General features: G+C 37.8%; 37 protein-coding genes and 1 pseudogene. 18 read left to right on the forward strand and 20 right to left on the reverse strand.

Annotated elements, in window-relative coordinates; translation table 11 throughout:
* Both RMA95_RS10160 and RMA95_RS10165 read left to right on the forward strand, forming a co-directional pair.
* Nucleotides 1–492: pseudogene (locus RMA95_RS10160) on the forward strand (transposase); the annotation flags it as partial.
* Nucleotides 493–604: 112 nt separating this feature from the next.
* Nucleotides 605–5344, forward strand: a complete 4740-nt coding sequence (locus RMA95_RS10165) for an RHS repeat-associated core domain-containing protein (protein WP_311070335.1) — start codon at nucleotides 605–607, stop codon at nucleotides 5342–5344.
* A gap of 406 nt (nucleotides 5345–5750) precedes the next feature.
* Here the strand turns inward: RMA95_RS10165 and RMA95_RS10170 are convergent, their stop codons facing one another.
* Nucleotides 5751–6350 (reverse strand): TetR/AcrR family transcriptional regulator, encoded by a 600-nt coding sequence (locus tag RMA95_RS10170; RefSeq protein ID WP_311070336.1) that lies wholly within the window; start codon nucleotides 6348–6350, stop codon nucleotides 5751–5753.
* Between the two features lie 121 nt (nucleotides 6351–6471).
* On the opposite strand from RMA95_RS10170, the gene RMA95_RS10175 reads away from it, so the two are divergent.
* Nucleotides 6472–6801: a darcynin family protein gene (locus tag RMA95_RS10175; protein ID WP_311070337.1), complete on the forward strand. Its 330-nt coding sequence runs from the start codon at nucleotides 6472–6474 to the stop codon at nucleotides 6799–6801.
* A gap of 166 nt (nucleotides 6802–6967) precedes the next feature.
* Here RMA95_RS10175 and RMA95_RS10180 read toward each other — a convergent pair whose 3' ends face one another.
* The gene (locus RMA95_RS10180) at nucleotides 6968–7573 is read right to left on the reverse strand and encodes a hypothetical protein (RefSeq protein ID WP_311070338.1); all 606 of its coding nucleotides are present in this window, start codon (nucleotides 7571–7573) and stop codon (nucleotides 6968–6970) included.
* Nucleotides 7574–7939: 366 nt separating this feature from the next.
* Here RMA95_RS10180 and RMA95_RS10185 point away from each other — a divergent pair, with 366 nt between their 5' ends.
* Nucleotides 7940–8245, forward strand: a complete 306-nt coding sequence (locus tag RMA95_RS10185; protein WP_311070361.1) for a darcynin family protein — start codon at nucleotides 7940–7942, stop codon at nucleotides 8243–8245.
* 154 nt (nucleotides 8246–8399) lie between these two features.
* On the opposite strand, the gene RMA95_RS10190 is transcribed toward RMA95_RS10185, so the two are convergent.
* From RMA95_RS10190 to RMA95_RS10215, 6 genes are all read right to left on the reverse strand, one after another.
* A complete protein-coding gene (locus RMA95_RS10190; RefSeq protein ID WP_311070339.1) occupies nucleotides 8400–8726 on the reverse strand; it encodes a hypothetical protein in 327 nt (108 codons plus the stop codon).
* 28 nt (nucleotides 8727–8754) lie between these two features.
* Nucleotides 8755–9069, reverse strand: a complete 315-nt coding sequence (locus tag RMA95_RS10195; protein ID WP_311070340.1) for a hypothetical protein — start codon at nucleotides 9067–9069, stop codon at nucleotides 8755–8757.
* A gap of 100 nt (nucleotides 9070–9169) precedes the next feature.
* Nucleotides 9170–9475 carry a hypothetical protein gene (locus tag RMA95_RS10200; RefSeq protein ID WP_311070341.1) on the reverse strand — a complete coding sequence of 102 codons (306 nt, stop codon included), beginning with the start codon at nucleotides 9473–9475 and terminating at the stop codon, nucleotides 9170–9172.
* A 3-nt stretch (nucleotides 9476–9478) separates the two neighbouring features.
* Complete coding sequence (locus tag RMA95_RS10205; RefSeq protein WP_409187557.1) at nucleotides 9479–10504, reverse strand: RHS repeat domain-containing protein; 1026 nt, start codon at nucleotides 10502–10504, stop codon at nucleotides 9479–9481.
* 10 nt (nucleotides 10505–10514) lie between these two features.
* A complete protein-coding gene (locus RMA95_RS10210) occupies nucleotides 10515–15305 on the reverse strand; it encodes an RHS repeat protein (RefSeq protein ID WP_311070342.1) in 4791 nt (1596 codons plus the stop codon).
* 21 nt (nucleotides 15306–15326) lie between these two features.
* Nucleotides 15327–15674: a hypothetical protein gene (locus tag RMA95_RS10215; protein WP_311070343.1), complete on the reverse strand. Its 348-nt coding sequence runs from the start codon at nucleotides 15672–15674 to the stop codon at nucleotides 15327–15329.
* A 442-nt stretch (nucleotides 15675–16116) separates the two neighbouring features.
* Between RMA95_RS10215 and RMA95_RS10220 the strand changes: the two genes are divergently transcribed.
* Nucleotides 16117–16443, forward strand: coding sequence for an ABC transporter ATP-binding protein (locus tag RMA95_RS10220; protein WP_311070344.1), 327 nt, complete (start codon nucleotides 16117–16119; stop codon nucleotides 16441–16443).
* Between the two features lie 2 nt (nucleotides 16444–16445).
* On the forward strand, nucleotides 16446–16784 hold the full coding sequence (locus tag RMA95_RS10225) for a hypothetical protein (protein ID WP_311070345.1): 339 nt from the start codon (nucleotides 16446–16448) through the stop codon (nucleotides 16782–16784).
* 273 nt (nucleotides 16785–17057) lie between these two features.
* On the opposite strand, the gene RMA95_RS10230 is transcribed toward RMA95_RS10225, so the two are convergent.
* Nucleotides 17058–17612, reverse strand: coding sequence for a TetR/AcrR family transcriptional regulator (locus RMA95_RS10230; protein WP_311070362.1), 555 nt, complete (start codon nucleotides 17610–17612; stop codon nucleotides 17058–17060).
* A 691-nt stretch (nucleotides 17613–18303) separates the two neighbouring features.
* Here RMA95_RS10230 and RMA95_RS17650 point away from each other — a divergent pair.
* Complete coding sequence (locus RMA95_RS17650) at nucleotides 18304–18720, forward strand: NF045616 family extracytoplasmic (lipo)protein (protein WP_032014965.1); 417 nt, start codon at nucleotides 18304–18306, stop codon at nucleotides 18718–18720.
* Nucleotides 18721–18773: 53 nt separating this feature from the next.
* On the opposite strand, the gene RMA95_RS10240 is transcribed toward RMA95_RS17650, so the two are convergent.
* The 4 genes from RMA95_RS10240 to RMA95_RS10255 all read right to left on the reverse strand — a co-directional run bounded on the left by RMA95_RS10240 (nucleotide 18774) and on the right by RMA95_RS10255 (nucleotide 23124).
* Entirely contained in the window at nucleotides 18774–19265 is a 492-nt protein-coding gene (locus RMA95_RS10240; RefSeq protein ID WP_032014964.1) for a flavin reductase, read from the reverse strand.
* Between the two features lie 189 nt (nucleotides 19266–19454).
* Nucleotides 19455–20498 carry a methionine synthase gene (locus RMA95_RS10245; protein ID WP_311070346.1) on the reverse strand — a complete coding sequence of 348 codons (1044 nt, stop codon included), beginning with the start codon at nucleotides 20496–20498 and terminating at the stop codon, nucleotides 19455–19457.
* Between the two features lie 21 nt (nucleotides 20499–20519).
* The gene (locus RMA95_RS10250; protein ID WP_000031350.1) at nucleotides 20520–21506 is read right to left on the reverse strand and encodes a DUF1852 domain-containing protein; all 987 of its coding nucleotides are present in this window, start codon (nucleotides 21504–21506) and stop codon (nucleotides 20520–20522) included.
* Nucleotides 21507–22098: 592 nt separating this feature from the next.
* Nucleotides 22099–23124, reverse strand: a complete 1026-nt coding sequence (locus tag RMA95_RS10255) for a fatty acid desaturase (RefSeq protein WP_311070363.1) — start codon at nucleotides 23122–23124, stop codon at nucleotides 22099–22101.
* Between the two features lie 215 nt (nucleotides 23125–23339).
* Between RMA95_RS10255 and RMA95_RS10260 the strand changes: the two genes are divergently transcribed.
* A complete protein-coding gene (locus RMA95_RS10260; protein ID WP_311070347.1) occupies nucleotides 23340–24347 on the forward strand; it encodes an AraC family transcriptional regulator in 1008 nt (335 codons plus the stop codon).
* 57 nt (nucleotides 24348–24404) lie between these two features.
* On the opposite strand, the gene RMA95_RS10265 is transcribed toward RMA95_RS10260, so the two are convergent.
* Together RMA95_RS10265 and RMA95_RS10270 are read right to left on the reverse strand one after the other, a co-directional pair.
* On the reverse strand, nucleotides 24405–25772 hold the full coding sequence (locus RMA95_RS10265; protein WP_311070348.1) for an amidohydrolase: 1368 nt from the start codon (nucleotides 25770–25772) through the stop codon (nucleotides 24405–24407).
* A 33-nt stretch (nucleotides 25773–25805) separates the two neighbouring features.
* Nucleotides 25806–27191: a long-chain fatty acid transporter gene (locus RMA95_RS10270; protein ID WP_311070349.1), complete on the reverse strand. Its 1386-nt coding sequence runs from the start codon at nucleotides 27189–27191 to the stop codon at nucleotides 25806–25808.
* Nucleotides 27192–27489: 298 nt separating this feature from the next.
* On the opposite strand from RMA95_RS10270, the gene RMA95_RS10275 reads away from it, so the two are divergent.
* The 6 genes from RMA95_RS10275 (at nucleotide 27490) to tcuB (ending at nucleotide 34583) form a co-directional block, all read left to right on the forward strand.
* On the forward strand, nucleotides 27490–28419 hold the full coding sequence (locus RMA95_RS10275; RefSeq protein WP_039254680.1) for a LysR family transcriptional regulator: 930 nt from the start codon (nucleotides 27490–27492) through the stop codon (nucleotides 28417–28419).
* A gap of 278 nt (nucleotides 28420–28697) precedes the next feature.
* Nucleotides 28698–30008, forward strand: a complete 1311-nt coding sequence (locus RMA95_RS10280; protein ID WP_311070350.1) for an MFS transporter — start codon at nucleotides 28698–28700, stop codon at nucleotides 30006–30008.
* Between the two features lie 86 nt (nucleotides 30009–30094).
* Nucleotides 30095–30889: a substrate-binding domain-containing protein gene (locus RMA95_RS10285; RefSeq protein WP_311070351.1), complete on the forward strand. Its 795-nt coding sequence runs from the start codon at nucleotides 30095–30097 to the stop codon at nucleotides 30887–30889.
* A 131-nt stretch (nucleotides 30890–31020) separates the two neighbouring features.
* Nucleotides 31021–31950, forward strand: coding sequence for a LysR substrate-binding domain-containing protein (locus RMA95_RS10290; protein WP_218657387.1), 930 nt, complete (start codon nucleotides 31021–31023; stop codon nucleotides 31948–31950).
* Between the two features lie 103 nt (nucleotides 31951–32053).
* Complete coding sequence (gene tcuA, locus RMA95_RS10295; protein WP_311070352.1) at nucleotides 32054–33460, forward strand: FAD-dependent tricarballylate dehydrogenase TcuA; 1407 nt, start codon at nucleotides 32054–32056, stop codon at nucleotides 33458–33460.
* Nucleotides 33450–34583 carry a tricarballylate utilization 4Fe-4S protein TcuB gene (gene tcuB / locus RMA95_RS10300; RefSeq protein ID WP_311070353.1) on the forward strand — a complete coding sequence of 378 codons (1134 nt, stop codon included), beginning with the start codon at nucleotides 33450–33452 and terminating at the stop codon, nucleotides 34581–34583. The genes tcuA and tcuB overlap by 11 nt, the downstream gene beginning before the upstream one ends.
* A gap of 77 nt (nucleotides 34584–34660) precedes the next feature.
* On the opposite strand, the gene RMA95_RS10305 is transcribed toward tcuB, so the two are convergent.
* A complete protein-coding gene (locus RMA95_RS10305) occupies nucleotides 34661–35194 on the reverse strand; it encodes an HPP family protein (RefSeq protein ID WP_311070354.1) in 534 nt (177 codons plus the stop codon).
* Between the two features lie 97 nt (nucleotides 35195–35291).
* Here RMA95_RS10305 and RMA95_RS10310 point away from each other — a divergent pair, with 97 nt between their 5' ends.
* Complete coding sequence (locus RMA95_RS10310) at nucleotides 35292–35840, forward strand: TetR/AcrR family transcriptional regulator (protein ID WP_016166975.1); 549 nt, start codon at nucleotides 35292–35294, stop codon at nucleotides 35838–35840.
* Nucleotides 35841–35854: 14 nt separating this feature from the next.
* On the forward strand, nucleotides 35855–36514 hold the full coding sequence (locus tag RMA95_RS10315; RefSeq protein WP_311070355.1) for a VOC family protein: 660 nt from the start codon (nucleotides 35855–35857) through the stop codon (nucleotides 36512–36514).
* Nucleotides 36515–36600: 86 nt separating this feature from the next.
* Here RMA95_RS10315 and RMA95_RS10320 read toward each other — a convergent pair whose 3' ends face one another.
* The 3 genes from RMA95_RS10320 to RMA95_RS10330 form a co-directional block, all read right to left on the reverse strand.
* Complete coding sequence (locus tag RMA95_RS10320) at nucleotides 36601–37830, reverse strand: CaiB/BaiF CoA-transferase family protein (protein WP_311070356.1); 1230 nt, start codon at nucleotides 37828–37830, stop codon at nucleotides 36601–36603.
* A gap of 51 nt (nucleotides 37831–37881) precedes the next feature.
* Entirely contained in the window at nucleotides 37882–39204 is a 1323-nt protein-coding gene (locus RMA95_RS10325) for an MFS transporter (protein ID WP_311070357.1), read from the reverse strand.
* 222 nt (nucleotides 39205–39426) lie between these two features.
* Nucleotides 39427–40647: an acyl-CoA dehydrogenase gene (locus RMA95_RS10330; protein WP_004703641.1), complete on the reverse strand. Its 1221-nt coding sequence runs from the start codon at nucleotides 40645–40647 to the stop codon at nucleotides 39427–39429.
* Between the two features lie 245 nt (nucleotides 40648–40892).
* Here RMA95_RS10330 and RMA95_RS10335 point away from each other — a divergent pair, with 245 nt between their 5' ends.
* The gene (locus RMA95_RS10335; RefSeq protein WP_311070358.1) at nucleotides 40893–41840 is read left to right on the forward strand and encodes a LysR substrate-binding domain-containing protein; all 948 of its coding nucleotides are present in this window, start codon (nucleotides 40893–40895) and stop codon (nucleotides 41838–41840) included.
* Between the two features lie 105 nt (nucleotides 41841–41945).
* Here the strand turns inward: RMA95_RS10335 and RMA95_RS10340 are convergent, their stop codons facing one another.
* Nucleotides 41946–43121 carry a zinc-binding dehydrogenase gene (locus tag RMA95_RS10340; protein ID WP_311070359.1) on the reverse strand — a complete coding sequence of 392 codons (1176 nt, stop codon included), beginning with the start codon at nucleotides 43119–43121 and terminating at the stop codon, nucleotides 41946–41948.
* A gap of 402 nt (nucleotides 43122–43523) precedes the next feature.
* Between RMA95_RS10340 and add the strand changes: the two genes are divergently transcribed.
* Entirely contained in the window at nucleotides 43524–44519 is a 996-nt protein-coding gene (gene add, locus RMA95_RS10345; protein WP_311070360.1) for an adenosine deaminase, read from the forward strand.
* The last annotated feature ends 60 nt before the right edge of the window (nucleotides 44520–44579 follow it).

The raw sequence follows: 44579 nt of genomic DNA on the forward strand, positions 1-44579 counted from the left end.
GTTCAGTTCAGTTCAGTTCAGTTCAGTTCAGTTCAGTTCAGTTCAGTTCAGTTCACAACGAACAATATCAGTGCTTCACAGGTACTTGGTGATTTATTTCATCAAATTCCGCAAAAAGAACAAATGGACTCCGTCTATGCTGATAGTACTTATGACACAAAGCGACGCCGTCAATTGATTACATCTAGAAAAACTCATGCAGCTATTCTACCAAGAAAGAATGCAAAATCGTGGAAAGATACCAAACCTCATTCACTAGAGAGAAATGAACTATTAAGAACGGTTAAGCATTTGGGAAAGACGATATGGAAAAATTGGGCAGGCTATCATTGAAAAAGTTTAGTGGAAACCAAGATGTACTGTATCAAACTGTTAGGAGATAAACTGACTAATAGAAACTTCCCAAGCCAAGTGAACAAGATTCACACACGCGTAGCAGTGCTCAATAAATTTATAGAATTAGGTCGACCTCATACCCAAGTTGCCACTTAAATTTGTGTAGCTTAGAAAAACTTAGCTTTTAAGGCTTTGTGCAACAAAGTCTTAAAAGCTAGGTTCTAACAAGAAGAATCTGAAATTTAATAGCGAAAATTGATATTAAATTATGAACTTTAAAAGTAAACTAGCTATATATTTATATGTTAATGAAAATAAAGTGAAAAAAGTTTTTTTTATAGTAATCTTGGGGCTGATTATTGCTGAATCATCTTTAGCCGAATGTATTCAAAATGCTGGGAATAAGCAATGTACTCCTGCAAAACCTACAGACTGGATTGCAAAAGATAACAAAGGTCAGCAATACACTTTTAAAGGTAATAGAGAAATAAACACAAGTGATGTGGCACCTTTAGTACCATTATTTTTTCCACCTGTTATAGATAATAATCTTACTATATATACAAAAATCATGGAAAACAGTAGGTTTCATTATAAAGCTTTCTGGAAATCATGGAGTTTTCTAGAGACAAATTCGAGACGAACTGAAGATTTTGCAATGTTTTCTAGAGATACCTGTTATTTTCGGAAGCTAGAAGGAACTACAAGCTGTGACAGTGATAATGCAATAGTTAATACTGATGAATATGGTGTAAGTAATGAAGGTCGAAGTTATATTGCCATTGGATTTAAAAGAGAATGGTATTGTCCCAAGACCCTAAGTGGTATAAATTTTCAAAAATCTGATAACTTAAAATTAGATTATTTTAATTATGCTCGTACGAGTATATCTTCTAAATCCCCTTTTATAAGAATGTGCGAACCTCCCTTATATCTTCCTAAGAAAGGGGTATCCTGTTCTGTTGGAAATCCTTGTTCCGTTACAACAGGAAATAAATTTTTAAAGGAAAATGACTGGGATTCCCCTCAAAATGTACTTAAATTTGAAAGATTTTATAACAGCATCAACTCCACTGAAGTAAAACCAGGCAATAGCCCTGGATGGAATCATAATTTTAGTAAAAAATTATTATTTTTAGATATTTATGATAATACCAATGTCCTTGAAAATGGAACTTTTGAGAGTGCAGATAAGGATTACCTTCAAGGCATCTTATTACGGGATGATGGAAATGAAGTCCTGATATCAAAAAATTATACAGATAGTACTATTGCAGGAGCTGGTGGATGGTTTATTGCACGTGATGAAAGTTTAAAAATTACTCAGCAACAAGATGGATTATGGCGAGTTGACCAGCTTAAAACTGGTATAAAAGAATATTACGATCAGACGGGTAAATTTATAAAAATGATCTATCCGAATGGTCAGTTTATTACTTTGAGTTATGCAGACATCCAGTTGAATAGTACAACCCTACTGACAGGCATGTTGACTCAGGTCACTAACAATTTTGGTCGAAGTCTTAAATTTAACTATAATCCTCAGAGCTTGCTTGCTTCAGTCACCCTTCCAAATAATAAAAAGATCACCTTTAAGTATGATACACAGAACCGTTTAATTAGCGTGACTCGCCCCGGTTACGGTACAAAAATCTATCACTATAGTGAAAGCAGCACGGCTGCACCTTCCGGCAATCCGAATCTTTTAACAGGGATTACGGATGAAGCAGATAAACGCTATGCGAACTATGCATATGATTCAGCAGATCGTGGAATTTTGACTGAACATGCAGGAGGTGCACAAAAATATACTTTGCAGCACGGAGATAAAACAACTAGTGTCACAGATCCGAGTGGTACAGCTTGGCTATATAATAAAACTTTGGCATCAGGAACTCCACGGATTAGTAGCAGTATTCGTGCTAATGTTACTCAAGCTCAAAACAGTTATGACCAAGCAGGCAATATCACCCAAAAAATGGAAAAAGGGTTAACCACAAAATATACCTACGATCTTTCCCGTAATCTTGAAACTTCTCGTACCGAAGCTGTTGGCACAGTAGAGGAACGAAAAATAGAGACGACTTGGCATACAGATTTTCCTAAACCGACTGAAATAAAAAAATCAGCGGGTGGACAAACGTTAATAACAATGACTTTCACTTATGACAATAATGGTAATGTTTTAACCAAGACAATTACTGATCCACAAACTCAAGAAGCTCGTACGTGGTCATATGAATACAATAATTTTGATCAACTGATTAAAGAAACCAGTCCACAAGGACAAATAAGCAGTTACCAATATGATGAAAGCAATGTAAATTTATTAAAAACCACGGGTGCTGATGGTGTTATCACCACCTATAGCCAGCATAATGCTGATGGACAACCACAGCATATTGAAAGCTCAAACGGTCAAGTAACTGATTTTGTTTATGACGATGCAGGGCGAATCATTCAGCAGAAACAGACTATTCAGCAAAGTTCATTGAGCTCAAATGGTTATTCACTGAGTTGGTGGCAGGTTCTAGTCAATAATATCTATGAAGCATTTGGCTCAGATGCACTTTATACAGCAGACAACCAAACGCCTGAGGTTACCGAAAGTGTTACCACACAAACTGCGACAACAAGCTATGAATATGACCTTCGTGGTTTATTGATCGCAACAACCCTACCTGATGGTGAACGGATTGAATACACCTATGACGATGCACATCGTTTAAAAGAAATTAAAGACCAGTCAGGCAATAGAACGGTTTATAGTTTAAATGCCAATGGTGATATTACCCAAACTGAAGTTTATGGAACTGCAGGGCAACTTGAAGCTAAAAACCAACAAGTGTATGACAGTTTAGGACGCTTACAACAGTCTGTCGGGAATAACCAACAACTGCAAACCACAAGCTATAACAACTATGATCAGGTGCAATCGGATAAAAATGCACTGAATCAAAGTTATAGTTATAGTTATGATGTTTTAGGGCGCCAAATCAGTGAAACAGATCCTTTAAATGGCATCAATAAAACGGAATATGATTCTTTTGATCAGATCAAAAAAATAATTGATGCTAAAAATGGTATAACCACCTATCAGTACAATGCTTTTGGTGAAAAGATTGCTCAAAATAGTCCTGATACAGGTGTAACCGCATACCAGTATCAAAATGGCTTGTTGAAAGAAAAAATAGATGCACTTCAACTGAAGCATCAATATGAATACGATACGCAAGGACGTGTAACATTACAAAAAGACCAAAAAACAGATGGCAGTGATAGTTACGAGCAAACCGAATTTGTCTATGGTCAAACAGGTGATAATCAAGGCAAACTTATCATAGCCAAAAACAAACGCACAGAAACCTATTTTAGTTATAACAATTTAGGTTTAGTCCGTCAAAAAGATATAAAATATTTGACGACAAATCAAAGTGCAGCACCACAACTCAAGCTCAACTACAGCTACACCTTGGGTGGAAAGTTAAAACAATTGGCTTTACCAAGTGGAAATGTAGTCAATTACGACTATAACGCTACAGGTCAGTTAACAGGAATACGCTTAAACGATCAGTCATTTGTTGACAATATTCAATATAATGCCAATGGTGTCAAAGGCTGGACATATAGTGGTGTAGGTGATTCAGTCCAGTACTACTATGATTTAGATGGTCGTATCAAACAAATTCAGATGCCGAATATCTTTGATAAGAATTACAGCTTCGACAGAGCAGATCGTATTCTATCCATCAATGACAGTTATCAAAACCTACTCAACAACAGCTTTAAATATGATGCTTTGAGCCGTTTAACCGAACAGACCACCGCAGATAAAACCCTTAAATATACCTATGACAAAAACAGTAACCGTTTAAGCCGTCAAGTTCTTCAAGGTTCAACAAGCAATACTGAAAACTATATGATTGCTACAAACAGCAATCGGTTAAGCAATATTCAGCAAGGGACGGCAAATAAACCTTATACCTATTTGGCGACAGGTCAGATTACTTTTGATGGGACGAGAAGCTACACTTATGATGCCCAAGGTCGTAGTGAAACCATCAGCGATACACCAAATAGTATTTTAAATGGTTATGATGCTTTTGGTCAGCGTATTCAAAAGTTTACTACTATCGCTGGAGCCACATTTCAAACTTTATTTGTTTATGATGAAAATGGACAATTGTTGGGTGAATATTCACCTGATGGCAAAGTGATCCGTGAATATATTTGGTTGAATTGGACATTGGTTGGTATTCGTTCTTATCAATATCCAAATGAAATTTTACGAGTGCATACTGATCATTTAGGTACACCTAGAGCAATTTCAGATAATCAAAACCAAGTTGTGTGGCGTTGGGAAGGCGATCAGTTTGGGGATGTGTTGCCTCAGTCTTCAGTCAATTTAGTGATGCCGATGAGACATGCCGGTCAGTATTTTGATAGTGAAGTCGGGATTTTTTATAATTATTTCAGGGATTATAATCCTATTACCGGCAAGTATGTTGAAAGTGACCCTATTGGGTTGGATGGTGGGCTGAATACTTATGGGTATGTTGGTGGGGATGCGCTGGGGGCAGTCGATCCTAAAGGGTTAGCTACTCAAGCAGAAGTTTCAAAGGCTCTTAGTTTATTAAGAAAGCATTATCCAAATAAATTTACAAAGAATCCTAACTCCGTTAATTTCTCTGATATTAATGGATTAGGATTAACAAATTTGAATAATCATATTGTGATGGATTCTAAAAGATTTAATATAAATGGTGTTTGTTATAAGAAGGATGATGATATTCAATTTCTACAAACTTTAGCACATGAGTTTTTGCATGTTAATGAAAATATGTTTAGACGTATTTTGAGTAATTCTTTTCGAATAAATAATCCTCTAGGTTATTTTCATAGGAAATTAGATGATGAAGCTAATGATATGATAACTAGTGATATAGTTCGGGAGATGGAAGAGTTTAGAGAAAGTGAGAATTGTAATGAATGTAAAAATGAGAATTAATATAAAGTTAAGTTATTTTCTTCTGATTTTTTAGGATACTCTCATTTCGATGAAAAAAATTCTAGAAGCATTATAAGAAATTCACTTTTATTTCATATAAATCAAAATATTACTCTTTATTAAAAAGCCCAATTCATAATATTTGGGCTTTTTTAATGATTTGCCACGTTTTACTATTACTTATTGATCAACTCTCCAAAATTTCATGTAATCTCTATTAATTCTAAAGCAGATAATATCTACTCTAATCTAAAATCATTCTTACAATGACTCACTACCCTATCCTGCATACATACACTTAAGTAATTCGAGTATCTAAAAGCATCTTCCAAAGAATTTATCAAATTTATATACTCTTTCTTCACAATGACATGGGTTGTACCGCTGTAACATTGGCTTATGTTCGCTAGCTCAAATCCAAATATCCAAATACAGCTTTTTCAACTCGCTGCTGTAAATCATTTAAATCACTTTCCCCTGCTATACCTGCTGCGTTAATCATTCCTTTACTTAAGGCAATTACATCTTGTGCGGCTGTCTTTGCATGTGAAATACCTGAGCGTATAAACAGATCAGAAATTATGATCTCAAACTCATGTTGAAGCTCATTTTCCTCAGTGTCTTTACCAATGAGTTCAGAAGCAAATTCTAAGGTTCGTGCCAACTGTGGACGGCTCAATTGATGTTGCACAGCAGCGTGTATGATGAGTTTTAATTTTTCTTTTAAGTCTGCGGCGTCGTGTTGCTGTATAGCTTCAACAATACGATTTGAAAGCTCAGCCCGCTCACGTCGAATTAACTCGACGATTAGGGCATCTTTAGAAGGAAAGTACTGATATAGGCTACCAATGCTTACGCCAGCAAGTTCAGCCACGGCATTTGTGTTAAATCCAGCAAAGCCTAAAGACTCTAAAATGCGAGCAGCCGCCTCTAAAATAGCTTCAAATGTAGCCACTGACCGTGCTTGACGCGGGCGTTTGCGTGGGTCTGGAAGTGTTTCTGACATGGGTCGAAATACGAGTATTTAATGTGAGCAATCACTCATATACTGACTGAGTCATGTTGATATGACAAGCAAATGCTGTCTTTTCAGTTGAACTACAACTCGCCTCAGTCATGGAGTGGTTATGTCTAGAACCTATACTTTTTTTATTCATTTAAAAGCTTTGCCTGCTTGGTTGACATTAGCTCGTGAAAAGCGAGCTGAGTTTAGTGCACAGAAGCTTGAACCTATTTTTGAGAAGTACCGGACTGTAAAAGTTCGGTGGTATGACGTTGAAGCGTTTAGCACTAAAGCCAGTGATATTGCTGTGTTTGAGACGACATCTCTGCAAGATTATTATTTTGTGATTGATGCGATTCGAGACTCTGAATTTTGTACAGTACCCTACTTTGAATTTGTCGAAATTATTCCAGCAATTGAAGATGGGTATGTGGAGTATGAAAGTTCATTATAAATTCTATTAATCTAGTTAATTACGGACAATCAGTAGATATTAATTTTAACTAATTAAGGCAGATCCTGAATTTATAAAAACCAGTACTTATTTAACAAACAAGACCATTACTTAAAGGTGATGGTCTTATTATTAATATATTTCACACAATTAAAAAATATTTAATTTAAAACCAATGTGAAATCCATATTCTAATATCATTAAAAGTCTTAACAATAGCATCCCAAGCCTTCTCTATCCATTTAATAATATTTTTGACAAGCTCAGAAATATAAGCAACTATTTTAAGAATCAATTCATTAATAAGTTGATTAATTTTTTGTACAGCAATTAGGATAAGATTTTGAGCTCCTGGAAAAGCCTTACCAATCTCTTTTGCATTAGCTATAATTTTTTTAATATTTTTTGTAGCGTCCTCAATAGCAGATTCACCAATCTTATCAAGTGCTGCATCAAATTCTAATTTTGCAGCAGGAGAATTGTTATCTTTCAACTTCTTACTTGATTTTTTTAGTTCCTCTTCAATAAGGGAAGCAATATGAGTAGACGTATCCTGTGCTTTATTTTTTAAAGCATTCAATTTACTTTGAAAAGAATTATCTGTTGCTTCACCATCATTATTAACATCAGTAACACAGTATTTATTTGTTGCATCTACCAAGCCCAAAGAGTCTTCAATCAAATTATGATAATATGGTATTTCCATACCAGTATTAATATTATTTATGTAGTGCTCTTCCATTTCATTTAGAACATCAACGAAGTTTGTCATATATTATTCCTATAATACTTTTTAATAATTAGTAAGATATTTATTATGATTAGAAATTTTAAACTTTATCATTATGATTTGCGCAAAAAACTTTCTCATCACAACATTAAAAAATATTAACACAACAATTTTACAAGTAAATACCCCCTACATTAATTACAAATAAAAAAACAATAAAATTATTATTAAATTAAAATTAAAAATCATTTAAATAAAATTAAAAAATCACTTAAAAAAACTATATTTTAATTAATCATTTTAAATAATCTAAACACTATTATTAGTAGAACTATTTCATAAATATTTTAATGTAAAAAATTATCTCTAAAATAGTCTAAAATTATGCTCTAAACCTATACTTTTTTTATTCATTTAAGAGCTTTACCCGCTTGGTTAGCTTTAGCTCGTGAAAAGCGGGCTGAGTTTAGTGCACAGAAGCTTGAGCCTATTTTTGAGAAGTACCCGACTGTAAAAGTTCGATGGTATGACGTTGAAGCATTTAGCACTAAAGCCAGTGATATTGCTGTGTTTGAGACGACATCTCTGCAAGATTATTATTTTGTGATTGATGCGATTCGAGACTCTGAGTTTTGTACAGTACCCTACTTTGAGTTTGTAGAGATTATTCCTGCGATTGAAGATGGGTATGTGGAGTATGAGAACTCTTTATAGAAGTCGTAAATGATGCTTAATTTGTACGACCAGCTGTTAGTCTGGTCATTATTATTAAATTCTTTAAATTAAAAGAAATAAATCGTTCTAGCTTGAGATAGCTGAAACTAAGTTTTATGCCTAAAGATATTTTTAAACAAATTTTATTGATCTGTTATTTGGATATATCTAAACGAGTTAAAATTGGTTCTCTACCATCGCAACCATTCACCCATCCCTCTATAAGTGTTTGACCATGGAGCGCTGATAAAAGTGTTGCATACATAATTTTAAATAGCGGATGGTTTGCATTTAGTTTTATTTCATTTGAAGATGCACACCCCTCACCAGTTGCTACTGGACTTTTAAGCACTACAATTACATATGAACCACTGTCATGAACAACTAATTTTCCAACCTTAGTTTGTGGGAAAGGGCTATTCGCAAATACAGAGTTGCAAAATATTAGGCTCAAAAATAGAGTAAAAAATATTTTAGTCATAAGCTTTTTCCATTTATATCAACTCATATCATTTTCTTAAATCTAGCCTAGTTATAACAGGATATTGCCCAAAACAGCCATTAGCCCAACCACTGATCACTGTTTGCGCATGAAATGCGGATAAAAGTGCAGCATACATTTCTTTAAACATATAATGATCTTTTCGCAAAATTACTGCATTAGAGATTCCACAATTTTCGCCTGTTGCTACCGGACTTTTTAATTCTATAATTAAAACATTCCAATTATCATGAACAGTAATTGCGGCTATCTTTGTATTATAAAAACCACTGTTTGCATAAATTGAACTGCAAATTAATAAATTCAAAAAAATAATTAGCATTTTTTTTCATTACTTAAAACCACCTTATTAAAATATTCTATTTTTATAATAGGATATTTAACCTTCATTATCTAAAATAAAATTCATACATCTTATTTAATCACTTAAATTCTATTAATTTTTTTTCAAAATCTTCCAATAATTCATTTTTTTTCTTAGAATCATCAGGAGAAATTAACGAATTTAATATTTCTTCATCACGTTCTATATTAATTAAATGGATACTTAACCACCCAGAACTCCAAAATTCGACTCCCCCTAAAATATTATTCCCCTCTATTTCAACCCTCTCTAAATTACCAAAACCCATTACCTCTCCCTCTGTAGCATTAGAAAAAGTTACTGTATAATTTTCTTTAATTTTAGGAAAAATATTTTTTTTAAAATAATCCATTGAAATATCCATTATTTATTTCCTTTCTAAAATTGGAGTAAGATTTCTATAAGGAGGTAATAATGTGCCTCCTTGTTTCTGAATCATATATTGCTGTGATTTCATTGCATTCGGACCAACTACCTTATACCATCCATCTGCTCCACCTCTTAATAAACTATTAGAAGGAACACTAAACTCAGCATAAACTGAACCTTTGGCTGCACTAGGAAACATTTTCGAACCACCTTGAGTTACAAAAGTTAAACCTCCTGCTCCCTCTAATACATGATTATTAAGTTTCATAGTATTATATTCACCTACTGACATCCATCGACCAACAGTTACCCACTCTGTTGATTTATCCATCCAAATTACAGGACTTACAGTAGTCGCTCCTTTTTGAGCTATATTATAATAAGTAAGTTCTGCTGTAGACATTGAAGCCAGTCTTGCCGAAAACAGCAAAGAAGCTCCACCATATCCCATAATAGCAGCATCACCAATACCACTTGGAGGAGGATTGTTTTTATTTGGAGTATCTGATCTTAAGTTATCAACCCCCCATATCCCAAAAACAAACAATGGAACACAGGCTGGACACAATCCACTTGGATCACTAAAACTATAAGTATCATTCCATCCATACTGATAACGATTGATCTGCCCATGACCTTTCTCTAAAAAAGTCACAGGGTCAGCCTGATAAAATCGTCCTAATACTGGGTTATAGTGCCTTTGTTTTAAGTAAACCAGATCATTCGCATCTTGTACTCCCCCTACAAATGCTTGAGGATTTTTTAGATTGCTCGGTTTCTTTAACTGTAACTGTTGTCCAAAGGGCGCATATTGATACGACTGGCTTACAATCCCTTGTTCATTTATTACCTTTAATGTTGATCCATCAAAGTTTTGTATATGGTATTGAATCCTATCCTTAGCCAGCGTGAGCTGACTAAGAAGTAAAATTAAACTCAACAGCACCAACTGAATAGCAGATGACCATATTTTCTTTGAGTACATATCGTTATTTTTCATTCCACTTTTCATTATTGTTCTCATGGCTACCTCCTTAGTCATCTTCAAGAATAAGATCTAAAACAGTTGGTAACCACGCAGCCATATCCTCATCTGGATCAGGTTCACTCGGATGAATTCCCGCATCTAATACTCCTTTAGCTCCTAGCTGCTTATATTCATAACCATCTTTATAGCCATCACCATCAGTATCAGGATTGTTAGGGTCAGAACCGATGAATCGTTCTAAATAGTCTGGTAAACCATCATCATCACTATCCAGATAGCTATCTAATAAGCTGAGTAATCCAAACTCTGCTGCCTCAAAATTATTGATAAAATCATAGCCATCATTTGCATCTGGATAATTCTCCAGCGTTGCAACCAGTTTATCTCCGACATAAACATAAGCTTGACTATAGCCTGCTCTATGGTTGATCTCGTAAATTAAACGTCCTGCTAAATCATAAATATAATCGGTAATTCCATTTTCCCGTACAGCCCTAACTCTTAGGCCATCTGCATTGTAAATGTAGCTTTCATTACCATTTTTGCTTATACGGTAATAAGCATCGTAATCAAGTGCTCGAATGCCATCATTAGTTACATTGCCCATTCCATCGTAACTAAACTGATAAGGAGATCCACTCACGCTACCCAAACGTGAAGTTCCATTTACATATTGGTAGACGTAAGAAGCGGGTGCAACTAATTGACTTTTTGCCGCCACATTAACTGTATTAATGTCATCATTGTTATAGCTATATTGATAACGTGCGTGATCTTGTTCGATCTGCTTCATTAACCCTGTACCATAGCGGTCAATTGAAGCGTTATACGTTGCGCCACAATTATCAACCATTCTATTAATACGGTTTAATGCATCATATCCATAACTAATACTTACAGCACATTTATTCAGACTGGTTGAACTTACACCTGTAGGTAAACCATTATTTGAATAAGAATAATCCCATGCAACATCAGTATTTGCTTGTACAAAAATCAGCTGATGCAATGCGTTATAGTTAAGTGACTGAATAACATTTGGTATTGAACCAATTTCACCAAATGCATTTTGATTGGACAAATCAACAGCTTTTCCATTTGGATAATTAATAGATACAATCTGATTAAGGTTGTTATAACCAAATCTAAGGGTAAATGCATAATTTGCATCATGAGAGTTAATACTTTGGGTCAGTGAAATAACTCGGCCCAAACTATCACGACCATAACTTTGCGCTGTATTGGCATTACTTGTAGAAATTAAACGACCCGCAGCAGTATAACCATAGCTCGTTGTTACACCACGCCAGTTACGCGAAGCAATTAAATCATTGATTGGATAATATTCAATTGTCTCAACGGAACCATCTTGATGGGTAATCGTATTAATTTTACCCGTAGCATCATAGCCATAGTTTTTTTGTCCGTTGATACTATTATCTTTTTCCGTTGCTAATGAACCATTGCTGTTATAGGTATAACGTTGTGTAGATGCTCCAGATATTGCAGTGATTGGTTTTAATAATGCAAGATCGTAATCTATAAATGTTTCAAAGACCGATCCATCATTTCCTTTTCGGCTCATCTTCGTTTTTATGCTTGAGCTAAAATCACCAGCAGCCAAATAATCAGTTTCAGTTACCCCATAAGCATCAGTAGTGAAAGCAACAGCACCTGTACGCCCTCCACATGACTGATAACAATAATTTATGGTTACACCATTATCTATGACAGTTTTCGGGCGATCAAAAACATCATAGCTCGTTCTTATACCGATATCTGTACCACTAGCAGATGGATTGGAACTAAAAATTACATTACCAAATGCATCATACTGGCTAGAGTTAATAACTGTCTTGTTAGATGTATTTTCGGATGAATAAATAAGTAATCCATCTCCATTATATTTTTCAGTTTTACTATAATTTCCACCATTTTGCATGGTTCTAACAATGTTTAATCCATTGTAATCAATTGTGGTATAACTTAAACCAATAATTGGAGTTTCAACTTTTATACGTCCCGCATCATCATATTTGTTTTGTGAACTAATACCATCCGCATCAGTATGAAATACGATATTACCAAAATCATCTACACCATTTGTCTCTTGCCCACCATTAGCTAGACGGACATTGGTAGGAATACCTTTTTTGTAAGCTGAATATTGAGTGATTTGCTTTCCATTACCAATATCTACTTCCATAGGCAAGCCTATATGTTTGTCTCCCACAATATAATTAGAGAAACAACTAGCGAATTTTGACCAAGCAAAATCAGAAAGGTTACCTAAACATGCACTAAAAGAAACTGTTTCATATTTAAATTTAGTAATCTGGCCTTCTTTATTCTCAGTATTAATTGCACCTTGGGGATCATAGTCAATCGATTGTATAATATAGGTACCTGAAGTTTTTTGACGAGGTAATCCCGTAATCCAAGGTAAGCTACCATCATCAACAGCACTATTTGTAGGATCTGCATTGAAGTAAGCCATCCTCATACTTGGCAAAGATATTGGATTCGTACCATTTAAACCCGTAGACTCAATTGTTTGCGCGTTGCCATACTGATCGAAATCTTTATAAGTTGTACCATAAGCGCCGTTGTGATTAATCGTTTTATTTGAGAGCCGAACTAAAAATACATCTTCATTATCAGAATAATTATCGTTGATTGTCTTAGGTTTTTGACCAATTAGATTTAATGTAATCCAATTATAGATCTCTTCTCTCGAATCAATAGATATCTTTTTAAGTAGACCATGTTTGAAATTTTCAGCACTACCGCCCTCATATGCTGACATAACATAATTATATACTTTAGATAATCCTGTTGTACTATCTTTAACTGTTACCGATGTATTTTGTTCATTTGCATCTTTATTACGACTATAAGCATAAGTAATTTGTAATGGATTTACATCTGACCCCGTATAGTTTGAAGTAGTTATTTTATAAGATTTAGATTCAACAAATCCTGGGCGAGATTCATTTATTAAAGTGTAAGTCCAATTGACTGATTTGGTATTAATTAAACCATTAGAAGAACCCTTATAGTAATTAATACCAGTTAAATCACTATAAAACCATAAGAAATCTTGAGCAGTCATACTTGAAGCTGCAGGTGTTGCACTCCCCGCTATTCGATATGGACCACCATAATTATAACTTACAGCATCTCCTGTAATATATCCGGCTGTTTGTAAATAAATAGAAGCAGAATTATTATCTTGAAAACTACCAATTGTTCCACCAGTTGGTAATGTATCAGAAAGTTTATAGTTTGAAAGAATCTTTTGACTTGTATAGTTATAAGCAGACCATTCTTTATAGCCTCCATTGATATAACGCAATATTCTTTTCAGGGTTATATCACCAGAAATATTATCAAACTGGCTCTCATCAGCATTTTCATTGCCATCTCGACTCTTCACATAATTAAGAACTAGTTCAGGAGTACTCTCATTAACAACTTTGCCATCAAGTGTGTGTTGTACAGATTTTAGGAAAAATTTATTTGTATAATTAAAATTATTATAAATCAATGTACTAGTTTTTTTATTAAAATAGTTTAAAATATAGCCCTCATTAAACTGATTTTCAATTTTTGAAGCATAAATCGAAACACGACCAGGAATATAATCACTTCCGAAAAATGAAGTAAACCCGGTTTGATTCTCTCTATTTTCACTTGGGAAATGATAACTTACTCCATTATTTGATCTTACGATAAAATCTTTTCCTGAATTTGAACAACTTATATACCAATTATCTTGAGAAATATACTTTGCTGATTGAGGATACCCTGAAACACCACTTTTAATTGGATAAAAAGTTATATTTTTTTGCCCTGGAAGATATAGACTTATTGGTCTTTGTCTTGAATCAACATTGGATGATGTATTAAGTGTAGAAGTTTGTGTAATATCATTTAATAATGAAGGTGATCTAATTTTTTCGATATTATGATAGTAAAGATATCCAATAATCACTTGCCTAATTACACTATCCATTAAGGCATTATTTGTTTGTACTGTAAATGATGAGTTTACAGCTAAACTATCTAACACACTACTAATATTTCCGGTAGTTAATCTAGTACCATTAACTAAAACTGTCACCTGCCCAGTTTGTAATACATTCATTATACTTTGCTTATATTTTGCTTTTTCAGTTGCCGCTTGGCTTGAAGAGACAGTTAAGGCATTTACATTATTCTGATAGGCATTAAATAATTGAAATTGTAAATTTGATGCAGCATTCTGTGCTTGTTGTTTATTATATTGAGCATTTGAATCGCCTGTTAAGCTACCAAAATACTGTACTAGATTTATAATTGTACTTAATGTTTGATTCGCCAGTGCAACATTTACTTGATTAATATATGTTTTTTCAATTTTATTTCTAAAACTTGAATTTGTAAGAGAGGCAGTATAACTAGGTCTTCCCGAACTATTATTTGTTGCATCGCCATTTGCTTCACAAATCCCTGCGCCATTATCACCTTGTAAGATAGTGGAAGGGCCTGTCATCATCACTAATCTAGGTGATTCCAACTCCCAGTTACCCATAGAACGGAAGCCATTATTAACTTTTCCGTAAGAACGTGAAAGAGTAAAATTTAGTCCACGATCACCTTTTAAAGTCACTTCTGGAACGTCATAAACGAGGTTACCACTCATTAAATCTACATAACCATTGGGTGTTTTTTCTTGTCCTGTATCTCCAATACTTTGATCAGAGGGAAAAGAAGTCCTAGCTATAGCCCAATCAATTACTCCTGCATAAGTAAATGAAGAGAGTATGGCCAAAAAAATACCTATTATTATTTGCATAAAATATCCTTTTTTATTCTATTAATTTTTCTGGATTTGAACCGTACCTATATCCTCGCCATCTACCCAACGAGTACAGGTATTCATCCCATCAATCTTCACTGTTTTATTTGACGCTTGAGCCATCATTAATAATGCCAACAGTCTTTTACCCGTTGCACTATTTTCATTTTTGATCATCATATAATTGCGGTCTTGTGCACAACTTGGTAAATCACCAGAACGACTACCTATGATATCTACCCAGACTAGGCCATCCACTTCACGAATGTTAATAGAGGAAACTTTCCCGATATAGGTGCTTGAAAATGCATTGTTTACAAATAAAATTTGTATAAAAAAAATCATACTTAGAAATATTTTTTTCATTCCAATTCTTTACTTTTTGTTAAAATTACACATAAAATATATTTTATTAAATAAAATTACAATATCTACATTATTTACTCATACTTAAGGATTTGAAAATGATGGAATAGAAATTTTAGCTTTTTGATTAATAGCTTTTAGTACATCAACATATCCAAATGAAAAGGAAATAGCTAAGAAATTGTAGATATTGGGCTTTTTAAAGTTGATAAAGTTGGCTTATAAATTTGTTTAAAGCGATTGTAGGCTCTAAATAATTTTATAGTTTTTTATTGACTAATGAGTACAAAATTTCAAGTTCAGCTAAATAGAGATAGGATCAATACTTTTTTCTGTCTGCTATTTTTAGCTAAATTTTTTATATTAAAGTTCATATCTCTAATATAAAACAAGATAGTAACTCTTGCTTAACTGGATATCTACTAATGTAATGGAAAATTAAATGAAAAAAATTTTATTGTATTTTATGATTGTATGCACTGGTATTCAAAATGCTAATGCAGAACAAGATTACGTGAGCGGAACTCTAACTAAGATAACTAGTGTGACAGAAGGGCTTTTAATAAAATTAGAATCAGGAAATCTTCCAGATGTTTGTAAAAATAAAACTGCTTATGGTTGGATGCTTATTCCTCAGGCCCGTAAGACTATAATTGCCGTAACACTATCTCAATGGTATCAAAAAAAAAGAAGTGTAACGGTTTACGTTGATAGAGATTATTCTAATAATCCTAGTTTTTGTACAGTACAACAAGTAGAGCCTTTATAATTATGAAAAAACTATTATTTTTTGTATTTCTAACATTATGTTTTAATACCACTTTATTTGCAGCTGAAAGCGTCGAGGGTAGAAAAATCATAGATATTGGCTGCCATGCAGATTCTGGTATATGCTATGTTACTTTATCAGGTAGTCCTTTTGGCTCAACCTTAGGCTGTCGTTTCCCTCAAACAAATGAATTTAGATTTGAAAATGTTGAGACATCTCATGGGAAACGTGCATATGCTTCGTTATTAGCTGCTTTTTTAGCAAAAAAAACTGTAGATGTTTATCTGGCTGGCTGTACATCACAAGGGCATCCTAATTTAGTATTCTTTCACATTCGTTAATATTATTAGAACACACTTAAGTTTTAATTATTTTAGGATGTGATACATACGTATCTTATCAATTTTATAGTAAAAATAGGGGATATAAAATTCAATATTTTATATCCCCTTTATTATAATTTATTAAGTTAACTAATATAAAATTAAATTTTTTACAACTTATTGAATAGCTAAACTTACTCACCCGTTATTAAAGAAATAAATTTTATAATTATTGAATAAATTTAAATTTTTATAGTGGTATTTTAAGCGTTAAAACTCAAATAGCTGCTTTTAAGAGCCCCTCCCCCAAAACCACTCCAACACCTTATCCCGTTCATCCAAACTATTAGAGCTTAAAACCTGTAGCAGCAAACCATCGATCAGGTTTACGACCATGTCGGCATCGAATTTTGGCTCGCGGATTTCCCCGCTAAAAATCAGGTCAAAAATTTCATGGCGCAGCCACTTTCGGTATTCAACCGCCATACGGTAAGCCTGCGGGTAAAGCAGTTTTATTTCAAAAATGGCCTTAAGTAAAAGGTTGTACAGGCTGCTTAAATTGGCATGTAACACAATAATTGCTTTAAGTTTATCTTTTGAAGTGTAGTAACGGCTTGAGTAAATGATCGAGAGCACCTCTTCTCTGAGCAGACTTTTTTGAAAGGCAATGCACATTTCAATTAAGCCTTCTTTCGAGTGGAAATAGTTATAAAGCGTACCTTTGGCGATTTTGGTTTCTTTAGCAATCAGGTCGATGCCTGCATTGTGGAACCCATGCGTTGTAATAAGTTGTATAGTGGTTTGAACAGCCAGTAATTTTTTGGAAGAGGTTTCTAAATTTCGCATAGTTTTACCGTTTTTAAATTCTTGTTGTTTCTGCATGAGATAAAAAGCCTGTGCCCTTTTTGGGAGAAAAAAAGGCACAGCAAAGCCGCAAGACGGTGCTTGGCACATCTCAAGTTTTGTTGTTGCTAAGTTTTAAGTAAAAATGACTTAAAGCCTGAAAACCTTAGGACGTTCAAGCTGCTGTAATTTTTTAAGCTGTGTTGTTATAACTTTTGGCACGGGGTGCCAAGAAATAATGGATGTGCATAGCCAACTCCTAATTATTGGAGTTCTACCAGAGCATTCATTTGGAATTATGGTGGCAGAACGAAAGGGGGTTAGCAGACTGGCTCAAGACCCAGCACACCCGAAGGTGTCCCCCTTCCGTCCTACCGCTACAAAAAGGGGGACGAGTGAGTCTACATCAAAAAAATGAATTTTTTCAATGTTCTTGAGCACGGTCTGCTAAAACCGGCTGGCAATGTGGCCAGCACGCAAAGCATAATCTGAGAGTTTAGATGTGTCAATGTCGCTTTTATGACAAGTATTTAAATTTCTTATTATTTTTCATTAGATTAACTTAATTATTATTTTAGATATTATATTCAATTGTATTTATTTATTTTTTAAAAAGAGCCAGATACGGTAAGCTAAACCTCATAAATTTTACTTTTTGATTTTGAATATTTTTTAAAACTTTACGAGAACATAAATGATAAGACTATCTTCAAAGTCCATTTTAATATTAACAACTGGGTGTTTGTTAAATGGCTGTAGCCAAGGCCCTCTTCCATTAGAGGTTACGCTACATCAGGATTATGTATGTGCCTTTACCAATAAACCTCCAAAAACCACTTATCCTGTTGATAATAGTTTTTTGATTTATATGGGAAAAATCGACAATAGAAACGCATATTCAAGTTCTTATGAGAAGTTTTACCCAAGCGGTCCGTTACCAATAGAAGAAAAGGATTGTGCAAAAATTCCTCTAAAAGAGTTTGAAAAGAATGTGGTTTATGACATTACTTTGGATACATATAAAATTTTTGATACACGTATTTGTGTAGTAGAACAGAACAATAAGCTAGAAATTCGAGAGCCTGAACTCGGTGAGACAACTTGTAAATAGAATTGTTTCTAGGCTCTCATTTCGCTATTACAGAAACAACAAAACGAGTGGGATTAGACAATCTCGGTCTGCCCCACTTGGTGATAAGCGCGATTAAAATAAACCAAACTTTGGTCATGCTGGCTTTGTTTAATCGCCACAATCGGACATATAAAAATCGTATGTGTGCCGACTTGTTGAATTTGTTCAATCTCGCAATCGAAACTGACCAACGCATCATCTAACACAGGTGAACCCGTTTCTAACTCAATCCATTCGCCATGTTTAAAGCGTTCTTCTGGTGTAAGTTTAGATGAAAATGCTTTTGAAATATGTTCGTGGTGTGCGCCTAAAACATTTACCGTTAAGATTTTATTATCTAGGAAATGTGCATGTGAACTCGCAGATTGGTTCATACAGACCAATAATGTCGGCGGTGTGTCGGTCACACTACAAACAGCAGAGGCAGTAAATCCAAAACGGCCAGACATGCCTGCCGTGGTCACAACGCTAACCGCACTTGTGAGTAAAGACATTGCATTTCTAAAGTCTGTTGCTTGAACCATGACATTATTCCTAAATTGAACCGTACCTTTTCCTGTGTGTTTTGCTATACCGCCCAACTCCATCAGGAAGGCACTGTATCGACATGAGTCCTGTTTAGAACTACATGTAATAAGTGAAATGAGGGTTACTGCTTTGATTATCAATAGCCATCAAAAAAGTAACCCTTTATACCATTGTATTGGTAAATATTAAGCAGTAAGTTCAAAACCCGTAAGTTCTCGGCGAACAATTTCTGCACCTGCAGTTAAAGCATTTAACTTGCCACGTGCTACTTCACGTGAAAGAGGCGCCATACCGCAGTTTGTGCAAGGGTAAAGCTTGTCAGAGTCTACAAACTGAAGTGCTTTACGCAGTGTGTTCGCCACTTCTTCTGGTGTTTCAATCTGGTTAGATGCGACATCAATTGCACCCACCATGACTTTTTTACCACGAATGAGTTCAAGCAAGTCGATTGGCACACGCGAGTTGTGACATTCTAACGAGATGATATCGATGTTAGAAGTTTGAAGTTTCGGGAAAGCTTCTTCGTACTGGCGCCATTCCGAACCGAGTGTCTTTTTCCAGTCAGTGTTGGCTTTAATACCGTAACCATAACAAATGTGCACCGCAGTTTCACATTTTAGACCTTCAATTGCACGTTCTAAAGTCGCAATACCCCAGTCATTTACTTCGTCAAAGAATACGTTAAATGCAGGTTCGTCAAACTGAATAATGTCTACACCAGCAGCTTCTAGCTCACGCGCTTCTTGGTTCAAGATTTTGGCAAATTCCCAAGCAAGCTTTTCACGGCTCTTGTAGTGACCATCATAAAGTGTATCAATCATCGTCATTGGGCCAGGTAATGCCCATTTAATAGGTTGATCAGTTTGCTGACGTAAGAACTTCGCATCTTCAACAAACACAGGCTTTTGACGAGACACCGCACCTACCACAGATGGTACGCTTGCATCGTAACGGTCACGAATACGAACAGTTTCGCGCTTCTCAAAATCTACGCCATTTAAGTGTTCAATAAACGTGGTCACAAAGTGTTGGCGAGTTTGTTCACCATCGCTCACAATGTCGATGCCCGCACGTTGTTGTTCATGCAAAGCTAAACGTAACGCGTCTTTTTTACCTTCAACTAAGCCTTCGTTTTCAAGTTTCCAAGGTGACCAAAGCTTTTCAGGTTCTGCAAGCCAAGACGGTTTTGGTAAGCTGCCAGCAGTTGAAGTTGGTAATAATTTTTTCATGATAAATGACCCGTATGTTGATTAATTAGGAGCGTAATTAGCAGACCACTGCTCAAGAATCGCTTGGTATGGTTTGATAAATTGCTCTTCAACAAACTTCCCCTGCTCTATAGCCAGACGGCTACGTTCTTCACGGTCATACACAATTCGAGTAAGTGAATAATCTTCGTGTTTCAAGCTTGGTTGATAAGATTTTCCAGCCACTGAATTTGCGTTGTAAATTTCAGGACGGTAAATCTTTTGGAAGGTTTCCATCGTACTAATGGTACTAATCAACTCAAGGTTGGTGTAATCACTCAACAAATCACCAGTAAAATAGAACGCTAACGGCGCAACGCTATTTGGCGGCATGAAGTAGCGAACTTTTAAGCCCATTTTTTGGAAATATTCATCGGTTAATGAATAGTCTTCTTGCTTATATTCAACACCTAAAACAGGATGTTCATTTTCAGTACGGTGGTACTCTTTAGTCGTCGAAACGCTTAGGCAAATCACAGGCGCCTTTTTAAAGTTGGCTTTATAAGTTTCAGAGTTAATAAAGCTCTTAAACAAGTTACCGTGCAATTCACCAAACTTTTCTGGCGTGCTAAAAGTTGACTTGTTTTTGTTGTGATCTAACAACAACACACTAAAGTCATAGTCACGTACATAAGACGAGAAGTTGTTGCCTACAATACCTTCGATGCGTTCATTGGTCTTTTTATCAACAATATTGGTTTTCAATATTTCGATGAGAGGAAGCCCACTAGTACGGTTTTCGGCATCAATGTTCATTTCAACTGAAATGATTTCAAGTTCAACGCCATAGCGGTCGCCTTTAGGGTTGTCCCAATGAGCTAAGGCATTGAAACGATTGTCGATCATCTGCAATGTATTGCGCAAATTCTCTTCGCGGCTCATCCCTCTTGCCAAATTAGCAAAGTTGGTTGTAATACGTGTATTGTCTGCTGGACGATAGTTCTCATCGAAACAAATACTCTTAATCGTAAATGTAAATTCTTTACTCATTGTGATCAGTACCCTAATTTCTGAGATAAAACCTAAATAAAAACTTTTTGCTCTTTTTAAACTTTCCAGACTTGTCAGTTTTGTGCCTTATGGTCTTATCAAAAGTGAATTACTGGAGCGCTTCAGAGCATGGATAGATTTATACCGCAATCAGAACATGAATAAAAATGATTTAGTCTCATTCAAAACTGAGTAAAATTCATGTTTAGGGTTTAATAAATAAGTAGGAAGTTAAATATTTTTCATCTTCGGGAGTTTTAGACAGCACAAACGAGACATACGTCGCTCTCGTTTTAATTCCTGCATTTTCTATAATTTATAATTATTTTCAAATATTTAAACCATTTATCTTTAAATAAAACTGCTCAACCTAAAGTAATTTATGTTGAATCTCTCTCATCTCTGCTTTTAGCCATTCTAAAAATATGGTGGTAATTGGTTCAATTTTATGTGTCTTAGGCGTGATTTTACTTTTTACTAAGTTTCAGTAGAGCCGTTTAATTTTTAAGAAACTCTATAGTGAAGTTATGGTTAATGGACTGAGTGCTTCGTACAGAACTCAGTCCATTTGAGTGAGATAAAAAGCTATGTTTTAACTTTTTGACTCAGATAAATTATTTACGTTCCAACGGTTTGCTCTTTTAAAAGTACCAACATCGTTAAACCGCACTCCCATATCACGCATGACTTTATGGGCAACTGGTGCGGTCATTTGGCGAATGTAGAATGGTTCTTTCACCACAAAATGATGGATGGCATGTGTTGAACCAAAGTTAAAGCAAAACAATTGGAACGGCATCATCCACCACGGCGTTAATACTTGAGTTTGTTGAATGACATTACCCAGTTCGACATCGCCGTAGTAATGCATATTGCTTGTCACAAAATGCAAGCAAAAGGTACGCAGCACATTCGGTGCAATCCAAACAACGGTCAAAATATTAATCACATGCATAATATTTAAAGTGGTAACTGACCAAGCAATCGGTGCATTCACCCAACCTGCAACAGCATCTACTGCATGAAAACCTAAAAAGATATACCACAACGACCAGTGAATAATCCCTAGTGGAAAATAAGCCATAAATGCACGTTTAAAAATTACTTTTCTAACCGTCCAATTGCTTGCAGAAATAATACGGAACAAGACCGCCAAGCCGTTATCACCAATCGCGATGAGTCGACGTATGCTCCACTGCTCGCCATTGGTTAAAGCTCTTTCTTCTAAATCAACTTCGGTGCCTGAGTTTTTATGATGGTTAAAATGCAGCTCACGACGTTTCCACGGGTTAATGGTACTTGGTCGAGCTAACCAGACTAAGCCCATCATTAAATGATGTGCCCATGGTTTCTTTCTAAAATACATCCAGTGAATGAGGTCATGCTCTAACTCATGGGTGAGCGATGCAAAAAAAGCAATAATCGGAATTGCAAACCAAGCTGAAAGTTGATGATTTATATAGAGCACGGCAGTCGCTATCATGCCGACCAAAGATATAAATAGAATCATCGCCCCAATGGCATTTTGATGGTTCAAAATAGGATGGCGTTTGCGTAAAGCCACGCCTTCTGCTGTCACTACTTTTTTAATATGTTCGGTTTTTTCGCTATCGGTCATTCCGGCAGGATTTTTATAAATATAGGTCATCCGTTATTCCTCAGTTTTTCATGCCCCTACTTTATTTAGATCGCCCTAAGTGTGCTTAGCTCGAAACGCCAATCTATTGGCTATGGATGCCAAAATAAAAAGATTCAAAATAAACAAAAGATTTTTTAGTTTTGAATCTTTTATACTGTTCCGAGGAATATGAATCACAAGTTATAGGACATAACATGCCACAGACAGCAACGGCACTGGCTAGCTGGGTGAAAGCGATTCAAAAAGCGCTCGAAAAAGCCGGTGTTGATAGTCAACCTTTATTAGAACAAGCAGGTTTAGATATTCAGGCTCTGAGTAATCCTGATGCACGATATTCATTAAAACAAACAGCAAATTTATGGAAATTAGCAGTTCAGAAAACTCAAGATTCATGTTTTGGCCTTAGAGTTGCCAGCCAAGTCAATCAAAATACTTTTCATGTGTTAGGGCATTCACTGATTACTAGCACCACCCTAAAAGAGATGTTTCTAAGAATTATTCGTTATTTTCGTGTGGTTACGGATATTCCAGAGCTAGAGTTTTATGGGCAAGGAAATAACCATTATTTCGTTATTCATGTTCCCGACGAAGTTCAGCCCGAATCAATAGATGCCTTTATTTCTGTTTTTATTCGTTCAAGTCGTGCTTTACAAGGCTCTGTTTTTTCGCCATTACGCATTGAACTTAGACGTTCAGAACCTGAAGATTTAGAAACATTCCAGAGTATTTTAAAAGCTCCGATTGTTTTTAATGCACCCAAAGATATGATTGTGTTTGATACGGCAACGATAGAACAACCACTAGAAGGTGCAAATCCGACTCTCACTCAAGAATATGATGAAATTATTAATCGTTATCTGGCACGGCTCGATAAAGAAAATATATTGGCACGAGTGAAAGTAAAATTAATTGAAAAATTATCTACAGGTGATTTTCAACAACAAGATGTTGCGAAAAGTCTGGGCTTAAGCATACGGAGTCTGCAACGCAAACTTTCTGCCGAAAACACCTCTTATAGTGAGTTACTTGATCAGACTCGGCATGAGCTCGCCTTATCGTATATTAAAAACTCAAGCCATAATATTACTGAGATTGCTTATATTCTTGGCTTTACCGATGTAAGTAGTTTTACCCGCGCGTTTCGCCGCTGGACCGATTTATCACCAATCCATTATCGAGAAAAATATCTGGCTTGCTCTTAACTTTTAAAAACTTAGAAAAAAAAGATGCATGTAAGTGCATCTTTTTTTATGAGTAACTTATTTTTTAGTAAGTAGTTCTAGCATCGAAACTGTAGTGACTTTGGCACCAACTGGTAAAGCTTTTAAATCAACAATGTAGTTTGGACTATGTGGAATATAAGGTACAGGTTTGCCTTGCTTGACTGCATTTGCAAACACAACTGGGTCTGCCACACCAATAAACATAAAGTTAAAAGGAATGTCTTTTTGGTCGCCTAACAAATGATGAACATCTTCTGATCCCATAACAGCTGGATACTCAGTTAGAACATGTTTATCTCCTAATAATGCTTTTAAAGGCCCATTTAAACGTGCCGAAAATTCTTTATTGTTAACTACAGGTGTGCTCGAACCTTTAAACGTAAAGGTAGGTAATTGATCTTTACCCATCCCCTGCATTTGGGCCGCACCTTCACTCATAGACTTAATATTATTTAGCATGGTTTCACGCACTTTTGGATCAAACCAGCGCAAATTCATTTTGACTAATGCCGTAGAAGGAATCACGTTATTCGAGTTTCCAGCCTGAATTGAGCCTATCGATAACACTGCCGCTTGTTGCGGATCAACTGCGTTACCCATAATGGTTTGATATTGAGTCACTGCGTTTGCAGCCATGCTAATCGGGTTCTTGGTGAGCATTGGTAATGAGCCATGCCCACCCACACCTTTAAATAAAACATCAAGCTGGTCGGTTCCCGCCATACGTGGTCCCGGTGCATTGATGACCACGCCCACAGGTGCAGGTGTGGTATGCATGGCAAAGAAATAATCAGGTTTTGGTAAGTTATATTTTGTCCATAAGCCATCGGTCACCATAGCTTTTGCACCTGTGATCGGCTCTTCGGCAGGTTGCGCGACTAAAATAATAGTTCCGCTCCATTCCTTTTTTAAAGCCACTAATGTTTTTGCCATGCTGAGCATCCATGTCACATGTGCATCATGACCGCACATATGTGCTACAGGTGTTTCAGTTCCATCATCGAGTTTTACGCGTACTTTACTCGCATATGGTAGACCAGTCGCTTCTTCAACAGTATTGGCATCCATATCGGCACGGTACATGACCGTTGGCCCTTCACCATTTTTTAAAATACCAACTACGCCTGTCTTGGCTATTCCGGTTTTAACGTCAAAACCCAGTGACTTAAGTTCTTTGGCCACAATGGCAGAAGTACGCGTTTCCATAAACCCAAGTTCAGGGTGTTCATGAATGTCTTTATAGACCTTACTTAACCATTCTGTTTGGCCATCAATAATAGTTAACGCTTTTTGCGAAACCGCTGGCAAAGTTGTTGGACTTGCTTCCGCATGAAGGAGAGTTCCATAACCTGCAATGAAAGTCGATAATCCTAAAAATAGGCTGTTTTTAATGATTTTATTCATGTAATTAAAACCTTATAAATGACTGATTTAATTTTAAAATTTATATCCAATTTTTAAGCCATAGCTGACTGAGTGGTTATCCTTAAACTCACCTACATAATAGTCACTACCCGCCTGTGCGCCAAGCTGAGCTTTTGCATCGCCTAACCAGTAATACTTCACACCACCAGAAATAAAGTATTGCGATGTCGGGCTATATTGAGCACCCAAGCCCAAGTTGTAATATCCCTTAGTTGGGCCACCCGTTGAGACTTTATCTCCTGCTCCTGAGTCCCATCCAACTGACACAGAACCTAACCATTTTGGCGAAAAGCGTTGTCCTAAACCCAAATTTAAAGACCATTGGTCATCATAATAACGAACCAAATTAAAACCTTCCGGACGGCTTGGCGTTGATAGTACGCCAACAACTTTTGAGATCTCACCGAAGCGATAAGGCTGTAGAGCGAGGTCACTCCAATTTACCCAGCGTAAACTACCAAACAGTAACGTTCCCTGACGAAGTCCTGTCTGGAACTCCAAATTCACTGAATCAGGAGATTTAAATTTTGTTGTACCTGTATCTTCTTGTTCTGGCAAATTAGCAATAATCTGATTTAAGTAAGCTTTCTTTTGTGGAGTCATCTGACCAATAGAAATCATGTAGTCTAGATGCTGATTAACTAAATCACGACCTTGTTGAGTGCTTAACATCTCAATGAGTGGGGCATTTTCAGTCGCGTTTACTTTATGGGTAATGGCTGAACGGTAGGTTAATGAGACTTTCACAGCTTTTTCTGGAATCTGGTAGGCAAGCCCTGCTAACCATCCCAAGTCACCTACAGTTTTGGTGTGAAAGTCATAGCCGTTATAAAGACTAAATACATTACCCCTTAATTCAACCTGACTTTTAAAGGTTTGATAGACTGGCCCCGCATAAAGATTCCAGTTTTTTGTGGGTTGATATCCCAAAATAAAGCTTAAATTTTGTATATCAAATTCTGATTTTGCATTTCCTGTAGGAGCCTGACCAGAAGTAGCATTAGCAAGCCCTGCTGTTGTAATGCCGGGTAACATAACTGTGTCTTTTGGCGTTGCAACAAAGCCATTTAGGCCTGAATATTCCGTGTCGGCACCAAATGGTTGATCGTAAAGCAGGCCAAATGAATACTGCGGTGCTAACTGTAGTTTTAACGCTGCGGTAGGTCGATAATCGGTGTTGGCGATATCTGAAATTGAATGATGTGAAGGGTTGGTACCCGACTCTACACCACTTAAATCGGCATCTGTTATTCCTAAACTTGCTTCAAAATAGTTGCCCGGTTGTAAAAATGCCGCTACAGACTGCCCTGTTTTATCAAATGCAGCAGCATGTAATGTGCTTGTGCAAATCGATGCTATTCCTAAGATAAATATTTTTTTATTCACAACAAAATTCATAGATCCATCCTGGATATTTTTTTATTTTGATTCCTCACTTTATGTAGATTTGAACGATTATGCTTAGCTCAAAACGCCAATAATTTGACCGTAGATGCCATATTGAAAAGTTATAGTTTGTGTAGCTACAACATGCATATTATTTTTCAATCACCCTAAAAACGATTGTTCTTTTAAAATGAGAAGTTATTTTTTTAAGAACTTTTTGCCTGTATTGCTGTTAATATTAAAACGCATGATAGATTTCCCAATCCTTCATATCTCTATAAATCAAGGATGATGAGCGAATACATTTATTATGGAAATCAAGCAAATAAAGTATTTTTTGACGGTCGTTGAATCGGGCAGTATTGGAAAAGCTGCCCAAAAACTCGATGTGGGTGCATCGGCAATTAGTCAGCAAATTAGTAAGCTCGAGCAAGAGTTAAGCATTCGCTTATTACAGCGTAATGCTTTTGGTGTGACCCCAACCCCTGCTGGCCTTGCCTTTTTAAAGCACTCTCAACTTATTTTGCGTCAAGTGAACTTCGCCATAGATGCTGCACATTCAGCACGGCTTTCAGGTCATGTCAGCCTTGGTTTTCCACCGACCATTACGGCTTTAATTGGCATCCCTTTAATGAAACTAATGTCTGAACGTTATCCAGATATTCGTTTAGAGATTGTGGAAACCCTGTCGGGGAACCTGATTCAGTCGATTAATTCGCGTCAGCTTGATATTGCCATTATTTTTACCAATGAGATTGATAAGCAGTGGTCTATACAGCCCTTGGTGCGTGAGCAAATGTATTTAATGGCGCGAAAAGAAGTGCTCGAAAAATACGGTCTAGCCGATTGCATTAAAAGCGGCATTATTCAGTCGCAGCAAATTGGCGATATTCCGTTAGTGTTGCCACGTCAGCGTCATAGCTTACGAAAACTGCTTGAACACAAGATTGGACAGCTTAATGTTGTCTATGAAATTGATGGCTTACACTTACTTATGGACAGTCTGATTCACCTTGACCTTGCCAGTGTTCGTCCCGGAAGTGCTTGCTTGCAAGAGTACAAACATAAGCTGCAATTGCTTAAGGTGATTGACCCAGAAGTGGAAAGAATTAACTACTTAGTGAGCCTTGCCGAAGAGGAATTATCACCCGCTGCACTTGCTGCCAAGTCAGCCATTAAGGCATGTGTGAAAGAGTTGATTCAAAACCAAATTTGGCCATGTTCTGAAATTATTGTTTAAAGGGTCATTAATTTTTCTAAATACCTAATTAATTTTCGCCTCTCACTCCTCCCTGCTTTTTAAGATTACATTTTTATACGAATGATAAGTGGTTTTCTGTTTATCGAAATATAGATGTGTAGTTTTAACTGGAAACAAGGCATCACATTTTCTACCAAGGACACCTTTAAATCTCATCTCTAACCCATTTCCTATTTAGGTTTATTGATTGAATCAATTTACGTCCAAACTTTGAAGATCGTGAATGTTTCCATTTTGTCAGGCCAAGGAGGTCTCCAATGGATGTCGTTAATAACCGTAGGGCTACTTTTAAAAAAATATTAAATGTAACGAGTGGCAACTTTTTAGAACAGTACGATTTTTTTCTTTTTGGTTTCTATGCTACTTATATCGCAGCAAAATTTTTCCACTCTGAAAATGAATATGTCTCGTTAATGATGACATTTACCGTATTTGCTGCGGGCTTTCTTATGCGTCCTCTCGGCGCTATTTTCTTGGGTGCTTATGTCGATAGAATTGGTCGTCGTAAGGGTTTGATTGTGACTTTGAGCCTCATGGCTATTGGTACGATCTTAATTACCTTTGTACCAGGTTATGACACCATTGGTATTATGGCCCCAATTTTGGTGGTGATTGGGCGTCTGTTACAGGGCTTCTCGGCAGGTGTTGAATCTGGCGGTGTGTCTATTTACCTTGCAGAAATTGCAACCGATAAAAACCGTGGTTTTATCACAAGCTGGCAGTCTGGTAGTCAACAAATTGCGGTGGTGTTTGCTGCGTTATTTGGTTATTGGCTCAACACCGTTTTAACTCATGCACAAGTGAGTGAATGGGGCTGGCGTATTCCATTCTTAGTTGGTTGTTTGATCATTCCTTTAATCTTCTTATTCCGTCGTACTTTAGAGGAAACTGAAGCATTTAAAGCACAAAAAACTCACCCATCAACAAAAGAAATTTTCAGCACACTGGCGAGCAACTGGCGCATTGTACTTGCAGGTATGATGATGAGTGCCATGACCACAACCACGTTCTATTTCATTACGGTTTACACCACAGTATATGCAAAACGTACTTTAGAAATGTCAGTCACAGACAGCCTTTTAGCAACCGTGTTTGTAGGTTTATCGAATTTCTTCTGGTTACCAATGGGTGGCTTGCTTTCAGACAAAATTGGTCGCCGTCCAGTGTTAGTCGGTATTACGACTCTTGCGATCTTTACCAGCTATCCAGTTTTAAGCTGGTTGGTGAGCGACATTAGTTTTTCAAACTTACTGATCACGCTTGCTTACTTCTCGTTCTTCTTTGGTATGTACAACGGGACTATGGTGGCAACACTTGCCGAAGTAATGCCGAAACGTGTTCGTACCGTTGGCTTCTCTTTAGCGTTTAGTCTTGCAGCCGCTATTTTTGGTGGTATGACGCCAATGGCATGTACTTACCTTGTGGAAAACACAGGCAATGCAAGCACACCAGCGTACTGGCTCATGCTTGCTGCGGTATGTAGTCTCATCTCAAGTTTATATCTATGTCGCGGTTCTAAGCAGAACAAATCTGACGCGATTGCTGAACCTGCAAAGGTTAGCGCTTAAAACAACTCCTTAACCTGAAATTTTAATGAACAGTACGGCGCATGTTGCAGCCGTACTGTGCTCTCCTGTCATTAAAGTGAGATACTATGAAAAAGTCCCCTATCTTCATGACCATTTGCCTAGCTGGTGCAGGCTTAGGCTCAACCCTTGCTAACGCAGATACCCTCGAAGTGATTAGCTCAGGCGGTTTCTATTCATCTATGGAAAAACTCATTCCAATATTTGAAAAGCAAACTGGTCACACAGTTCACCTTTCGTCTGGTTCATCTATGGGTGCATCACCAACTGCAATTCCAAATCGACTCGATCGTGGTGAACGTTTTGATGTGGTGGTGTTGGCTGCTCCTGAACTGAACAAGCTTGCAGAAAAAGGTTATGTAGACCCAAGTTCACAAAGTGCTTTAGTCAATTCAAGCATTGGCATGGCTGTACCTAAAGGTGCACCAAAACCAGATATTAGCTCTGCGGCAAAATTCGAAAAAGTTTTATTAAATGCTAAGCACATAGGCTATTCAGCAAGTGCGAGCGGTACGCATCTTGAAAAAGATGTTTTCCCAAGCTTCCCACCTGTCGAATACAAAGTGATTTCTGGTAAAGCAGAAAAAGTGGTAGGTGACCGCGTTGCAAAGCGTATTGCTGAAGGTCAGTTTGATATTGGTTTCCAACAAATTAGCGAAATCAAACCTTTTACTGGTCAATATGGTCAAGTTGATTTAGTCGGTCCAATTCCTGCGCCTTATCAGAAAGTCACCGTGTTTGCAGCGGGCATTGGTAAAAACTCGCAACATGAAAAAGTCGCAAAAGAACTTATTCAATTTGTGAAATCGCCTCAAGCGACACAAATTATTGAAGAACAGGGTCTTGAGCAGGTTAAACAATAAAAGCTCTAAAAGGCAACATTTTGAGAGGGTGTTGCCTTTACTCTTTAGGGGGTTTACGCAGCGTAATAGAACAAAATGTATAGCGATAAACCAGTGTAGAATAATGAACAAAGGACAATGTAGTATTTGCCGTGGAACTCAAACAATTAAAGTATTTTATTGCAGTGATCGAGTCTGGAAGCTTGGGTAAAGCTGCAAAAAATCTCGATATTGGAACTTCTGCATTAAGTCAGCAAATCTCAAAATTAGAAAGCGAGCTTTCTATTCGCCTTTTACAACGTACTGCTTTGGGTACGGTTCCCACCCCTGCGGGTTTAGCTTTTTTTCAACAGGTTCAACTGGCGCTTAGACACTTAGACCATGCTGTAGATTCTGCACATTCTTCGCGTTTAAGTGGTCATGTTACCGTCGGTTTTTCGCCAAGTGTCGCATCGGTTATAGGCACGCACTTTTTAAAACTCATGAGAAACCGCTACCCCGACATTAAAGTCCGTTTAATTGAAGGGTTATCGGGTGACCTCAAGGCATTAGTTAATGCAAGGCAGCTCGATGTCGCGATCATCTTTAGTGACGATGTCGACCCACAGTGGGCCATACAACCTTTAGTCAAAGAACAGATGTTTTTAATCTCGCCTAAAGAAGTGCTGAGTCAGTACCATCTTGAAAGCTGTATCGACACTCAAACCATTAATCATTCACAGCTTAAAGAACTTCCGCTGATTTTACCGAGCCAACGACATGGGCTGCGCTTGTTGCTCGAACAGAAAATTCATCAGCTTAAAGTGGCCTATGAAATTGATGGGCTGCATTTGTTAATGGAAAGCATTAGCCAACTCGAAATGGCAACCATCCAACCTGCGGGTGCCTCATTAAACTCAAGGCAAGATCTGTGTTTGCTACGCGTTGTAGAACCTGCCATTGAGCGTATTAACTATTTAATTAGTCTCTCTGAAGAAGAGCTCTCACCCGCTACCTTAGCCACCAAAGTGGTGATTCGTGCTTGTGTGACCAACCTAATTAATGAAAAACGCTGGCCTGGTGCGAAACTCATAAACACTTAAGCGCTTAGTGTTTATTTTTACTAAACACCCATTCAAGCTTAGCCTCTCACTTCACCTTCCCTTTTAAAGCTACATTAGTCCTAGCTGAGAAAGGGAGAAATCCATGCATGATGTAATTGTGATTGGTGGTGGGAATGCCGCACTGTGTGCCGCGCTCACGGCAAAAGAAAGTGGTGCGTCTGTGCTTGTCATAGAAGCAGCACCTAAAGAATGGCGTGGTGGTAACTCACAACACACTCGTAACCTCCGTTGCATGCATGATGCTCCTCAAGATGTATTGGTTGATGCCTACCCCGAAGAAGAATATTGGCAAGACCTACTTAAAGTGACTGCGGGCAAAACCAATGAGCACTTAGCCCGACTGGTCATTCGGAGCACGGCAACCTGCCGCGACTGGATGCGTAAACATGGTGTGAATTTTCAGCCGCCGCTATCGGGTGCTTTGCATGTTGCACGTACTAATGCTTTTTTTATGGGCGGCGGTAAAGCCCTCATTAATGCGTATTACCGTAGTGCCCAAGAACTTGGTATTGAGATTTTATACAACACAAAAATTAAAGATCTAAAGTTAAACCAAGGACATTTTGAAGCTGCAATTGCGGAAGATGGCCGTGTGTTTAAAGCGAAAAGCTGTGTATTGGCCGCAGGTGGTTTTGAGTCAAATCTGGAATGGTTAAGAGAAGCATGGGGACAAAATGAAAACGGCGAATGGCCTGCCGATAATTTCATTATTCGCGGAACCCGCTTTAATCAAGGTAACTTGCTCAAATTTATGATAGATCAAGGCGCCGATATTATTGGTGACCCATCACAATCGCACTGTGTGGCCGTAGATGCACGCGCACCGTTATATGACGGCGGCATCTGCACCCGTATTGACTGCGTTTCATTAGGTATTGTGGTCAATAACAAAGCCGAACGTTTTTACGATGAAGGCGAAGACTTCTGGCCAAAACGTTATGCGATTTGGGGCCGCCTTGTTGCCAAACAACCTCAGCAAATCGCCTATTCGATTATCGACTCAAAAGCCATTGGTCGCTTTATGCCGCCTGTGTTTGCGGGTGTGAAAGCAAATAGCATTCAAGAACTGGCCGAAAAAATCGGACTTGATGCAAAAACCTTATGCCACACCGTAGAAGAATTTAACCAAGCTTGTGTGCACGGCACCTTTAACCACACGGTTTTAGACGACTGCACCACCGAAAATATTGTTCCCAACAAAACCCACTGGGCCGTTCCTCTCGATCGCCCACCATTCTATGCCTATGCGCTTAAACCCGGCATTACCTTTACCTATTTAGGCTTAAAAGTCGAAGACGATGCTGCTGTACGTTTTAACAATAAGCCAAGCCGCAACCTGTTTGTCGCAGGCGAAATGATGGCAGGTAACGTACTTGGTCAGGGTTATACCGCAGGCGTTGGTATGTCGATTGGCACGACCTTTGGACGCATTGCCGGAAAAAATGCAGCCCACTATGCACTTTCACAAGGAGTTGAACATGAATGCTAGTACTAAAGCCCTAATTCCAGTTGTTCAGCTCTCTGACCATGAGCAGGAAGTTCAAAGAGCCCTACAGATTTGTAATGCTTGTCGCTACTGTGAGTCATTTTGTGCTGTATTTGCGGCGATGACCAAGCGTCTTGAGTTTAATCAAGCCGATATTCATTACCTCGCAAACCTGTGCCATAACTGTGGTGCATGTTTACATGCTTGCCAATATGCCCCGCCGCATGAGTTTGGTGTAAACATTCCAAAAGCGATGGCACAAGTACGTTTGGAAACTTACCAAGAGTTTGCGACGCCTCAACCTTTAGGTCGACTTTATAAGTCTGTCGGGATTCCTTTTGTCTCAGCATTATCAGCTATTTTCTTTTTATGCATGTTAGCTGTGGTGTGGTACAAAGGCACCGACTTGTTTACAGGCTATCAAGGTAATTTCTATGCGATTTTCCCACATAACTTTTTAGCGCTACTGTTTGGAGCGACCTTTACCGTTGCGATTGTTCTGCTCGGCATTGGGATTAGTAAATTCTGGCGACAGACGTCTAAAGTTATTCACGGCAAAGTTGAGAAACCAGACCTAGTTCAAGCCACTCAAAATGTATTAACACTTAAATATTTAGACGGTGGACATGGTAAAGGCTGTAATGAGCAAGATGACCGTTACACACAAATCCGCCGTGTGTTCCATCACCTGACGTTTTATGGCTTTATGCTTTGCTTTGCAGCCACAGGTGTAGCGACTTTATATCACTATTTCCTTAACCTGCATGCGCCTTACCCTATCTTTAGCTTGCCTGTTATTTTGGGTACGTTGGGTGGGTTTGGCTTAGTGATTGGACCATCTGGCTTGCTTTATTTAAACCTTAAACGTCATCCATTGCATGGTGACCGCGAGCAGAAACCTGTAGATCGAGGCTTTATTTTCCTTTTAATTTTAGTCAGTGCTTCAGGCTTAGTTCTTATGGCATTTCGCAATACTCCTTACATGGCACTTTTACTGATTTTCCATTTAGCCACGGTCATGACCTTCTTTATTACCATGCCATTTGGAAAGTTCGCACACGGTTTTTACCGCAGTGCTTCTTTACTCAAATTTGCCATCGAAGAACGTATGTCTAAGAAGTCATAATTTCATTCAAAAGTATTCACTATCTTGGCGTAGTGAATACTTTCATTTTTTTAAGCTCAAAATACTTCATAGCTTCCCTACTTTTTACTATTTAAAATTCCCAAGCCATACATCGGCCACTTGGTACTCGCTTTAATATTATTAATCAGCATCGCCACCAAAACTAGAGACACTGCACCCACCAAAACAGGGAAAATTAAGAAACTCCACTGGTAATGTATGCTGCTCGCAGTGAGCAAAATAACCAAAGGGTTGGCCCCAGCAGGTGGATGAACGCATTTAAACACTTGCATGAGCGCAATGGCACAACCTAATGACAAAGCAATTGTAAAAATAGAAACACCAACAAATTTTAGAAAAAACAAACCGACAAAAGCCGAAATAAGATGTCCAAATATAATATTTCTCGGCTGCGCCAAAGGTGACTGCGACACGGTATAGAGCAATACACAGGTCGCACCAAACGGCGCCATGATAAAGATATTGTGTGTGAACTTACTCAACCACAGAAGTATAAAAATACTGAGCGTCCCCCCAATAAGACTTCTTAAAATATCAACTTTACTGGGCGATGGAGCCAGTTTTTCTTTGCCATAAAAGATCGAGAACATGTTTTTTTCCTCAAACAAAAATTTGCTTTTTAAAAAGCATATAGATAAAATTTCAAATAGTACAGATCTGTACTATTTTATTTTTTGGAAAAGACACATGTCAAAATCTGCCTTAAAAATATTAGATACAGCCGAGAAGTTATTTAATGAAAATAGTTTTGTCGGGGTTGGCGTTGACTTGATTCGCGATGAATCTGGCTGCTCTAAAACAACCATGTACACGTACTATAAAAATAAAAATCAACTGGTTAAGTCTGTACTCGTTGCTCGTGATGAACGGTTTAAGCAAAGCCTTTTGGGCTATGTGGGAGATGCAACAGGGTTGGAAGCCATCAATAAAATTCTGGATTGGCACACCAATTGGTTTAGACAAGATTTTTTTAAAGGCTGTTTATTTGTAAGAGCGGTCGCTGAATCTAACCAAGATGATCAAGACATTATTTCTATTTCTAAAGCCCATAAACAATGGATTAAAGTACTGATTGCGGAAAACTGCAATATACCAAATGGTGAAGCTTTATCTGAGCTGATCTATACGGTGATTGAAGGCTTAATTAGCCGCTTTTTAGTCGATGGTTTCGATGAAATACTTGCGATAAACATGAAAAATTCTATTAATCAATTATTTAATATTCATCAACATTAGTATGAGAACTTAAAATGGAAGTGGACCATATTTTTATTTGTGTACAATCAGGCGCTCCCGAAGCTGAAACTTTAAAAAAATTCGGTCTAACAGAAGGTTCATCCAATAAGCACCCGGGTCAAGGTACAGAAAACAGACGCTTTTTCTTTAAAAATAGCTTTATCGAATTAATCTTTTTAAATAACCCAGAAGAAGCCTCAAGTGATCTCACAAAACCGACTCTGCTTTTTGAGCGACTAAGTACTCAAAATAATATCGCGTCCCCTTTTGGTATTTGTTTTCGCCCTAAAAATAAAGATGATAACGGTGCAAAATTTCCTAATTGGGTGTACAAGCCAAGCTATTTACCAGCCAGCTTAGAAGTAAATGTTGCCAAAGATTCTGTGGTATCTGAACCGATGTGGTTCTTCATTTCATTTGCTTCACGACCGGACCTTGCCGCAAAAGAAAAACAACAGCCACTTGTGCATAGCAAAGATTTATCAGAAATCACCGCAATTAAGGTTTCTATTCCAAACCTTGAAAAGCACCCTACTTCATTGCTGTTCAATTCGCTTGATGATTTTGAAGTGACTGATGGATCAGAGCATTTAATGGAAATTAGTTTTGATCATGAACCTCAAGGAATGATTCATGATTTCAGACCAGAACTGCCGCTTATTTTTAAATATTAAAACGCTTACTTTTTAATAAAAAAAACTGTGATTTATTGCAAATCACAGTTTTTATTTAAATTGAATCACATTAAAAAAGTAACAGCTTAAGCAATTTTTCCATCAATAATGCCCTTCTCTTTTAACGTAGCCAGCTCTTCTGCCGTTTTAAATTTCGATAAGATTTGAGCGGTATGTTCACCAAGCTCTGGTGGTGCATGATGATATTCAACTGGAGTATCAGATAGCTTGATTGGTGAGCCAATCGTTTGGAAGTTTTCATTTAAACGATGAGGAATATTCACCACCAAATTACGATGCACGATTTGTGGTTCAGCCAAAGCATCTTCAATAGAGTTGATAACACCTACGGGCACTTTAAGCGAATGAATCTTATCAACCCATTCTTTAGCAGTTTTCTGCAAAAAGTGCTCCGACAATAAAGGAATTAGTTCATTTCGATATTTGACGCGGTCTTGGTTGCGCACAAATTTTTCATTTTCGAGTAACTCTGGATAACCAATCGCAACACACAAATCTTTAAACTGTTTGTCGTTACCGCAAGCAATAATAAATTCTTTATCTTTAGCCTTAAAAGTTTGATATGGCACAATGCTTGGGTGTTGATTGCCCATGCGCTGCGGGGCTTTACCTGAAGCTAAATAGTTCATTCCCTGATTTGCCAGTGCTGCGACTTGTACATCAAGTAAGGACATATCAATATATTGACCACGCCCTGTGTGCGACCGTGCAATCAAGGCAGCTTGAATGGCAATGGTAGAATACAATCCAGTTTGAATATCTACAACAGCCACGCCAACTTTTTGCGCACCACCGCCTGCCACATCATCAGGTTCACCGGTAATGCTCATCAGACCTGACATACCCTGAATAATAAAATCATAACCGGGTTCTTCTGCACGTGGGCCATCTTGTCCAAAACCAGTAATCGAGCAATAAACAATATTTGGGTTTAACTCACTTAATGACGCGTAGTCCAAACCATATTTAGACAAAGACCCTGTCTTATAATTTTCAATGACTACATCCGCAGTCTTGGCAATTTCATAAATTAAGGCCTGACCTTCGGGTGTGGTAATGTCTACAGCAACAGAATATTTATTGCGGTTGGTACACTGGAAATAACCAGATTCACGGGTCATGTTTCCATCTTGGTCGGGCATCCATGGTGGGCCCCACATACGGGTGTCATCACCGACTCGAGGACGTTCAATTTTAATCACTTCCGCGCCAAGGTCTGCCAAGATTTGCCCACACCATGGCCCCGCAAGTACACGACTTAAATCTAAAACCCGAATTCCTTGTAATGCACCCATAACGATACCCTTATCTTTTTAGAAGGTGCTAATGCACCTCCCTGTCATTGTTTATGATTGTCTTTGTGGATCGTACTGACGATCTTTAATAAATAAGCCTGGCAATACACCCGCAACAAAATACGCAGCACCCATCACAATAAAGGCCATGGTAAACGTACCGCCCGACGCTAAGAAACCAATGGTGGCTGGTGCAATCGCAGCCCCGACACGACCAATGTTATAAGCACCGCCAATAGCTGTTCCGCGTACATCAGTTGAAAAACTTTCAGCCATATAAGTTGCGTTCACACCGTATGGAATGCCATATAAGAAGCCAAAGGTGATTAATAAATACAAAATATTGTCAGGGGTATTAAAGAAAATAATGATTGGCAAAAACACGGCGCTCGCAATTGTTCCAAATACAAAGACAGCACGGCGGTTAAATTTGTCTGCAAGATAGCCCGCTAAAATTTTGCCTAGAATCATTGCTGTATATGAACCCACCATATAACTGGTTAAGTTTTTAAAGTTCATATGCACTTCTGTTTCTAAATAACTTGGCATCCAGTTGTTAATGCCGTAATAGCCAAACTGCAAGAAGAATGCTGTGGTCATCCACAACAAAAACATTTTACGGTGCTTAAAGTTATTAAAAATTTGCTTATAAATACTGCCACTTTTCGGCGTTTCAGCCACGACCATTTCTTTAGGTTGTCTTTTTCCTTGTAAGCTTTCAATTTTGGTGAGCTGCCAAGATTTTGGCTCTGGCACAAATCGTTGTAGGAAAATATTAACGAAAGCAGGTACTACAGTCAGGAAGAATAAAACACGCCAGCCATGATCTGGAATAATTGCCCCTGCTAATAGCGTCGCAGCAATATAACCTACGGTTTGTCCCGTCTGTAATGTGCCCAAGACCGTTGTACGGTAAGTGGTGGGTACATATTCAGCCATTAAGGTATTACAGGCCATATACAGTGCTCCGATTCCTAAAGCACCAATAAAACGTAAGGCCATAAATTGCTCGAAGCTTTGCGTAAAGCCCAATAAACAGGTCGCTACAGAAAAGAAAGTCACTGAGTTAGCAATGGTTCTTACACGGCCAAACTTGTCACATGCCCAACCACCTAAAATACCGCCAATACCCATACCTGCTAAAGAAGCACTACCTAAGGCACCTGCTTGAAAGGTACTTAAACCAAACTCTGCCTTTAAACTAGTCAAGCTATAAGACAGCAGCATAATATCAATGCCATCGACCACCATCGCAAAATAGGCAAATAACAACGCCCATTTCCATGTATGAGGTCCAATCTTTTCATATGTTCCAAGGTTACTTGGAAATGTAGTTCTTAACTCTTTCGATATTACTTGAACGTCATTGTTCATCTTTAGTTCCTCATTTTCCCAAATGAGTCATCGGTAGCTTACTTATGTTTCCTGTATGACTTAATCTTGTATATTTTCATCATCTTACATTTAGTTTTAAGTACACAGAGGCACATCTTTACATGAGTATCCTTACGATGAATCTTGTCATTATCCATAAATTTTTGCGTAAAAATCCCTAAAGGCGTTCTCGAAAGAACACCTCTATTTTTTAAAAATGAATTAGTTACTAAATGCGGCAATGCCTGTTTGCGCACGACCTAAAATCAAAGCATGAACGTCATGTGTACCTTCGTAGGTATTTACGACTTCAAGGTTAACCAAATGGCGTGCCACACCAAACTCGTCACTAATACCGTTTCCACCCATCATGTCACGCGCCATACGAGCAATATCAAGTGCTTTCCCACAGTTGTTACGCTTAATTAGAGATGTGCCTTCAACTGACGCAATACCTTCATCTTTCATACGACCAAAACGTAACGCCACTTGCAAACCCAACGCAATTTCAGTTTGCATATCTGCCAGTTTCTTTTGAATCAATTGATTTGCAGCTAACGGGCGACCAAATTGTTTGCGGTCCATGGTGTATTGATGTGCAGTATGCCAACAGAATTCAGCAGCACCCATTGCACCCCATGCAATGCCATAACGGGCGCTATTTAGACAGGTAAATGGGCCTTTTAAACCTCGAATTTCAGGGAATGCATTCTCTTCAGGTACAAATACGTTATCCATTACAATTTCACCTGTAATCGAGGCACGTAAACCGACCTTGCCATGAATGGCAGGCGCAGATAAACCTTCCCAGCCCTTTTCTAAAATGAAGCCTCGAATATCACCGACATTGCCTTCAGCAGAAACTTCTTTTGCCCAGACCACAAATACATCGGCAATTGGACTATTGGTAATCCACATTTTTGCGCCACTTAAACGGTAACCACCGTCAACTTTTTTAGCACGAGTAATCATACTGCCCGGGTCTGAACCATGATCAGGCTCGGTCAAACCAAAACAGCCAATGTATTCACCCGTAGCTAGTTTAGGTAAGTACTTCTGCTTTTGCTCTTCGGTACCAAATTCATGAATCGGAACCATCACTAGTGAACTTTGCACACTCGCCATAGAGCGGTAACCCGAATCGACATATTCAATTTCACGTGCAACCAAGCCATAACTCACATAGTTCAAACCCGCGCCGCCATATTGCTCAGGAATAGTTGGGCCCAGTAAGCCAAGCTCTCCCATTTCACGAAAAATAGATGGGTCTGTTTTTTCATGACGGAATTGTTCAAGTACACGGGGTTGCAGGCGTTCTTGGCAATAGGCATGAGCCGCATCACGAATCATGCGCTCATCTGGGCTAAGCTGTTGTTCAATTAAAAATGGGTCTTGCCAGTTAAATTGAACTTTTGCTTTTTTTGTTGTCACCATGTGATTCATCGCATCCTCTGCTTAATTTGATCTTCTTTATTTAACTCGATGTTATGCGTGAAAAATGCAGTAATCAAACGATAAATGTTCATGCAGATATGCGACTTACGCATATTTAAAATAAGAGACATTAAATTTAGATATTTAATTCGTTGTATTTCATTAAAAGTGGCTTATTTTTATACTAAACTTTGATATCTGCATTTAAGTCATATGCCATTTTGAAATATGACGACAAATAAAAGGATTTATTTATGCGAAGAAGTATCCCGTCCATTCAGGGCCTGATTTGCTTTGAAAGTGCAGCAAAACATTTAAGTTATACCTATGCTGCTCAAGAGTTATGTATTACCCAAAGTGCAGTTTCTCGCCAAATTCAACAATTAGAAGATTTCTTGGGTATTGAACTTTTTATACGTACTCGGCATGGTGTTGAACTCACCATTGCAGGTCAGCAGTATTTTAAAAGTATTAAGCCTTACTTATTAGGTTTAGAGAAATGTACGGCCGATGTGATTTCTCATAAAGGTTTAGGTGGAACATTAAAGTTAGGTGTGGTTCCTACCTTTGCAACGCGCTGGCTGTTACCTAAACTTCATCTTTTAAATCAAAAACACCCTGAAATTACAGTTCACTTAGAAACTAGTACCAAACCTTTTTTATTTAACGACAATATTTTTGACGCTGCCATTTTTGCAGGTACTCAGCAGCAAATTGACCACTGGCCCGGCATACAAGCGCATTATTTAATGGATGAAGAAATTGTACCTGTATGCTCACCAAGGCTAATCGAAAAGTATTTTCCAGATGCTGTGATGATTAACGAAAATACCTATGATTTAAGCCCTGAAGATTTGCTAAAAATTCCCCTACTACAACAAACCACTCGGCCTAGCATTTGGCAAGAATGGTTTCTAACTCATCAGATGCAGCACCCTAAACCTTTTGATGGACAGCGCCATGAGTTATTTTCGATGCTTGCCGTTGCTGCCAGTCATGACATGGGAATGGCTTTAATTCCACAAATGTTGATTGAGTCTGAACTACAAAAAAAAGAACTGGTGATTGTTTCCAATAAAAAATTAAAAGGTAGCCGAAAGTATTACCTTATTCATTCGAGCCAAGACATCTCACCGACTATTCAAAAATTTGTTGAGTGGATTTACCAAGAACTAGAACAACTAAAGACCAATACGCATTAGCTCAGCAGCTTTGATTTGTGCCACATATTGCGATCTATAAAAATAAAAAAAGATTGTGATTAGTGAGATCACAACCTTTTTAGTTGAGCATAAATGACTTTGAAATTAATGACTCATTAATTGAATATCTGAACCGCTACGTTTTGGGTCAATCAAGATTTTGGCATGCTGTTCAGGATCACGTAACGCTTCAAATGCATTAGTTACACCTTCTAGGCCAACAACACCCGTAATGAGCGGTGAACAGTTCACTTTACCTTCTGCAATCATGTGTAGCGCATCTCGAAACTCAAGCGGTGTATAGCCCAACACGAACTGAATTTCTAACTCTTTATTAATTGCAAGTGCGGGTTCGATTTTGTCACTTTGCATGCACACGCCCACCCCAACAATTCGGGAAAACAGAGGTGCACCTTCAATAATTTGCTGTAAAACACCCGGTACGCCCACACATTCAAAAATAACAGGACGTTTTGGCAGAGCACCCAACTTATCAATCATGCGCCATCCGTGCCACCATGGTAAGCGTGTCGCTTGTAACTTATCAAACAGCCCCATGCCCATGTTAATCGCATCGGAAACATTGCCAAGCAAACCAAACTCTTTCCAGTTGGCAAATGGCGATGTCTCTTTAGGGTCTACCACAATATCCGCACCACATTGCTCGGCAAGCTTACGGCGGTTTGGTGAAAAGTCGCTGGCAACTACAGTTTTAACCCCAGCTGCTTTAAGCATTAATATGACACCTAGCCCGACAGGACCACAGCCAATCACAATCGCAGGTTCACCAGTTTTCACACGGCTACGGCGAACAGCATGTAATGCAACCGCCATAGGTTCAGTCATGGCGGCACTATCTGCATCTAGACCATTCGGTACTTCAAACATCAAGCTCGTCTGAGCCAGTACTTGCTCTGCATAGCCACCAGATGCATTTGGAGAAAGCCCTGTAGATAAATAACCATGCTGATCTACATTTAAAAGCGGCATTGCGCAAACGAGTGTATCGGCTTTAAATTTATGACGTGTTTTTGGGCCGTAGTCTAAAACCTTGCCACAAAACTCATGTCCCAATACAAACGAATCTGTAGACTTGGCTAAACCATTAAACCCGACACGTGCAGCCAGATCATGCATGTGGTCGCAGTGATGCTGCATATGCAAATCAGAGCCACAGATCCCACATCGCACCACTTCCAATAAAACCTGTCCTTTAGCAGGGGTTAATTTTGGTTGGTCCACCACTTGTAGTTTTGCTTGATGACAAAGTACCGACTTCATTTGAGTGCTTCCTATTTCTTCTTTTTCATTTACTTGCCAGAAATAGATTTCTACAGATAAATTAATCGCTTTATCAGTTTGGTCTTTAGCAAGCCTTTATTCATCTTTACAAGTAAAAGCCAAAATACCAATGACCATTCTTCAGCCAATCCACTCTTGAAGAGTCAACAAAAAATAGGCTCAGCGAAATTAAAAACAATAAAAATCTTGGTGCTCGTATCTTACACAGACTGCGTTGTCTTCTTAGGCCAGAACAATGTCATCAAAATTAAAACTTATACAAATATAGTAAGTTCAAAAAACTCAACTCAACGCTTTTCACAAAAACATAGCAAATCCAAACTTTTATCAGCGCAACTAAACAGGCATGATGAATTAATAACAACAGATAAGAAGAAATTTATGATTACTAAAACGCTTCCACTTACAGATATACACCGCCACCTTGATGGCAACATCCGCATTCAAACCATTTTAGACTTGGGGCAACAATACAATTTAGATTTACCTGCTTACGACATTGAATCTTTACGACCCCACGTACAAGTGATGGATAACCAACCAGACTTATTAAGTTTTTTATCTAAGCTCGATTGGGGTGTAAAAGTATTAGCGAGCCTAGATGCCTGCAAACGTATTGCTTTTGAAAACATGCAAGATGCAGCACAGCAAGGCCTAGACTATGTAGAGCTGCGTTTTTCCCCGGGTTATATGGGAATGACACATCAACTCCCGCTCGAAGGTGTTGTTGAAGCTGTGATTGCTGGCGTAAAAGAGGGTAATCAGGTGTACGGGGTAAAAGCGAATTTAATTGGCATTATGAGTCGTACTTTTGGTCAAGAAGCCTGCGAAAAAGAATTAAATGCCCTGCTTGCCCATAAAAATGATATTAAAGCGTTGGATCTTGCTGGAGATGAGCTTGGTTTTCCGGGCAATTTATTTATTAATCACTTTAAAAAAGCACGTGATGCAGGTTGGCATATTACCGTACATGCAGGCGAAGCTGCTGGCCCAGAAAGTATTTGGCAAGCCATTGAAGAATTAGGTGCCGAACGGATTGGACATGGTGTTAAAGCAGTTCAAGATTTAAAACTTCTAGATTATTTGGCTAAACACCAGATTGGGATTGAATCTTGCCTGACTTCGAACATTCAAACCAACACAGTGCCTTCTTTAGCAGAGCATCCATTAAAGACTTTTTTAGAACATGGAGTGCTTGCTACCATTAATACGGATGACCCAGCAGTAGAAGGCATTGAGATACAGCATGAATATTTAACTGCTGCCCCTTTAGCTGGTTTAAGCCCTGAGCAAATTTATACAGCTCAAGAAAATGGACTTAAAATCGCATTTTTATCAGAACAAGAAAAAGATGAGTTAAAACAGAAATATCAATAACAGAGAACAGAGAACAGAGAACAGAGAACAGAGAACAGAGAACAGAGAACAGAGAACAGA

Source organism: Acinetobacter sp. V110_1, from assembly GCF_031798975.1.
GTDB classification, from domain to species: domain Bacteria; phylum Pseudomonadota; class Gammaproteobacteria; order Pseudomonadales; family Moraxellaceae; genus Acinetobacter; species Acinetobacter nosocomialis_A.

Excerpts from the sequence above, each read along its gene's own strand:
- RMA95_RS10165 (WP_311070335.1), top strand. The coding sequence starts at position 605 with ATGAACTTTAAAAGTAAACTAGCTATATATTTATATGTTAATGAAAAT.
- RMA95_RS10170 (WP_311070336.1), bottom strand. The coding sequence starts at position 6,350 with ATGTCAGAAACACTTCCAGACCCACGCAAACGCCCGCGTCAAGCACGG.
- RMA95_RS10175 (WP_311070337.1), top strand. The coding sequence starts at position 6,472 with ATGTCTAGAACCTATACTTTTTTTATTCATTTAAAAGCTTTGCCTGCT.
- RMA95_RS10180 (WP_311070338.1), bottom strand. The coding sequence starts at position 7,573 with ATGACAAACTTCGTTGATGTTCTAAATGAAATGGAAGAGCACTACATA.
- RMA95_RS10190 (WP_311070339.1), bottom strand. The coding sequence starts at position 8,726 with ATGACTAAAATATTTTTTACTCTATTTTTGAGCCTAATATTTTGCAAC.
- RMA95_RS10195 (WP_311070340.1), bottom strand. The coding sequence starts at position 9,069 with ATGCTAATTATTTTTTTGAATTTATTAATTTGCAGTTCAATTTATGCA.
- RMA95_RS10200 (WP_311070341.1), bottom strand. The coding sequence starts at position 9,475 with ATGGATATTTCAATGGATTATTTTAAAAAAAATATTTTTCCTAAAATT.
- RMA95_RS10205 (WP_409187557.1), bottom strand. The coding sequence starts at position 10,504 with ATGAGAACAATAATGAAAAGTGGAATGAAAAATAACGATATGTACTCA.
- RMA95_RS10210 (WP_311070342.1), bottom strand. The coding sequence starts at position 15,305 with ATGCAAATAATAATAGGTATTTTTTTGGCCATACTCTCTTCATTTACT.
- RMA95_RS10215 (WP_311070343.1), bottom strand. The coding sequence starts at position 15,674 with ATGAAAAAAATATTTCTAAGTATGATTTTTTTTATACAAATTTTATTT.
- RMA95_RS10220 (WP_311070344.1), top strand. The coding sequence starts at position 16,117 with ATGAAAAAAATTTTATTGTATTTTATGATTGTATGCACTGGTATTCAA.
- RMA95_RS10225 (WP_311070345.1), top strand. The coding sequence starts at position 16,446 with ATGAAAAAACTATTATTTTTTGTATTTCTAACATTATGTTTTAATACC.
- RMA95_RS10230 (WP_311070362.1), bottom strand. The coding sequence starts at position 17,612 with ATGCGAAATTTAGAAACCTCTTCCAAAAAATTACTGGCTGTTCAAACC.
- RMA95_RS17650 (WP_032014965.1), top strand. The coding sequence starts at position 18,304 with ATGATAAGACTATCTTCAAAGTCCATTTTAATATTAACAACTGGGTGT.
- RMA95_RS10240 (WP_032014964.1), bottom strand. The coding sequence starts at position 19,265 with ATGGTTCAAGCAACAGACTTTAGAAATGCAATGTCTTTACTCACAAGT.
- RMA95_RS10245 (WP_311070346.1), bottom strand. The coding sequence starts at position 20,498 with ATGAAAAAATTATTACCAACTTCAACTGCTGGCAGCTTACCAAAACCG.
- RMA95_RS10250 (WP_000031350.1), bottom strand. The coding sequence starts at position 21,506 with ATGAGTAAAGAATTTACATTTACGATTAAGAGTATTTGTTTCGATGAG.
- RMA95_RS10255 (WP_311070363.1), bottom strand. The coding sequence starts at position 23,124 with ATGACCGATAGCGAAAAAACCGAACATATTAAAAAAGTAGTGACAGCA.
- RMA95_RS10260 (WP_311070347.1), top strand. The coding sequence starts at position 23,340 with ATGCCACAGACAGCAACGGCACTGGCTAGCTGGGTGAAAGCGATTCAA.
- RMA95_RS10265 (WP_311070348.1), bottom strand. The coding sequence starts at position 25,772 with ATGAATAAAATCATTAAAAACAGCCTATTTTTAGGATTATCGACTTTC.
- RMA95_RS10270 (WP_311070349.1), bottom strand. The coding sequence starts at position 27,191 with ATGAATTTTGTTGTGAATAAAAAAATATTTATCTTAGGAATAGCATCG.
- RMA95_RS10275 (WP_039254680.1), top strand. The coding sequence starts at position 27,490 with ATGGAAATCAAGCAAATAAAGTATTTTTTGACGGTCGTTGAATCGGGC.
- RMA95_RS10280 (WP_311070350.1), top strand. The coding sequence starts at position 28,698 with ATGGATGTCGTTAATAACCGTAGGGCTACTTTTAAAAAAATATTAAAT.
- RMA95_RS10285 (WP_311070351.1), top strand. The coding sequence starts at position 30,095 with ATGAAAAAGTCCCCTATCTTCATGACCATTTGCCTAGCTGGTGCAGGC.
- tcuA (WP_311070352.1), top strand. The coding sequence starts at position 32,054 with ATGCATGATGTAATTGTGATTGGTGGTGGGAATGCCGCACTGTGTGCC.
- tcuB (WP_311070353.1), top strand. The coding sequence starts at position 33,450 with ATGAATGCTAGTACTAAAGCCCTAATTCCAGTTGTTCAGCTCTCTGAC.
- RMA95_RS10305 (WP_311070354.1), bottom strand. The coding sequence starts at position 35,194 with ATGTTCTCGATCTTTTATGGCAAAGAAAAACTGGCTCCATCGCCCAGT.
- RMA95_RS10310 (WP_016166975.1), top strand. The coding sequence starts at position 35,292 with ATGTCAAAATCTGCCTTAAAAATATTAGATACAGCCGAGAAGTTATTT.
- RMA95_RS10315 (WP_311070355.1), top strand. The coding sequence starts at position 35,855 with ATGGAAGTGGACCATATTTTTATTTGTGTACAATCAGGCGCTCCCGAA.
- RMA95_RS10320 (WP_311070356.1), bottom strand. The coding sequence starts at position 37,830 with ATGGGTGCATTACAAGGAATTCGGGTTTTAGATTTAAGTCGTGTACTT.
- RMA95_RS10325 (WP_311070357.1), bottom strand. The coding sequence starts at position 39,204 with ATGAACAATGACGTTCAAGTAATATCGAAAGAGTTAAGAACTACATTT.
- RMA95_RS10330 (WP_004703641.1), bottom strand. The coding sequence starts at position 40,647 with ATGAATCACATGGTGACAACAAAAAAAGCAAAAGTTCAATTTAACTGG.
- RMA95_RS10335 (WP_311070358.1), top strand. The coding sequence starts at position 40,893 with ATGCGAAGAAGTATCCCGTCCATTCAGGGCCTGATTTGCTTTGAAAGT.
- RMA95_RS10340 (WP_311070359.1), bottom strand. The coding sequence starts at position 43,121 with ATGAAGTCGGTACTTTGTCATCAAGCAAAACTACAAGTGGTGGACCAA.
- add (WP_311070360.1), top strand. The coding sequence starts at position 43,524 with ATGATTACTAAAACGCTTCCACTTACAGATATACACCGCCACCTTGAT.